The sequence below is a fragment of the Halococcus morrhuae DSM 1307 genome (assembly GCF_000336695.1).
In the GTDB taxonomy this organism is placed as follows: domain Archaea; phylum Halobacteriota; class Halobacteria; order Halobacteriales; family Halococcaceae; genus Halococcus; species Halococcus morrhuae.
The window spans coordinates 53,609-109,446 of sequence record NZ_AOMC01000096.1 but is presented as its reverse complement, the minus strand read 5'-3'; the positions used below and the strand labels follow the sequence as shown (position 1 = coordinate 109,446).

At 65.6% G+C, this 55,838-nt stretch carries 56 protein-coding genes, 1 tRNA gene and 1 pseudogene (1 of these 58 cut by a window edge); 32 read left to right on the top strand and 26 right to left on the bottom strand.

Going from position 1 to position 55,838, the window contains the following annotated elements; genetic code table 11:
• The 3 genes in view from C448_RS07540 to C448_RS07530 are tightly spaced (at most 48 nt apart) and all read left to right on the top strand, a layout consistent with a single transcriptional unit that may run on beyond the window.
• Positions 1-627, top strand: the 3' portion of a protein-coding gene (locus tag C448_RS07540; RefSeq protein WP_049916146.1) for a threonine-phosphate decarboxylase. The gene continues 381 nt to the left of window position 1, outside the view; the window shows 627 of its 1,008 coding nt (coding positions 382-1,008); its start codon lies off the left edge, out of view; its stop codon occupies positions 625-627.
• Complete coding sequence (locus C448_RS07535; RefSeq protein ID WP_004053408.1) at positions 620-1,342, top strand: adenosylcobinamide amidohydrolase; 723 nt, start codon at positions 620-622, stop codon at positions 1,340-1,342. Before C448_RS07540 ends, C448_RS07535 begins: the two co-directional genes overlap by 8 nt.
• A gap of 48 nt (positions 1,343-1,390) precedes the next feature.
• Positions 1,391-2,089, top strand: a complete 699-nt coding sequence (locus C448_RS07530) for a cob(I)yrinic acid a,c-diamide adenosyltransferase (protein ID WP_004053407.1) — start codon at positions 1,391-1,393, stop codon at positions 2,087-2,089.
• A gap of 42 nt (positions 2,090-2,131) precedes the next feature.
• Here C448_RS07530 and C448_RS07525 read toward each other — a convergent pair whose 3' ends face one another.
• On the bottom strand, positions 2,132-3,100 hold the full coding sequence (locus tag C448_RS07525) for a M48 family metallopeptidase (RefSeq protein WP_239640545.1): 969 nt from the start codon (positions 3,098-3,100) through the stop codon (positions 2,132-2,134).
• A 129-nt stretch (positions 3,101-3,229) separates the two neighbouring features.
• Here C448_RS07525 and C448_RS07520 point away from each other — a divergent pair, with 129 nt between their 5' ends.
• The 3 genes from C448_RS07520 to C448_RS07505 all read left to right on the top strand — a co-directional run bounded on the left by C448_RS07520 (position 3,230) and on the right by C448_RS07505 (position 6,668).
• Positions 3,230-3,814 (top strand): LOG family protein, encoded by a 585-nt coding sequence (locus C448_RS07520; RefSeq protein WP_004053401.1) that lies wholly within the window; start codon positions 3,230-3,232, stop codon positions 3,812-3,814.
• A gap of 275 nt (positions 3,815-4,089) precedes the next feature.
• Positions 4,090-5,202, top strand: coding sequence for a FecCD family ABC transporter permease (locus tag C448_RS07510; protein WP_004053400.1), 1,113 nt, complete (start codon positions 4,090-4,092; stop codon positions 5,200-5,202).
• Between the two features lie 152 nt (positions 5,203-5,354).
• Positions 5,355-6,668 carry an ABC transporter substrate-binding protein gene (locus C448_RS07505; RefSeq protein WP_004053398.1) on the top strand — a complete coding sequence of 438 codons (1,314 nt, stop codon included), beginning with the start codon at positions 5,355-5,357 and terminating at the stop codon, positions 6,666-6,668.
• Between the two features lie 15 nt (positions 6,669-6,683).
• Here C448_RS07505 and C448_RS07500 read toward each other — a convergent pair whose 3' ends face one another.
• Together C448_RS07500 and C448_RS07495 are read right to left on the bottom strand one after the other, a co-directional pair.
• Entirely contained in the window at positions 6,684-6,962 is a 279-nt protein-coding gene (locus C448_RS07500) for a DUF7521 family protein (RefSeq protein ID WP_004053397.1), read from the bottom strand.
• Positions 6,959-7,330 carry a winged helix-turn-helix domain-containing protein gene (locus C448_RS07495; protein ID WP_004053395.1) on the bottom strand — a complete coding sequence of 124 codons (372 nt, stop codon included), beginning with the start codon at positions 7,328-7,330 and terminating at the stop codon, positions 6,959-6,961. The genes C448_RS07500 and C448_RS07495 overlap by 4 nt, the downstream gene beginning before the upstream one ends.
• A gap of 282 nt (positions 7,331-7,612) precedes the next feature.
• On the opposite strand from C448_RS07495, the gene C448_RS07490 reads away from it, so the two are divergent.
• From C448_RS07490 to C448_RS07480, 3 genes are read left to right on the top strand one after another with little or no spacing between them, the layout of a single operon-like run.
• Positions 7,613-9,034, top strand: coding sequence for a cytochrome ubiquinol oxidase subunit I (locus tag C448_RS07490; protein WP_004053392.1), 1,422 nt, complete (start codon positions 7,613-7,615; stop codon positions 9,032-9,034).
• Entirely contained in the window at positions 9,027-10,028 is a 1,002-nt protein-coding gene (gene cydB, locus C448_RS07485; protein WP_004053390.1) for a cytochrome d ubiquinol oxidase subunit II, read from the top strand. Before C448_RS07490 ends, cydB begins: the two co-directional genes overlap by 8 nt.
• The gene (locus C448_RS07480) at positions 10,028-10,300 is read left to right on the top strand and encodes a hypothetical protein (RefSeq protein WP_004053388.1); all 273 of its coding nucleotides are present in this window, start codon (positions 10,028-10,030) and stop codon (positions 10,298-10,300) included. The genes cydB and C448_RS07480 overlap by 1 nt, the downstream gene beginning before the upstream one ends.
• Positions 10,301-10,325: 25 nt before the next feature.
• Here the strand turns inward: C448_RS07480 and C448_RS07475 are convergent, their stop codons facing one another.
• On the bottom strand, positions 10,326-11,447 hold the full coding sequence (locus C448_RS07475) for a ferritin-like domain-containing protein (RefSeq protein ID WP_004053386.1): 1,122 nt from the start codon (positions 11,445-11,447) through the stop codon (positions 10,326-10,328).
• A 242-nt stretch (positions 11,448-11,689) separates the two neighbouring features.
• Here C448_RS07475 and C448_RS07470 point away from each other — a divergent pair, with 242 nt between their 5' ends.
• From C448_RS07470 to artA, 4 genes are all read left to right on the top strand, one after another.
• Positions 11,690-12,526, top strand: coding sequence for an NOP5/NOP56 family protein (locus C448_RS07470; protein ID WP_049916158.1), 837 nt, complete (start codon positions 11,690-11,692; stop codon positions 12,524-12,526).
• Positions 12,513-13,142: a fibrillarin-like rRNA/tRNA 2'-O-methyltransferase gene (locus C448_RS07465; RefSeq protein WP_004053381.1), complete on the top strand. Its 630-nt coding sequence runs from the start codon at positions 12,513-12,515 to the stop codon at positions 13,140-13,142. Before C448_RS07470 ends, C448_RS07465 begins: the two co-directional genes overlap by 14 nt.
• Before the next feature lie 180 nt (positions 13,143-13,322).
• Positions 13,323-15,095: a DUF7282 domain-containing protein gene (locus C448_RS07460; RefSeq protein WP_004053379.1), complete on the top strand. Its 1,773-nt coding sequence runs from the start codon at positions 13,323-13,325 to the stop codon at positions 15,093-15,095.
• A 45-nt stretch (positions 15,096-15,140) separates the two neighbouring features.
• Complete coding sequence (gene artA / locus C448_RS07455) at positions 15,141-16,115, top strand: archaeosortase A (protein ID WP_004053377.1); 975 nt, start codon at positions 15,141-15,143, stop codon at positions 16,113-16,115.
• Here the strand turns inward: artA and dph5 are convergent.
• On the bottom strand, positions 16,107-16,862 hold the full coding sequence (gene dph5 / locus C448_RS07450; protein WP_004053375.1) for a diphthine synthase: 756 nt from the start codon (positions 16,860-16,862) through the stop codon (positions 16,107-16,109). The two genes, artA and dph5, sit on opposite strands and share 9 nt — an antisense overlap.
• A gap of 96 nt (positions 16,863-16,958) precedes the next feature.
• Here dph5 and C448_RS07445 point away from each other — a divergent pair, with 96 nt between their 5' ends.
• Both C448_RS07445 and C448_RS07440 read left to right on the top strand, forming a co-directional pair.
• Positions 16,959-17,936: a class I SAM-dependent methyltransferase gene (locus C448_RS07445; protein WP_004053373.1), complete on the top strand. Its 978-nt coding sequence runs from the start codon at positions 16,959-16,961 to the stop codon at positions 17,934-17,936.
• A gap of 64 nt (positions 17,937-18,000) precedes the next feature.
• Positions 18,001-18,075 (top strand) — tRNA-Thr (locus C448_RS07440).
• Positions 18,076-18,132: 57 nt separating this feature from the next.
• On the opposite strand, the gene C448_RS15940 is transcribed toward C448_RS07440, so the two are convergent.
• The 6 genes from C448_RS15940 to C448_RS07415 form a co-directional block, all read right to left on the bottom strand.
• Positions 18,133-19,362 carry a hypothetical protein gene (locus C448_RS15940; RefSeq protein ID WP_152415546.1) on the bottom strand — a complete coding sequence of 410 codons (1,230 nt, stop codon included), beginning with the start codon at positions 19,360-19,362 and terminating at the stop codon, positions 18,133-18,135.
• A gap of 173 nt (positions 19,363-19,535) precedes the next feature.
• Positions 19,536-20,954 (bottom strand): HPP family protein, encoded by a 1,419-nt coding sequence (locus tag C448_RS07435; RefSeq protein ID WP_049916153.1) that lies wholly within the window; start codon positions 20,952-20,954, stop codon positions 19,536-19,538.
• Positions 20,955-21,011: 57 nt separating this feature from the next.
• On the bottom strand, positions 21,012-23,015 hold the full coding sequence (locus tag C448_RS07430; RefSeq protein ID WP_004053369.1) for a DUF2079 domain-containing protein: 2,004 nt from the start codon (positions 23,013-23,015) through the stop codon (positions 21,012-21,014).
• A complete protein-coding gene (locus C448_RS07425; protein WP_004053367.1) occupies positions 23,012-25,045 on the bottom strand; it encodes a DUF2079 domain-containing protein in 2,034 nt (677 codons plus the stop codon). Before C448_RS07425 ends, C448_RS07430 begins: the two co-directional genes overlap by 4 nt.
• Complete coding sequence (locus C448_RS07420) at positions 25,038-25,526, bottom strand: GtrA family protein (RefSeq protein ID WP_004053358.1); 489 nt, start codon at positions 25,524-25,526, stop codon at positions 25,038-25,040. Before C448_RS07420 ends, C448_RS07425 begins: the two co-directional genes overlap by 8 nt.
• Positions 25,523-26,569 (bottom strand): glycosyltransferase family 4 protein, encoded by a 1,047-nt coding sequence (locus C448_RS07415; protein ID WP_004053356.1) that lies wholly within the window; start codon positions 26,567-26,569, stop codon positions 25,523-25,525. The genes C448_RS07420 and C448_RS07415 overlap by 4 nt, the downstream gene beginning before the upstream one ends.
• 550 nt (positions 26,570-27,119) lie before the next feature.
• Between C448_RS07415 and C448_RS07405 the strand changes: the two genes are divergently transcribed.
• Together C448_RS07405 and C448_RS07400 are read left to right on the top strand one after the other, a co-directional pair.
• The gene (locus C448_RS07405) at positions 27,120-28,619 is read left to right on the top strand and encodes an MATE family efflux transporter (protein ID WP_004053352.1); all 1,500 of its coding nucleotides are present in this window, start codon (positions 27,120-27,122) and stop codon (positions 28,617-28,619) included.
• A 110-nt stretch (positions 28,620-28,729) separates the two neighbouring features.
• Positions 28,730-29,176: a universal stress protein gene (locus C448_RS07400; protein WP_004053350.1), complete on the top strand. Its 447-nt coding sequence runs from the start codon at positions 28,730-28,732 to the stop codon at positions 29,174-29,176.
• Between the two features lie 57 nt (positions 29,177-29,233).
• On the opposite strand, the gene C448_RS07395 is transcribed toward C448_RS07400, so the two are convergent.
• On the bottom strand, positions 29,234-30,568 hold the full coding sequence (locus C448_RS07395) for an MFS transporter (protein WP_004053348.1): 1,335 nt from the start codon (positions 30,566-30,568) through the stop codon (positions 29,234-29,236).
• Positions 30,569-30,755: 187 nt separating this feature from the next.
• Positions 30,756-30,950: a hypothetical protein gene (locus C448_RS07390; RefSeq protein WP_004053346.1), complete on the bottom strand. Its 195-nt coding sequence runs from the start codon at positions 30,948-30,950 to the stop codon at positions 30,756-30,758.
• A 124-nt stretch (positions 30,951-31,074) separates the two neighbouring features.
• Between C448_RS07390 and C448_RS07385 the strand changes: the two genes are divergently transcribed.
• Positions 31,075-32,424, top strand: a complete 1,350-nt coding sequence (locus C448_RS07385; protein WP_004053344.1) for a sulfatase — start codon at positions 31,075-31,077, stop codon at positions 32,422-32,424.
• Positions 32,425-33,243: 819 nt separating this feature from the next.
• Here C448_RS07385 and C448_RS07380 read toward each other — a convergent pair.
• The 3 genes from C448_RS07380 to C448_RS07370 all read right to left on the bottom strand — a co-directional run bounded on the left by C448_RS07380 (position 33,244) and on the right by C448_RS07370 (position 35,756).
• The gene (locus C448_RS07380) at positions 33,244-34,203 is read right to left on the bottom strand and encodes a permease (protein ID WP_004053343.1); all 960 of its coding nucleotides are present in this window, start codon (positions 34,201-34,203) and stop codon (positions 33,244-33,246) included.
• 1 nt (position 34,204) lies between these two features.
• A complete protein-coding gene (locus C448_RS07375; protein ID WP_004053341.1) occupies positions 34,205-34,588 on the bottom strand; it encodes an ArsR/SmtB family transcription factor in 384 nt (127 codons plus the stop codon).
• 367 nt (positions 34,589-34,955) lie between these two features.
• The gene (locus tag C448_RS07370; RefSeq protein ID WP_004053339.1) at positions 34,956-35,756 is read right to left on the bottom strand and encodes a polyprenol monophosphomannose synthase; all 801 of its coding nucleotides are present in this window, start codon (positions 35,754-35,756) and stop codon (positions 34,956-34,958) included.
• A 128-nt stretch (positions 35,757-35,884) separates the two neighbouring features.
• Between C448_RS07370 and C448_RS07365 the strand changes: the two genes are divergently transcribed.
• Positions 35,885-36,424, top strand: coding sequence for a PH domain-containing protein (locus C448_RS07365; RefSeq protein ID WP_004053337.1), 540 nt, complete (start codon positions 35,885-35,887; stop codon positions 36,422-36,424).
• 1 nt (position 36,425) lies between these two features.
• The gene (locus tag C448_RS07360; protein ID WP_004053335.1) at positions 36,426-36,668 is read left to right on the top strand and encodes a hypothetical protein; all 243 of its coding nucleotides are present in this window, start codon (positions 36,426-36,428) and stop codon (positions 36,666-36,668) included.
• Between the two features lies 1 nt (position 36,669).
• Here the strand turns inward: C448_RS07360 and C448_RS07355 are convergent, their stop codons facing one another.
• Both C448_RS07355 and btuC read right to left on the bottom strand, forming a co-directional pair.
• Positions 36,670-37,890, bottom strand: a complete 1,221-nt coding sequence (locus tag C448_RS07355) for a heme ABC transporter ATP-binding protein (RefSeq protein ID WP_004053333.1) — start codon at positions 37,888-37,890, stop codon at positions 36,670-36,672.
• Positions 37,887-38,857, bottom strand: a pseudogene (btuC, locus tag C448_RS07350) (vitamin B12 ABC transporter permease BtuC). The gene C448_RS07355 and the pseudogene btuC overlap by 4 nt, the downstream one beginning before the upstream one ends.
• 61 nt (positions 38,858-38,918) lie before the next feature.
• On the opposite strand from btuC, the gene C448_RS07345 reads away from it, so the two are divergent.
• From C448_RS07345 to C448_RS07335, 3 genes are all read left to right on the top strand, one after another.
• Positions 38,919-40,172, top strand: coding sequence for a PGF-CTERM-anchored ABC transporter substrate-binding protein (locus C448_RS07345; protein ID WP_239640544.1), 1,254 nt, complete (start codon positions 38,919-38,921; stop codon positions 40,170-40,172).
• Positions 40,173-40,237: 65 nt separating this feature from the next.
• Entirely contained in the window at positions 40,238-40,516 is a 279-nt protein-coding gene (srp19, locus tag C448_RS07340; RefSeq protein ID WP_004053327.1) for a signal recognition particle subunit SRP19, read from the top strand.
• Positions 40,513-40,734 carry an H/ACA ribonucleoprotein complex subunit GAR1 gene (locus C448_RS07335; protein ID WP_004053325.1) on the top strand — a complete coding sequence of 74 codons (222 nt, stop codon included), beginning with the start codon at positions 40,513-40,515 and terminating at the stop codon, positions 40,732-40,734. Before srp19 ends, C448_RS07335 begins: the two co-directional genes overlap by 4 nt.
• Positions 40,735-40,736: 2 nt before the next feature.
• Here C448_RS07335 and C448_RS07330 read toward each other — a convergent pair whose 3' ends face one another.
• Complete coding sequence (locus C448_RS07330; RefSeq protein ID WP_004053323.1) at positions 40,737-41,603, bottom strand: YihY/virulence factor BrkB family protein; 867 nt, start codon at positions 41,601-41,603, stop codon at positions 40,737-40,739.
• A 95-nt stretch (positions 41,604-41,698) separates the two neighbouring features.
• Between C448_RS07330 and C448_RS07325 the strand changes: the two genes are divergently transcribed.
• Positions 41,699-42,709: a presenilin family intramembrane aspartyl protease PSH gene (locus tag C448_RS07325; RefSeq protein ID WP_004053321.1), complete on the top strand. Its 1,011-nt coding sequence runs from the start codon at positions 41,699-41,701 to the stop codon at positions 42,707-42,709.
• On the opposite strand, the gene C448_RS07320 is transcribed toward C448_RS07325, so the two are convergent.
• From C448_RS07320 to C448_RS07300, 5 genes are all read right to left on the bottom strand, one after another.
• Positions 42,706-44,160 (bottom strand): amidase, encoded by a 1,455-nt coding sequence (locus tag C448_RS07320; protein ID WP_004053320.1) that lies wholly within the window; start codon positions 44,158-44,160, stop codon positions 42,706-42,708. The two genes, C448_RS07325 and C448_RS07320, sit on opposite strands and share 4 nt — an antisense overlap.
• A 56-nt stretch (positions 44,161-44,216) precedes the next feature.
• On the bottom strand, positions 44,217-45,227 hold the full coding sequence (locus C448_RS07315) for an ornithine cyclodeaminase family protein (RefSeq protein WP_004053318.1): 1,011 nt from the start codon (positions 45,225-45,227) through the stop codon (positions 44,217-44,219).
• 64 nt (positions 45,228-45,291) lie between these two features.
• A complete protein-coding gene (locus tag C448_RS07310; RefSeq protein WP_004053316.1) occupies positions 45,292-45,531 on the bottom strand; it encodes a hypothetical protein in 240 nt (79 codons plus the stop codon).
• A 156-nt stretch (positions 45,532-45,687) separates the two neighbouring features.
• The gene (locus tag C448_RS07305) at positions 45,688-46,104 is read right to left on the bottom strand and encodes a DUF3054 domain-containing protein (protein ID WP_004053315.1); all 417 of its coding nucleotides are present in this window, start codon (positions 46,102-46,104) and stop codon (positions 45,688-45,690) included.
• 40 nt (positions 46,105-46,144) lie between these two features.
• Complete coding sequence (locus tag C448_RS07300; RefSeq protein ID WP_004053313.1) at positions 46,145-46,717, bottom strand: class I SAM-dependent methyltransferase; 573 nt, start codon at positions 46,715-46,717, stop codon at positions 46,145-46,147.
• Between the two features lie 74 nt (positions 46,718-46,791).
• Here C448_RS07300 and C448_RS07295 point away from each other — a divergent pair, with 74 nt between their 5' ends.
• The 5 genes from C448_RS07295 (at position 46,792) to C448_RS07275 (ending at position 50,689) form a co-directional block, all read left to right on the top strand.
• Positions 46,792-47,346 (top strand): GNAT family N-acetyltransferase, encoded by a 555-nt coding sequence (locus C448_RS07295; RefSeq protein WP_004053312.1) that lies wholly within the window; start codon positions 46,792-46,794, stop codon positions 47,344-47,346.
• A 319-nt stretch (positions 47,347-47,665) separates the two neighbouring features.
• Positions 47,666-47,887, top strand: coding sequence for a hypothetical protein (locus tag C448_RS07290; protein WP_004053310.1), 222 nt, complete (start codon positions 47,666-47,668; stop codon positions 47,885-47,887).
• 81 nt (positions 47,888-47,968) lie between these two features.
• Entirely contained in the window at positions 47,969-48,946 is a 978-nt protein-coding gene (gene fen / locus C448_RS07285) for a flap endonuclease-1 (RefSeq protein WP_004053308.1), read from the top strand.
• 31 nt (positions 48,947-48,977) lie between these two features.
• Positions 48,978-49,226 (top strand): BolA/IbaG family iron-sulfur metabolism protein, encoded by a 249-nt coding sequence (locus C448_RS07280; RefSeq protein WP_004053305.1) that lies wholly within the window; start codon positions 48,978-48,980, stop codon positions 49,224-49,226.
• A 53-nt stretch (positions 49,227-49,279) separates the two neighbouring features.
• Entirely contained in the window at positions 49,280-50,689 is a 1,410-nt protein-coding gene (locus C448_RS07275) for a class II fumarate hydratase (protein ID WP_004053303.1), read from the top strand.
• Positions 50,690-51,282: 593 nt separating this feature from the next.
• Here C448_RS07275 and C448_RS07265 read toward each other — a convergent pair.
• Positions 51,283-51,915, bottom strand: coding sequence for a nitroreductase family protein (locus C448_RS07265; protein ID WP_004053301.1), 633 nt, complete (start codon positions 51,913-51,915; stop codon positions 51,283-51,285).
• A gap of 128 nt (positions 51,916-52,043) precedes the next feature.
• On the opposite strand from C448_RS07265, the gene C448_RS07260 reads away from it, so the two are divergent.
• From C448_RS07260 to C448_RS07250, 3 genes are all read left to right on the top strand, one after another.
• Positions 52,044-52,514 carry a PH domain-containing protein gene (locus C448_RS07260; RefSeq protein ID WP_004053298.1) on the top strand — a complete coding sequence of 157 codons (471 nt, stop codon included), beginning with the start codon at positions 52,044-52,046 and terminating at the stop codon, positions 52,512-52,514.
• A complete protein-coding gene (locus C448_RS07255) occupies positions 52,511-54,082 on the top strand; it encodes a PH domain-containing protein (protein ID WP_004053296.1) in 1,572 nt (523 codons plus the stop codon). Before C448_RS07260 ends, C448_RS07255 begins: the two co-directional genes overlap by 4 nt.
• Before the next feature lie 96 nt (positions 54,083-54,178).
• Positions 54,179-54,784: a YqaA family protein gene (locus C448_RS07250; RefSeq protein ID WP_049916142.1), complete on the top strand. Its 606-nt coding sequence runs from the start codon at positions 54,179-54,181 to the stop codon at positions 54,782-54,784.
• A 123-nt stretch (positions 54,785-54,907) separates the two neighbouring features.
• Here the strand turns inward: C448_RS07250 and C448_RS07245 are convergent, their stop codons facing one another.
• Complete coding sequence (locus C448_RS07245; RefSeq protein WP_004053293.1) at positions 54,908-55,801, bottom strand: DMT family transporter; 894 nt, start codon at positions 55,799-55,801, stop codon at positions 54,908-54,910.
• Positions 55,802-55,838: the final 37 nt, after the last annotated feature.

The following is a 55,838-nucleotide window of genomic DNA, read 5'->3' as shown; positions in this document are numbered from 1 at the left end:
CTCGACGCCGACCCGACCGATCACGCGCTGGCCGTCGTCTGCAACCCGAACAACCCGACCGGCAACGCCTACGATCCCGACCGACTCGACGCGTTCGCCGAGCGCTGCCGGGCCGCCGGAACGACGCTGCTCGTCGACGAGGCGTTCCTCGGCTTCACCGATCGGCCGTCGCTCGCGGGCCGCGAGGGGGTCGTCGTCGCGCGCTCGCTCACCAAACTGTTCGGACTACCTGGCCTCCGCGCCGGTTTCGCGGTCGCGACGGGTGCGCTCGGCTCGGCGCTGCGGAACGCCAGACGAACCTGGAACGTGAGCGTGCCGGCGCTCGCGACCGGTTCGTTCTGCATGACCCGGGACGAGTTCGTCGCTGACACCCGCGAGCGAGTGTCCACCGAGCGCGAGCGGATGACGAAGGCACTCGGATCGAAATTCGACGTCCACCCCTCCGATGCGCCGTTCGTCCTGCTCGACGTCGGCGACAGATCGGTCGACGGGTTGTTGAATCGAGCGCGCGAGCACGGTCTCGCGATCCGCGACGCCACCACCTTCCGCGGGCTCGACTCGCACGTCCGCGTCGCCGTGCGACTCCCCGAGGAAAACGATCGTCTGCTGGAGGCGCTCGGTGTTTGAGGCGATGACGGCCGACGGCGTGTTCGGCCTTCGTCGGCCGGGCGCGCGCTGGCTCTCGACGGGCTGGAACGGCGGGTTCTCGCGAGCCGACGCCGCCTACAACGTCAGCGTGCCCGAAGGCTGGGAGCGCACGGATCTCGATTCCTACATCGACGAACGTCGGGAGCGAGCCGGGTTCGAGGTTCCTGGTCCGGCGCTACTGACCGGCGTCGAGCTGCAACACCTGCGAGGTGCGCGACTCGATCCCGTCGTGGCCTACGCGACCGTCGGGCTGTCGAACCCGGCGACGCTGCCGATGACACCGACCGAGGTAATCGACGAGCCGGTCGACGGATCGGCGGACGAACCGACGGACGAATCACCGCCCGTCGGCACGGTGAACCTCGTCGTCGCCACGACCCGGGATCTGGAACGGGCGACGCTCGCGAGCCTCCTCGGTACCGTCGTGGAGGCGAAGACGGCGACATTGCTCCCCACGACTGAGTTTTCGGGAACGACGAGCGACGCGGTGATCGTCGGTAGCGACGTCGCGGGCGAGCCGGCATCGTTCGCGGGCAGTGCGACTCCGGTCGGTGCCGCAGCGCGGGCGTGCGTTCGCGACGCGATCCGGGCGAGTTTTCGCTCGCGATACGCCGATCGGGGGGTTCCAGGATCGGTCGCCGATGCCGACCACGGCGTCGTGACCGATCGCCGTGCGGACGTCTTCGAACTCTGAATCGAGACGAGCAGAACCGTTAGGGAGGCGGCCCGCAGACGAGAGTCAATGAGCGACGGCGAGGATGACGGCGACCGTGAGGCACAGCACGGACGGACGCCGGGGCGTGGAGTGTCGCCGGCCGCCGAACCCATCGAGCCGGCAGCGCCCGACGAGTTCGGGCTGGTCCAGGTCTGGTGGGGCGACGGGAAAGGGAAGACGACGGCGGCGCTGGGGATGGGGTTCCGGGCGGCCGGCCACGGCTACCGGGTCCACATGCTCCAGTTCATGAAGGGTGGTGCCGCGAGCGTCGAGGCGACGCGCGGCGAGTACAATGCTATCGCCGCGATCGAGGGGTTCAGCTACGAGAACTCGGGCCACTACGGCTGGCACGGCTTCCTGGATGGGTCGGCCGACGACGAACACGCCGCGCGGGCACGCGGTGCGCTCGAACGCGCCCGCGACCTGCTCGCTGGGGCGGACGACGCCGATCTGACGTCACCGCTCGCGCTCGATGGGCCGGCGGCGGACGGCGTCCACATGCTCGTTCTGGACGAGATCCTGTACGCAGCCAATCAGGGGCTCGTCGAATCCGACGAAGTCGTCTCGCTCGTCGAATCGAAACCCGACGCGCTCGAACTCGTCCTCACGGGTGGTCACGAGGAACCGTCCTACATCGTCGACCGTGCCGATCTCGTCACGAACGTCCGCAAGGAGAAACACCCGTTCGACGCGGGCCATCGCGCCAGGAAGGGCACCGAATACTGACGGCGAACGTGCCTTTTCGGCTCGATTTCCATTCCGTTGGTGTCAGTCGATATCCACGCGATGCCATCCGGTCGATCCCTCGCCCCCGGCGGCGTTCGCGGCCTCGCGGACGCGTTCGACACGTTCGTCGGTCGGCGGGTGGCTCGCGAGCGCGCGTTCGGTCGGCGAGCGTTCGGTCTCCCGATCGCGCGACGGCAGCAGCCAGCCGAGCAGTCCCCGATCGGGTTCGTTCGCCCGCTGGATCTTCTGCAGCGCACGTGCGAGCGCGAGCGGGTCGTCGAGGATTGCCACCGCCCGCCGGTCGGCTGCGTACTCGCGACGGCGCGCGTACGCCTGGAGGGCGAGCGTCGGCGCGACGAGCAGACTCTTCACCAGTCGTTGCAGGCCGCTCCGCAGCCCGCTGCCAACGCTGTCGGGGCCACGCACTGGCCGGCCGACGATCAGCGAGAGTCCCCAGCCGATCAGCGAAACGACGATCACGAGCGGGACGAGCAGGATCAGGAGGAGCGACGTCACCGTCCGTAGCAGGCTCGTCGCCAACGTCCGCAGCAGGCTGTCGTAGCCTTCGAGATGGGCGAACTCGTGGGCGAGCACGCCTTCGAGTTCGGTCGGCGTCAGGAGTCGCACGAGCGACTGGTCGACGACGAGCGTGTCGCTGCCGAGCGCGAATGCGTTCGGCTGGCCGAGCCGTCCGAGATGGATCTCCGGGCGGTCGATCTCCATCCGTCGGGCCAGGCGATCGACGCTCGCGTGGACCTGCGGCGCACGTGCCTGCGTGAGCGGGGCCACGTCGAGCCGCGAGAGCAGCCGTTTCGAGTTCGTCCGATAGCCGAGATAGCCGAAGAGGAGCGCGAACCCGACGGCGACGAACAGCACCGAGGGGAGCGCGCCGTCCGCGAGCAGCGCACCGAACAGTTCCGAGCCGACGAGGACCCCGATGCCGGCGAGGGCGAGCAGCCACACCCCCGCCAGCACGGCGACCCCGCGCGGGCGACGGGACGACACTGACATGCCTCTCAGTACGTGCTGCGCACGCAAAACAGTTACCGAGTGTGGAGTGTGAAGCGTGTCTGCGTGCACAGGACGGAGACGGCGATCCCGAATCACACGCTACTTCGCCGTGCGGCGAGGAGGCGAGACATGGATCGGATCTGTGTCTACTGCGGATCGAGCAGCGGCGCGCGATCGGCTTATCAGGAGGCGGCCGTGAGCCTCGGGCGGACGCTCGCCGAGCGCGATCTCGGGCTCGTCTACGGCGGTGGCAACGTCGGACTGATGGGGACGGTCGCCGACGCGACGCTCGAAGCGGGCGGCGAAGCCCACGGTGTCATCCCCGACGGCCTCCGCGAGCGCGAGATCGCCCACGAGGGGCTCACCGAACTCGACGTCGTCGATTCGATGCACGAGCGCAAACGGCGGATGGTCGATCTGGCCGACGGGTTCGTCGCCCTCCCCGGCGGCTACGGCACGCTCGAAGAGTTCATGGAGGTACTCACCTGGACGCAGCTCGGGCTCCACGCGAACCCCTGCGGGCTCCTCGACGTCGCGGACTACTACGCGGGGCTGGCGACGTTCTTCGATCACCAGCGCGAGGAGGGGTTCGTGAGCGCCGACCACCGCTCGATCGTCCTGATCGAGGACGATACCGACGAACTGCTCGATCGGTTCGCCGACTACGAGGCACCGCCGCTGAAGAACGTCCTGGATAGCCCTGACGAGACCTGATCGCTTCCTCCCAGCCCGCCCGGTGACTACCGGATCGATCGATGGAACGAAACCGATATATGGTTTTAGGCTGGCCTAATTCACATGCAACACGAATCGGCGGCATATGGAGGTTCGGCGCAAATCGGCGAGAGAGCCACAGTGGGGAACGATTTCGACCCGAGCGCGACATTATGGCTGAACCCATCTCCCTCCGCCGAGAACGAACTCGTCGATCGCGACCGTGATCCAGGAACCGCTGTCGGGCACATCCCCGTCACGGCGGGGAGCTGATCGTGGCGAGCGAACCCGCCACCGACTCCGCTCGCTCCGCGCGCGAGCGCTGGCTCGGCTGGATCGACGGCTCGCTGCTCACGCTCGTCGTCGCGAGCGTCGCCATCACCGTGGTGGCCGGCCTGCTCCAGGTGAGCTTCGGCGCGTACTCGATGTCGATCGCACAGGCTTGGCAGGCGGTGTTCAATCCCGATGTACTACTGAACCCGCAGGCACTCGAAGCGTTCTTCCTGGGCGGCGAAATCCCCGAGATGGGTCGACGGAGCCTGATCGTCTGGAACATCCGCCTGCCGCGCGTGCTCGTGGGCGCGTTCGTCGGGATGAACCTCGCCGTCTCGGGTGCGATCTTCCAGGCCGTCACCAGGAACGAGCTGGCGAGCCCGTTCATCCTCGGTGTCTCCTCGGGTGCGGGCCTGATGATCCTGCTCACGCTCGTCGTATTTTCGGGGCTGTCGGCCGTCCTGCCGCTGATCGCGGCCATCGGTGGCGCAATCGCCTTCCTGATCGTCTATCTCATCGCCTGGAAGAACGGCACCTCGCCGATCCGGCTCGTTCTGGCGGGCGTGATCGTCAGCACGGTCTTCGGCTCGCTTCAGACGGGGATTTTCTTCTTCGCCGACGATCTCGGGGTGGTCCAGAGCGCGATCGCCTGGACGACCGGCTCGCTCACCGGTACTGACTGGGAACAGGTCCGGATGATACTGCCCTGGACCGTCGTCTCGATGGCGCTGGCGCTGGTCAGTGCTCGACAGCTGAACGTGCTCCTGCTCGGCGAGAGCACCGCGAGATCGCTCGGCATGAGCGTCGAGAAAGTCCGATTTGCCCTTTCAGGTGTCGCCGTTCTCGCGGCCGCCGCGAGCATCGCCGCCGCGGGGATCGTCGGGTTCGTGGGACTGATCGTCCCGCACATGGTCCGGAACATCGTCGGTAGCGATTACAAGAAGCTCGTCGTCGGCTGTCTGTTCGTCGGGCCGGCGCTGATGGTCGCCGCCGATGTCGGCGCACGCCTCCTGTTGAGCCCGGTCCAGATCCCGGTCGGCATCGTCACCGGACTGATCGGTGGCCCCTACTTCCTCTATCTGATGCGCAAACAGGACAGTCTGGGCGCGATCTGAGCCGTCCTCGTTCTACCCGCCGCGGTATCGACGCCGCTATCGACTGAAAGCGTTTTCCCGTCGCCTTCGCCGTTTTCCGACTTCCCCCTGCGAAATTTTTAGGCGCACCGAAAAACCGAAACGCATAACATGTTTTAGGCTGGCCTAAAGATATGGCGCACGACGATCCGACGGATGATGGACTGACGCGGCGAGACTGGATGAAACGCGGCGGCATCGCGGTCGCCAGTGGGCTGGTGGCTGGCTGTACCGCATCGAGCAGCGGGGGTGGCGGTAGCAACGGAAGTGAGGCCGGAAACGGGAGTGGAGCCGACGATCGGATCCAGTCCTCGACCGGAACGAGCGCCCAGGGAGGGACGACCCGGAGCGGATCGTACTCGGTCGCCATCGAACCGGTCGGCAGCGTCGAGTTCGAGCGACCGCCCGAACGCATCGTCGGTGGCTGGGGGTTCGTCGCCGACGTGCTGATGGCGCTCGGCCATGCCGACAGCATCGTCGGGCTCTCACGCCCGGGGTTCTGGTATCAGGGGTTCTACGAACTCCTCCCGTCGGTGAAGCCCCGCAACGTGGACGAGATCCCGAACACGGTGAGCAAGAGCTACAGCGTCAAACAGGAACTGCTCTACGAGCTCGATCCCGACCTGCTGGCGACCGACCCGAACAGGTTCATCGCGTCGTATCAGCTCGAACCGTCGAAGGTCTCGACGCTGGCGACGGACGTCGCGCCGTTCTTCGGCAACCTGAGTCGGTCGAAACGCGCGCCGAGCTGGCCGAACTGGCCCGATGGGAAATCCTATCGCTACTACTCGATCCCGGAGTTCGTCGAGCGCTACGGACGCGTCGTCGGCGAGCGCGAACGGGCGAGCGCGATGATCGATCTCTACGAGCACACGATGGACGACATCACCTCGCGAGTGCCGCCGAAGGACGACCGTCCCAGCGTCGGCCTGCTGAGCGCGTTCACGAACCCGGAGAACAAGGGCTACTTCGGCGTCATCGACCCGATTCCGAAACTCGACAAGACCTACGAGCTGAAACAGTACGGCGATCTCGGCGTCGTCGACGCGTTCGCTGACGAGTACGACAGCGAGAACGCCCATTACGATCTCAAGCTCGGCATGGAGGGGCTGCTCGACGTCGATCCCGACGTGCTCGTCTTCGACGAGGCGGTGAACGCGCTCGGCGGGAACAACGTCTACGGTAACGCCGACGCGTACGAGGGAATGCTCGAACTGCTCCGCACCGATCCCGTCGGCAAGCAGCTCGCCGCAGTCAAAAACGACCGGCTCTACCCCGGCGGAACGGGCTCGCAAGGACCGATCATCAACCTCTTCCAGACGGAGATGCTCGCCAAGCAGCTCTACCCTGACGAGTTCGGCGCGTGGCACGGCCTCGGTGAGATTCCCGCGAACGAACGACTGTTCGACCGCCAGCGCGTGGCCGACATCGTCAACGGAACTCTGTAACCGGGTTCGGTGGGCTCATTCGACGTAGAGCGAGTAGACGATCGCCGCGAAGCCGAACGCCGTGAGGACGCTGTTGATCAGTACCCCGGTACGGAGCCCGACGCCGAGCAGCTGGTGGGCGATCCCCGCGAGAAAGGCACCGACGGTGACGATGCCGAAGCCGACCGCGAGCGCGCGGAGCGACGGCGAACCGGTCCGACGGTGAGCCCTGTAGGCGATGTAGGCGATGGCGGTGCCCAGAACGAAGATCACGGTCTTGCTCACGACGATCGCGATCGATAGGGCTTGACTCACAGCTCGTCACCCATCTCGGACCACATGTCGGCGAGCCGTTCGTCGACGGTGCGTGCCGGCCGATCGACCGTCACATCGACCCCGTCGTCGGTGATGGTGACGTCCAGACCGTCCGCGTCGCGCTGGTAGCGCGTGATGCGCCCCCGCTCGGGATGGACATCGTGGAACTCGCGGACGAGCGTGGCCCGGCTCACGAGATCCAGCTTTCGGTACACCGTCGATTCGGCGATGTCACAGGCATCGCTGAGTTCCTTTGCGGTCATGGGTTGAGAGGCCTCCCGGAGAATGGCTCGGCAGTCGGGATCGTCGAGCGCGTCGAGAACGACCTGCACCGGCGTATCCCCGTCGTCCGGCGGTGCAGGTCCCATTGTCGATCCGTGGCTCGCGGTCGGAATAGGCTACCCGATTCGCCGATCCGGATGGGTGGTTCGTCCACATCGAACTGATAACCCTGGCCTAATGTCTAACAATTGTGCACACGACTCACGACAGCGGCCGTCTCGTTTCCCACGGAATGGGAATCGCCCGTCAGTTGACCCCCCTGTATCACCAACTGTCGATCATGAACGCGTCTCGAACCGCCCCCACGTGGGGATCACCGACCAGCGACCGCCGACACGCCTCGCCGCCGCAGCCGCGGGTGAGCCACGATGGTTGATCCAGTCATCGCGAGCCGGCTCCAGTTCGCGCTCACCACCATCGTCCACATCATCTTTCCGGTGGTGAGCATGGGGCTCGCGCCGTTTCTCGTCTACTTCACCTGGAAGGAGGTCAGAACAGGAAAAGCCATCTACGAGCAGCTCCGGCGGTTCTGGACGAAGATCTTCGCCGTGAGCTTCGCCGTCGGCACGGTCACCGGGCTGGTGCTCGAATTCGAGTTCGGTACCAACTTCGCGGCTTTCTCGACGATCGCCGGCGAGCTGTTCGGCGGCCCGCTCGCGCTCGAAGGGATGATGGCGTTCATGCTCGAAGCCACCTTTCTCGGGATCTTCGTCTTCGGGCGCGAGCGCGTCTCGAATCTGGTCTATTTCGTTTCGAGCGTCGCCGTCGGGCTCGGAACCTGGCTATCGGCCACCTGGATCCTGATCGCCAACTCCTGGATGCAGACGCCGCGCGGGTTCGAGATGGTGATGGAGAACGGCCAGTCGGTCGTCAACCTCGTCGATCCGATCGCCGCCTATCTCAACCCGCGATTCCCGTGGATGTTCGTCCACATGCAGAACGCCGCCGTCGAGTCCGTCGCGCTCCTGATGGCCGGCATCGCGGCCTACTACGTCTTCCGCCATCACGTCTGGGAGAACCCGATCCAGCATCCCGATTTCTGGGAGAAGACGCTCAAGGTGGCGCTCGTCGTCCTGCTCATCACGGCCCCGATCCAGGCGATCCAGGGCGACGCCTACGGCCGCCACGTCGCCGACACCCAGCCCCAGAAGTTCGCCGCGATGGAGGCGGTCTGGGAGACCGAATCCTACGTGCCGGAGTATCTCATCGCCGTGCCGACCGACCTCGACAGCCTGTTCGACCCGCGGGCGAAGGAGCTGTTCGGCATCGGTATCCCCGGGATGGCGTCGTGGCTCGCCAGCGGCGGCGACGCGGAGGCGACGATACGCGGCCTGGAGTCGTTCCAAACCGAAGCGCCACCCGTCGCGATCGTCTTCTGGGCGTTTCGCATCATGGTCGCGCTCGGCTTCTGGTTCATCCTGCTCGCGCTCTGGGGGGCCTACCGCTGGTGGCGCGGCGAGCTGCTGGAGGACGATCTCCTCCACAAGGCGCTGATGGGCTCGTCGCTGCTCGGCTTCCTCGCTGTCGAGGTCGGCTGGATCGTCACCGAGGTCGGCCGCCAGCCGTGGGTGATCCAGGGCGTGTTGAAGACCACCGACGGCGTTTCGCCCGGCCTGACGGGTGCCGAGGCGACGTTCACGCTGGCCGGCTTCGCCGGCGGTTACGCGCTCTTGCTGCTCCTCTACACCTACGTCGTCGTCCGTCTCATCAGGAGCGGCCCACCGTCGCGCGACGAACTCGCCGCAGTCGAATCGCCGACGACGGAGGAGGCGGTGAGCGTCGATGACTGAACTCGCTACGCTCGCGAGCGAGCCGCTGTTCGGCCTGCCGCTCGCCGACCTGTGGTTCGCGCTCGTCTTCTTCATCTTCGGGACATTCCTCTTCCTCGACGGGTTCGATTTCGGCGTCGGTGTGCTGTTCGCGACCAGATCTAGCGAGGACGAAAAGGGGCGACTGCTCGACGCTATCGGACCGTTCTGGGACGGCAACGAGGTCTGGCTGGTCGTCTTCGGCGGGGCGCTGTTCGCGGCGTTCCCGTCGATCTACGCGAACCTGTTCAGCCGGCACTACCTGCTGATGTTCGCCATCCTCGCCGCGCTCGGACTGCGCGGGCTCGCCCCCGAGATGTACGAACAGCGTGACGACGCGACCTGGAAGACGTGGTGGGGCCGGGCGTTCGTCGTCGGCAGTCTCGCGACGCCGTTCCTGATCGGCCTGTTCGCGGCGAACTGGCTGCTCGGCGCGACGACGATCGTCACGCTCCCGGGCATCGTCGTCGGGCTCGCGGTCGTCGCGCTGACGGTCGTCGACGGCGTCGCCTTCTTGCGGCTGAAGACGCGCGGCGAGCTGCGCGAGAGCCTCGCGACCGATGGCTATCGCGCCCTCGCCGCCTATCTCGCGCTCGTCGTGATCGCGCTTGGCGCGCTCTACGCGACGACGCCCGGGCTGCGCTCGGCACTCCTCTCGCCGCTCGTCGTCGGGCTGGTCGTCGCCACGCTCGTGTTGGCGGGCGGGTACGCGCTCGCGACCGCGCGCGACCGCTACTACCTCGCGTTCATCGCCGTGGCGGGGCTCGTCTTCAGCCTCGTGGGCGTCGTCGCCGGATCGATGTATCCGCTGATCGATCGGGCGAGCGGTCTCGCCGTCGAGGACGCCATCGTCTCGACGCTGCCGCTCAACGTCATGACGATCGGTGCCGGACTCCTGCTCCCGCTGATCTTCGTCTACTTCGGCGTGCTCTACTCGGTGTTCAGCGGCCCGATCGAGGCGGGTGAGTCATACTGATGGATCGCGACGACCGGATCTCCGACGACGGTTCCCAAACCGAGGAAGAGACGTCAGATGACCCGTCGACGCCGAACCTGCTCTCGCGGATCCTGGTGACGTGGATCGAACTCATCGTCGTCGCGATCACTGGCGGGCTGGCCGGGGCGTCGATCGGCGGTCCGGTGGGGTTCATCCTCTCGCTCGCCACGGCGCTGCTCACCGTTGCGATCGTATTCCACAACGTGAACGAACTCATCAAAGAATGGCTGCGTTTCGGGCAGGGCGGGTAACCCTGCTATCGGTGTCGGGGCGCGCTCACTCGACGGTGATCGACGCGTCGTCGACGACCGCCTCGCCGTCCTGCGTGTAGGCTCCGTCCGCCTCGCCGCCCGAGGTGAGGAAGTCGTAGGTGCCGTTGCCGTTGGTGTCGAGATGCGGCATGGCGATCAGCGTCTGGTCTCCCTGCAGGCTCGACTGGTCGTAGTCGCCGCCGGGGACCTCGGCGTAGAGCGGGATCTCGATGTCCATCGCCGTGCCGGCGTCGTAGGCATCGGAGACGCCGATGACGCTGCCCGCGACGTTGCCGTCGAGCAGGCTGCTGTCGTGGATGGCGACGAAGCCGCCGTCCGGTAGTGCTGCCGAGGCGACCGTGACGCTCGATCCGTCCGAGTGCTGGTCGTCGAACGTCGCCGACGCCATGTCGGGAGCGTCCTCCTCGCTGACGATGAACTGCTTGGCGATCGGCAGGACCTCGTCCATCGTGCGTGCGGGGTTGAACGCGTTGGGCGCGGGCCGCTGGAGGTTCAGCAGCTGGAAGTAGGTCTGGTGGTTGGCCTCCACACTGTGGATCGACAGCGCTGGCGGGATGATATCCGGATTCGAGATGAGCGGTGCCGCGCCGGCGTAGGCGGAGACGCCGACGGCTTCGAGGCGGTCGGCGACCGCGATGAACTCCGTGATCGACGAGTACGGGAACTCGTAGTTCGCGGGCTTGACGGGCGTCCCGCCGAGGTCCTTGATCGTCTTGCTGAGCGCGTCGACGTGGGCCTCCTCGTGGTCACGGACGTCCTGGATCTGCTGATAGACCGAATACTGTAGCGTCTCCCGGTCGAAGTAGTTCGCGACCTCCGAGCGCTCGACGTCGTTCTCCGAGTAGTTGTCGAGGAAGTCGTTGTAGTAGGCCGCCTCCAGATGTTCGAGCGTGAGCGCGTAGTTCAGGACGTCGATGTCGCTGACGTCGTCGCCACCACTGCTGTCACCGTTACCGTCGTTGGCGGCCGCGACGCCGCTGCCGACCGCGCCGAGTGCGGCCGTGCCGACGCCGACCTTCGCCGCATCGCCCATGAATCCGCGCCGCGAGCGTAGTTGATCGCTTACCTGTCCAACGAAATCGAGAACGCCGTCCGAATCCTCTCGGATAGTATCGTCATCTGTCATGGTACTCTCGTGCGTCGCCGCACGGACTATTGTTCGCCGACATCCCTTATGAACGTATGCCAGAAATGGACCCAAATTCGTTCGTGTTCCGTCAGCAGAACGTATCTCACCGGTACGAACGACCAATGCGTGTTGTACGATGATCGTCGATGTACCCCACCATCGCGCTCGACGGTCCGTGGGTCGTTGTTCGACGTGGCGCGTACCGGACCCCTTTTCGCCGCCGATCGGTTATGGCGGCCATGAGCGAGGGATGGTTCGCCGGTCTCGCGACCGATCAGGTGGGTGCGGAGCGCGTTCGCGAGGGGAGCGCCGATGCGCCGGATGCATGGCCCGACCGGGCGATCGAGGCGGGCATCGTCACGAGCGAGGAGGCGTACTACGACCGCCTGCACGAGGCGACGACTGCGGCGGCTCGCACGGCGATGGAGGAGTGCGAGCGCGCCGACGATCAGCAGGTGATCCACGCCGTGCGCGCGATGGACGACGCCGGACGGATGGCGAACGAACTCGCCGAACGCGTCGCCGAATGGGCCGGGAGCCGCGACGCGGAATCGGGGACCGGTATCGACTACTGCCGTGAGCTCGCTGCCACCGATCCCGCGGAGCCGGCCGACGAACGGCTGGTCTCCCTTGCCGAACGGGCGATCGAGCTTGACGACGAACGCGACGCGCTCGAACGGTACGTCGAGCGAGTAGTTAGGGACGCCGCGCCGAACCTCGCGGCGCTCGCCGGGCCGACGCTCGCGGCACGGCTGCTCGCGCTCGCCGGCGGGCTCGACTCGATGGCGAAAACGTCGAGCAGCACGGTGCAGGTCCTCGGCGCGGAGGAGGCACTGTTCGCCCACCTTCGCGGGCAGGCCCCCTCACCGAAACACGGTGTCATCTACGTCCACGAGTACGTTCGCGGCACGCGCCCCGAAAAACGCGGCTCGGCGGCGCGCGCACTCGCCGGCAAGCTCACGATCGCCGCACGGATCGATCACTACGCCGGCGATCGCAGACCGTCGCTCGAAGCCGATCTCGACGAACGGATGCGCCGGATCCGTACCGGCGGGGAGGACGATGGCGCTGCCTGACGGGGTGCAGTACCGCACGTTCGACGGCGAGGAGCGCCTCGCCACCCGGGGCGAAGCAGTCTACGGCGAGCCGGTCGTCGACGGCTGGCGGGCGTGGGACGCTCACCGCTCGAAACTCGGCGCGATGTACGAACTCGGGATGAAGCCGGGGCTCGACGACGACGATCGCGTGCTCTACCTCGGTGCGGCCAACGGTACGACCGCCAGCCACGTCGCTGACGTCGCCGGGCCGACCTACGCCGTCGAGTTCGCCGCCCGGCCGATGCGCGATCTCCTGTCGGTCGCCGAGACGCGCGGGAACCTGTTTCCGTTGCTCAAGGATGCCAGGAAACCCGAAACGTACGCGCACGTCGTCGAGGACGGTCTCGATCTACTCGTTCAGGACGTCGCGACGCGCGGGCAGGCACGGGTCGCGCGGGCGAACCGGCGATTCCTCCACGACGACGGCCGACTCTGTCTGGCGATCAAAGCCAGAAGCGAGGACGCGACGCGCGAACCGGACGACGTCTTCGACGATGCGCTCGACGATCTCCGCGAGGGGTACGAGATCCTCGACAGCCGCCGACTCGACCCGTTCCACGCCGACCACCTCGCGGTCGTCGCCACGCCACGTTGAGCGATCGATGTCGCCGGACGGCACGCCTTCCACCACAAAGCACTTATAAGGGGAGTCTATCCTTTCAGCCATACGCCGAGCAACGATGCCAGGTCAGCATGCCCGCTTCCGGTCAGCGCACCGGGATCCCTCGATAGCCCATCCCGTATCGCCGACGAGTACGGAGTACCGACAGCGTGCGTGGCGACCGTGACCGACCGCTCCGGACTCGTCCTCGTGGTGGTCGTGGTTCTCGCCGCGTTCGTCGGTGCGATGCCAGCGGCAGCACAGGATGTCGGCAATGCGACCGATCGCCCGACGGCATCGTTCAATCAGTCGACGGTGAACGAACAGCGCGGCGACATCGCCGCGATCGAACTCGATCTCTCCGGGACGACGAACGCGACCGTTTCGGTCGGCGGCGAGGCGGTCAACTACGCGGCGAACGTCACCGTCAACGACAGCAACGGTGACGGGCGTGTGACGCTGTTGATGAACACGTACATCGCCGGTCTGGACACCAATGACTCGGTGTACGGGGCCACCGCGGGCGATGCGGTCGTCGGCACGAACCGAACGACCGCCCCGCTCGATAGCCCGCTGGAGACGAGTCAGTACAACCTCTCGGTGGCGGTCGACGACCGCCGGACCGACACGGCCACGCTCGCGCTCACCGAGCGCACGGCCGGCGAGCTCATCACCTGGACCGCACCGGCGGCGAGCTTCGACAACGCGACGAACGCGAGCGAGGTCGCCGCCGCCGTCGACAACGGCCGCATCACCGCGTCCGATTCGGTCGCCGTCGGCGACGTGTCGGTCAACCAGATCAAGCTCTCGGGGATCTACGGCGCGCTCGCGGTTTCGAACGTCACGGAACTGCTCCGCAGCGGTGAGCTGGATTTCAGCATGGTGCAGACGAACCCGTCGACGAACCGCCCGCCGAAACGCCTCGATCTGAATCGGAGCCTCGCGAACGACTCGATCCGCGTGGTGCCCGACCCGCGCAACGACGTGCTCTACGTCAACGTCGACACGAGGGCGGCGATGTTCGACAACGGAACGCTCTCGGCCGGCGATCGCTTCGAGAGCACGCTCACCATCGACGGCGAGAGCACGCTCGCGGACGCCGACGAGTCGGTGAGTGCGAACGTCACGTTCGTCGGCACCGAGGTCGGTCTCGCCGACCCGTCGCTGGCCGCCGGTCCGAACCAGACCGTCTCAGGCACGACGAGCGTCGCGCCCGGTAGCGAGGTGAGGGTCCGCATCCAGCGCAACGGCAGCAGTTCGATCGTCAAGACCAACACGACGCGGGTGAAGCCGAACGGCTCGTTCGACACCTCGTTCAACCTCTCGTCGGTCGCGCCCCGGAGCACGGTCACCGTGCGGGCCGAAGGACCGCTCGGCACCGGTGACCGGATGAACACGACCGTCGGCCCGTATCGACCGAGCGGCACGCCCGACGGCACCGCAGCGCTCGCGGTCCCCGACCAGACCACCACCGGCGAGACGGTGATGGTCAGGAACGCGACGCTGCCCGATGGCGGCTTCGTCGTGGTCCACGCGGCGAACGCCTCGTCGGACCCGCTGGGAAGCGTCCTCGGCGCGTCAAGCTATCTCGAAAACGGCACCACCGAGAACGTCACCGTCTCGCTCTCCGAGCCGCTGGCCGAAGACACGCGCGTCGTCGTAATGGCCCATACCGACAGCAACGACAATCAGGTGTACGACTTCAGCAGCTCCAACGGGGGCGAGGACGGGCCGTACACGATCAACGGAAGCGCCGTCACCACGGGCGCGCAGTTGGCGATCGTCGAGACGACGACCATCGAAACGACGACCGCCGAAACCCCGTCGGGAACCACGGCAGCGACGGCGGACGCGAACGGGACGACCGACGGGAGCGGTCCCGGGTTCGGGATCGTCGCTGCGCTGCTCGCGCTCTCGCTGGCCGGGCTGGCGTGGCGGCGGCGCTGAGGCCAACGGCAAAAGCTATACTGCCGATCGTCGTAGAGTCGGCGAATGATCGACGGACTGCTCGCCGCGCTCGCGTGGTTCGGCAAGTTCTCCGATCCGCTGGCGTGGCTGTCCGTGCTCGCCTTCAGCGCCGGCGGCGTGCTCTCGTGGCGTGACAGCCGCTTCGCCCGGCCGGTGACGGTCGCCGCGTGGCTGCTGTTCGCCGTCTTCTGGCTCTCGGTGTTCCATCACTTCGCGTTCGTCCAGAAGAGCTTCATCGAGGGGATCGGGGTGCTCGTGGCGATCCCGGCGAGCGTCTACGCTGGCCTCCTGCTCGCCCGTGGGCGTGACTCGCTGTTCGTACTCTCGCGGGCGGTCGCCGCGATGGGTATCATCTTCTTCCCGTTCGAGACGATCACCGCCCTTCAGGAGTTCCTCATCGAGAGCGTGACGAGCCAGACTGCCTTTCTGATGGAACTCATCGGCGCGGAGCCGACGGTCGTCTCGGGGGCGATGGTGCCGGACGGAACCTACCCCGCCTATCAGAGCACGTTCTGGTTCGCCGACGGCGGCCACACGATCACCTACACCATTCTGATCGCCTGCACCGGCATCGGCAGCATGGCCATCTTCGGCGGGCTGATCGCCGCGACGTCGGCCCCGCTCTCGCGCAAGCTCCGCGCGCTCGCCGTCTCGATCCCGGTGATCTACGCGCTGAACCTCGTCCGCAACGTCCTCATCGGGCTCGGCTTCGGCCTCCAGAAGTTCCACGTCTTCCCCGACATCGTGATGGGTCTGTTCGGCGCGAGCGACCCGTACAAGGTCTCGTATTTCATCGTCGATCGCGTGCTCGCCCAGAGCCTCTCGGTGCTGGCGCTCGTCGCCATCACCTGGGTCGTCGTCCGCGAACTCCCCGAGATCATGGTCGTCATCGAGGACGTGCTGTTCATGGCTACCGGCACGGAGTACGACCTTCAGGATGCGCTCGGGACGACGGTTCGCGCCGACGGCGGCGTCACCGAAACCGACAGTTCAGAGTAGCTCGGGCGGTGCGTCCGCGAGCGCTTCGAGCGCCTCGCGTTCGAGATGGTGGAGCTCGCCCGGAAGCACGAGCAGGTGGAGCGGGTCGCCGAACGCACCCCCCGCGAGCGCCGACAGTCGATCGGCGACCACGAGCGGCTCGGGACTGCCGGCACGGGCGACGACGACTCCCAGCCCATCGAGTTCGGGCGCGAGCCGCGCAGCGGCGACATCGGCGCTCATGTATCGCCCCTCGGCGGCCTTGATATCGAGATAGCAGAGCGTGTGGAGCCCACGATCGCGGTTGCCCTCGATCGTTTCGACGACACTCTCGGGAATCGGTCGGTCCCGGTAGGCGAAGGGGATCGTCGTCGCCTTGCCGAAGCGGTAGTTCTGGAGGCCGGTGAGCGAGCCCGCGGCGGTCTGAGCGGTCGTTCCGTGGACGATCCGCGTCTCGATGCCACGCTCGTGGGCGCGAAGCCGGAGATCCGTATGCGTCGTCGAGACCATCGGATCGCCGGCGACGAGAAACACTGTCGAACCCGCTTCGGCCGCATCCAGGATCGGTGCCGGCTCCTGTTCGACGCCCGCTCGATCGCGGACCTCGATGGCGATCCCGTGATGGGATTCGAGTTCCTCGATCGTGGTCCCGACGAGCCTGCTGGTGTAGAACTCGGCGAAGACACGATCGGCGTCCCGGAGCGCTTCCTGACCCTGGACCGTGATCGAGCGCTCGTCGTAGAGACCGAGCCCGACGAAGGTGAGCATTGGCCCGCCTCGGGCGGCGGGCGGATTAAACGATTCGCACCGGGGACCACCGCATCGAAACGCCACGCTTAGGCCGTCCCGGCGGCGACTGCGGGCATGGAACTGCCGTGCGTCCGCGCCGCGCGCGAGAACGGCGAAACCGTGCGGGCGGCGCTCGCCGAGCACGAACTCGTCGATCGCGACCACGAGATCACCGTCGTCGACGGATCGATCTTCATCCCCGTCACCGACAGCGAGGCGGTTCCCGACGAGTACGCGGTCGTCACACACGACGCACCGGTACGCGAGACGCAGGAGATGCCCGCGGACATCCTGGGCTTCGAGCCGACCTACGAGCGCCTCGGCGACGTCGTGCTCGTCGACGAGGACGATCCCGAGCGCGCCGAGCGGATCGCGGCGGCGGTGATGGAGTCGGCGCTCCCCGTCGAGACGGTGCTGAACCGTGCCTCGAAGGTCACCGGCGAGTTCCGCACCCGCGAGTGGGACCACCTCGCCGGCGGCAGCACCGAAACCGTCCATCGCGAGTACGGCTGCGAGTTCGCCCTCGACATCGCCGAGGTGTACTTCTCGCCCCGACTGGCGACCGAGCGCCACCGCGTGACCGAGAAAATCGCGGCGGACGAGCGAGTGGTCGACATGTTCGCCGGCGTCGGCCCGTTCGCGATCCCGGCGGCCAAGCGTGGGGCGGCAGTCGTCGCCGTCGATCTGAACCCCGTGGCCGTCGACTACCTCCGCGAGAACGCACGGCGCAACGACGTCGCGGAGCGGGTCACGGCCATCGAGGGCGACGTACGCACGGTTGCCGAGGAGTACGAGGGCTGGGCCGATCGGCTCGTCATGAACCTGCCCCACAGCGCCGACGAGTTCCTCGACGCGGCGGTGCGCCTCGCGAGCGACGACTGCCTGCTCCACTACTACGACATCCAGCACGAGTCGGACCCCTACGGCCCCGGCGAGCGCGCGATCCGTGCGGCCGCCGAGGAGTACGAGGTCACGGTCGAGACCCGCCAGTCGGTGCGCTCGTACGCGCCCCACGAGCTGAACGTCTGCCTCGACGTGCGACTGCGCGGGTGACCGATCGCGGTCGGTCACGGCGATTCGCAACGATTATACCGTTCGTGGGCGCAGTTGGAAGCAGGCCGGTGTAGCTCAGACTGGCTAGAGCGAATCCTTCGTAAGGATTAGGCCGAGGGTTCAAATCCCCCCACCGGCTTACAAAAGTTTTGAGATACAGGCAGAAAGATAAATTACCCCACAACACAAATGTATTCTATCTGTAGAGGTCCATAAGCGGCACCCCAAAGCCAACAATTATCAACAAAATACCGACTGCTGGAAGGAGGAGTAACCTTCTGTTGTAACCTCCCGACCGTGAGTATCGCAAAGAAAAACTGAGACCACTAAATGCTAAAATAATCCCTCCTGTAAGAATCAACAAGAGACCCCCTGCTTCAGCGAAGGATGAAAAGCTTGTTGCGATTTCTATAGAGCTCAGAATCACTGCTACAACTGCGGCAAAGAAACCTATGAACTGCAGTGCTTGATCTCTATAGCGCTCAGATGCGTTGTCAATACTTTGCTTAGTTTCCTCCACTCTTTGTTCAAGGTCTGAAACAGATGTGTTAATATTATCGACATCAGATTCAATCTCTGACTGTATATCTTTCTGACTAATTTCCCATAATTTAGATCTTATATCTATATTCCCATGTGGAGGCACATTATATCCTTCATCTACGTGGGAACCCCCAGACATTTCACGAATCTGTTTGAGGGACTTTTTTGCTTGGTCATAATTTTGTACCACTTCGTGAAGATTCGACAACGCTAATCTATATCCTATATTTCCATCATCAATCTTCAAAGCAAGTTGGACATATTGCATTGCCTCTTCCCAAAGATCATCGATGCCAATTGTATCTCCCCCGATTTCAATATATTCGCCGTCTATATGTGGATATCCCTGAGATACAGCGTAGGCGAACTGTGCATATACGTTTGGATTCTCGGGAATTTGCTTTGCCGCCTTATATCCCGCTGTTAATGCCTTTCTTTTGTGTTCACTACTGTAACCGTTAGAATAGACGCGTGATTTTAGATATTGAAACATTGATCTCTCCGAAAACTCTTCCTCATATTTGATTATCATTTGCTCTTGGCTTTGAAAATCCCATTCCATAAGATTCTCAGTCAAACCACAGGAAAACAGACATAATCTATAGTTTGTACTGTTTGGATGCTTGACTGTCTCTCCGAGATCCTTTGATGCGTTGAGCGTCGAGTTAACGAACCATCCTCTTGTTACGTACTCTATACAATATTCATATGATCGATCGCCTTCGGCAATGTCTCCTCTTGAAGTCAGCTCTGAAACAGCGCGCAAAATCCCTTTTCGATCCGCATAGTCGCTTCCGCCGAAATAGGAGGAAACCCGTTCTCTCAATAATTCGTGTTCTTTCCATGTTGTGAAGTCACGAGTGACCCGGGCGTTAGCACTCATACTTGTAGATGGCTTTGAGGGTACGCAAACATAGGTAATTACTTTCGAGATTCCTTAGATAACTGTTGCTTCCATCACTAGATACACCGTATATAATTCATCGACCATTTACAAATATTCGGACGGGTACAAAAATCAATATGATGTGTATTCCGCTTAGAAGTAGGTTGTTCTCACTCCCGTTCGAGCGGCCGATAGCGCCGGTCGACGATGGCGACGTCACATTCGATATCGTGGAGGCGCTGGAAGGTCGCCGGCGAGAGCAGCCGCGAGACGGCGCTGCGGTCGGCGCTCGCGCCGAGCATGAGGAGGTTCTGGCGCGACGAGGCGTCGGCGAGGAACTCCTCGATCGGGCCGTGGGCGACGCGGGTCTCGATCCGCTCGGCGAACGTCTCGACGAGCTCGGCGAGCATGCTCTCGGCGTCGCGGCGTTCGTACTCGCTGTCGATGCAGTGACAGAGGCTCACCTTTCCCGACCGTCCGGTGAGCCGGCAGGCGAAATCGAGCATGCTGTGGGCGACGTCGCTCGCGCGCCGGACCGAGACGAGCACCCGCGACCAGCTGGTGCGACCGTCGGCCGAGCGGTGGGCGATCACGTCCATGTCGGTCCGGAAGAGCGAGGTGACGAACGAGGCGGTGCGGCCGTCGGCGCGTTCGTACGGCGTCACGATGAGATCGCAGTTGGCCTCGCGGGCGGCTCCGAGCGCCGTCGTTGCGGGTGCTTCCGCCCCGCGCTCGATGACGACCACCTCGCAGGGTACGTCCATCGTCTCCTCGATCCGCTCGGCACACGCTTCGAGATGGCTGGCGTGGGTCTTCGTTGCCGTCGATACTTCCCTCTCCGTCCCGCCGTCGGTGGCGACATCTTTGGGCGACTCGACGATATCGAGCAAGACGACCTTCCCGGCGTCGTGGGCGGCGGCGATGCGTGCGCCGAAGGACGCGGTCGCGTCGGCGTGATCGCCACGCATCGGGACGAGGACGTGATCGTCACCCTTGGTCGACTGGTAGAGATAGCGCGCCCGGTGGCGATAGACACGCCGGTGCCAGAGCACGAACACGCCAGCAACAAGCAGGCTCGATACGGCGATGCTGAGCACGTAACTGAACCCCGGCGCGTCGTCGACGACCGCGAGCAGCGCCGTCGAGAACGCCGCGGGCTCCTCGATGCTGAACGCCCACGTCGCCGCGCCCGTGAGCAACATCGCGAGTGCAGCGCTGGGAGCGTGGATCGATCCGGGACCGCCGGCGTAGAACAGCCAGCCCGTCAGCTCGATGGCGAGCCAGCCACACAGCGCGCCGACGGTCAGCCCTGCGACGAACCGTAGCGGCGACGAGTAGCGCTCCTCGGGGTGGGCGAACAGTAGGTATGCCCCGGAGGCGAGCGGCGGAAAGAGCAGAAAGGAGAGGTTCGTCGCGTTCGCAACGAGCGTCACCAGCCCGACCAGCAGGGGGACGAACAGCACGACCGACAGATGGACGAGGTTTCGCGTGCTCTCCAGCCAGCGGCGGAACTCGTGGAACTCCCGCCGCTCGAACCGCCGCGAGCGCGACACGGCGGCTCGGCAATACGCTCGCACTTCCTCGCGCATACTCATTCCTCGGCGCTTGGACGAAAAACAGCTTCCGCATTCGACACGGCGGATCCGTCAGTTCGTGCCCGTACTACTGTTCGACCCCGGGGCCGACTGGACGGTGACGTTTTCGAGCGCGAACCGCCCCGCGCCGCCGGCTTGCGAAGCGCGGAACTCGACGTTCGAGTGCATCCGATCGAGCGTGAACGGGACAGTGACAGTTTCGAGGCCGTCGGTGTTCGTGACGTTCTCGGTCGCGACCGGCCGTGGTGTGGTGCCCGCGGCGACTTCGAGGTTGGCGACCGGCTGCTCGCCGGCGCTGGTCGCGTTGACCCTGAACGTCGCCGTGTACTCGCCGGGCGGCAGCATCGTTCCCGGGCCGTACCAGTAGTAGGTACCCTCACCGCCGCCCGAGCCGACGAGCTGGCCGTCGATCCGCAGCGCGTCGTTCGGGATGAAGTCGTTCAGCTCGTACGTGCGCGGCTCGACGGTGTAGTTCCCGCGAATTCCGTCGGGAGAGCCGTTGTAGCCGCGTTTGAACACCCACACCTCGTCGTCGTAGCGCACGAGGCCATACTCCGTGCCGAACTGGTTGGCGTAGGTCGATCGGATCGGCTGTGCCCACTCGACACCCTGGGTTTCGAGCTTCGTATCGAGGAGGATATACTCGGGTGTCGGCTTCTGGTTGTTGCGTTGATAGCGATAGAACAGCGTCCGGTTGGCGCTGAAGGTCGCGTTCGGCCGCTCGGCGACGTGGGGGAAGACGTCATTCTGAGTGAGTAGCGAGGCGTTCTCGGGAACCGTGTCGATGCCCTCCTCCAGCATCTCGGTGTGGTCGTTCGTTCCCGGCACGGCGTTTTTCTCCGCACCGATGGCGACGCCGACCGCGAGGTTCACCACCAACACGAGCGCGAGCAGTCCCGACAACACCGTTCGTGCCGAGGCACGCGCGCTCTCGGTGTCGACGATCTCGCTGGTGTCGATGTGTGCGAGCACGCGCACCGCACCGATGTAGACGAACGGGAGCAGGTAGAGCGGGTAGTGTGCGCCGAACGTGTAGTAGACGTCGCGACCGGCGAACACCCACGCGAAGCCGATGAAGGGGATCAGCGAGCCGAGCGTGAGCTCGTCGCCGACCGCGAGGAAGAGCACGGGCAGGAGGAGGAGCACGAGATAGACCACCTTGTCGAAGATCGCGATCGAGACCGAGTCGATGATGAGCTCGGGATTGCCGAGCACGATCGTGATCAGCTGGCCGATCCCCACCCGCGACCCCTCGACGAACGGCTGAAGCGGGGCCGCGATGACGTCCGTCGGCAGTCCCGAGGCGTCGGTGTACTGGCCAATGGCCCACCCTGAAACCCAGCGCGCGACGACGAGGATGCCGGCCGCAACACCGATATACGGAGCCTCACGCCGGAGTCGGCCCCCACGGAACGAGACCACGACGAGCCCGACGAGGAAGCCGCCGACGAGGATCGTCGTGAACTCGTTGGTGAACAGTACGAGCGTGAGGAAGGCGAGGAAGGCGATGTAGCGCCGCTCGGAGTAGGTGTAGTAGGCCGCGAAGATCAACAGCGGCAGGAGGATCTGCTCCTGGAAATCGAACAGCCACGCCGACCAGAGGAAGGGATTGAGCGCGTACGAGGCCGTCAGCAGGCCGGCGAGCCGGTCGCTCTCGATGTGGCTGCGCGCGAGCACCCAGAGCATCGGCACGCTCGCGGCGAGCAGCCCGGACTTGATCACGAGCAGCGTGTACGGCGACGGGACGAGCGCGTAGATGGGCAGGAAGGCCAGCAGCGTCGCCGTGAAGTGGCCGCCCCAGTAGGAGCTCTCGGGCCCGCGGACGGTGTATTTGCCCTGTTCGAGGAAGCCCTGGCCGTGCAGGGTGCTCTCGAACATGTGGATGTAGCTGCCGAAGTCGGCGCCCGTGAGCCAGAAGCTCCGGTAGAGTAGGGAGAGATAGATCGAGAAGCCCACGAACAGCGCCAGTGCGAGCGCGAGGACGTACCACGTCGGGCTGGAGCGCTCGGGGAGGTAGTCGCCGACGGTTGCAGCGACTCGGTCGGTCGTGCTCATGCACTCCCCGCCGAGGCATTCGCAGTAGCGTTTTTCGATTCGTAGTTCACGCGCACCCCGTCGAGCGCGATCCGGCCCGACCCCTCACGGATCCCACGGAACTCGACGTCGGTGATCGTCTCGTCGATGGTGAAGTCGACGGTGACGTTCCGCCAGCCGTCCGTCGGTGCGATGGATTCGCTGGCGATGCGGCCGTGATCGTCGCCACCGGCGACGTCGACCGTCACGACGGGATCGGAGCCGCTCCCCGAGGCATTGACCCGGAAGGTCGCGGTGTAGCTACCCGGCGTCAGCGTGTCGTAGGGCCCGAACCACAGGTAGTCGCCCGCGGAGCCGTTGTCACTCACGATCGTTCCGTCGGCGCGCTCGCCGGTACCCGTCGCCATGCTCGCGGCGTCGTACCGTCGCGCGCCGGGTTCGGACTGGGTGACGCCCTGGACGGGGCCGTCGTAACCGCGCTTGAAGATCTGAATCCCCTCCTGATACCGATAGAGGCCGTACTCGTCGCCGAGGCGGTCGGCGTAGGTCTGCTGGACGGCCCGCGCCCATGGCGCGTTCGGGTTGAGCTGCGTGTCGAGCAGCAGATACTCCGGCGTGACGTTCTGCCAGCGCCGTTCGTAGGCGCTGAAGGTTCCAGGACTCACGATGAACGAGGCGTTCGGCCGCGTCGCCACGTGAGGGTAGATGTCGTTCTGCGCGATGAGCGAGGCGTCCTCGGGGATCGAGTCGATGGCCGTGTCGAGCGTCTGGCGGTGGTCGTCGTCGTCGGCCGGCGGCGGCACGGCGAGATGGCCGCCGCCCGAGGCGGCACCGCTGACGAGACAGAGCACGAGCACCGCCGAAACCAATCCGGCGAGCGTCGACCGCGAGGGCCACCGCAGCGCATCGAACCGACCCGAGAGCCGGCGGAGGGCGTGGATCGCACCGATGTAGACGAACGGGAGCAGGTAGAGCGGGTAGTGTGCGCCGAACTCGAAATAGACCGCCTTGGCCTCACCGGTGAACACCCATGCGAAGCCGAGATACGGCGCGAGCGCCGCCAGCGAGAGCTCGTCGAACAGCGCGAGAAAGGCCACCGGCAGCATGAACGCGGCGAAGAAGAGCAGTTTGTCCGCGACCGCGAACGTCGCCGAATCGATCAGTAGCATGGGGTTCGCGAGGACAGTCATCGCGAGATCGACGATCGAGACGCGCCCCATGCCCTGGATGAACGGCTGGAGCGGTTCGGCGACCACGTAGGTCGGCAGACCGCCGAAGACGCTGTAGTAGTCGATGGCGGCGCTCGACGCGACGCGCGCGACGACGACGAGCACGCCCGCACCGAGGATCATCGGGCCGCGTTTCCTGAGCCGGCCGGCGATCGCCGCGGCGACGAACAGTCCGCCGATGAAGCCGATCGTGGGGAAGACGACGAACTCGTTGGTAAACAGTACGAGCGCGAGAAAGCCCAGAAACAGGAACCGACGATCCTTCTGATAGCAGTAGTAGGCGGCGAAGAGGAAGGGTGGTATCAGCACCTGTTCCTGGAAGTCGAACGACCACGCCGACCAGAGAAACGGGTTGAACGCGTACGAGACGGTCACGACGCCCGCGAGGCGATCGCTGTCGAGACGGTCGCGCGCGAGCAGCCAGAGCACCACGACCGACGCCGCGAGCACGAACGATTTGGCGACCAGCAGCGTATCCGACGGAACGAGCGCGAACAGCGGCATGAACAGCAGGAGGGTGAGCGAGAAGTGTGCCCCCCAGTACGAGCCGGAGGGGTGGCTCGCGCGATACTTCCCGTGCTGGAGCCAGCCCTCGCCGTCGAGCGTGCTCGAAAACATGTGGGTGTAGGCCCCGAGATCGGCCCCCGTCGTCTCGAACCGGGCGTGCATCAGCGCCGTGTAGATCGAGAAACCGACGAACAGCGCCAGCGCGAGCGCGAGGACGTACCACGTCGGACTGCCGCGCTCGGGGAGGCTGTCGAGCATGCGATCGGAAAGCGAATCGGTCGAACCGATCGAAAGCGATTCCGTGAGCCTACTCACGCTTGTCCTCGCCGACGTAGCGCTTGATCGAGTCGAGCGATAGCGAGGAGTCCTCGGTCGACCAGACCCACTTCTCGCTCGCGCCGAACCCCCAGAGCAGACCGAGCCCCATCGAGACGAGGTTCGCCCAGAACAGCGGCACGCCGAGGAAGTCGTAGATGACGACCAGCCCGACGGTCCCGATGGCGATGCCGACGAGGCGGGTGGCGACGTACTTCACCGCGCGCCAGCACCACTGGCCGAACCCCGCCGCACCGCGCCCGCGCCACGTCCAGCTATCGTTCAACACGTAGTTCGCGAGCGTGCTGATGATCCGCCCGGCGAGCCCGGCGATGACGTACGGTACGCCGAAGCGGGGCAGACCGACGGTCAACCCCTGGTTGATGACCAGCCCGACTAGCCCCACCGCGACATACATCACGAGGCGCTTGTTCTGCGGGTCGAACAGCGATCGCTCGCTGAGTTCGTCGAGAACGCTCATGCGCGTACCTCCGTCCGGGTCGCGCCGTTCCCGCTCTTGGTCGGCGGCGAGAGGAGTAGCTCCTTGAGTCGTGGATAGACCTCCTCGAAGCCGTGGGATTCGCCCTCTTCTCGCGCGCGACGACAGCGCTCCTCGTAGCCGTCGTCGTGTCGCCACTCGCCGTAGATGCGGGCGATCGCGTGGGCCAGCCCGCGCGGGGTTTCGGCCTGGAGGACGGCCGCGTTCTCACGGACATGTGTCGAGAGCGGCGTCGTCACGATGGGTGTGCCCGACGCGCAGGCCTCGTTGATCACCATGCTGTCGGTGTCGACGCGTGCCGGATGGAGGACGACGTGAGCACGCGCGTAGGCGTCGGCGAGTTCGTCCTCGGTGAGGAAGCCGAGCCCGTCCACGTCGCCCGCACCGTCACCGGTCGTCACGACGCGGACGTCGTCGGGGAGGCGCTCGGCCACGGCCTGAATCGTGTCCCAGCCCTTCTCGCGGATGTGGGCGGCAGTCGTGAGCACGGTGAACTCGTCGGCACGTTCGTCGCGATCGGGGTTGAACTGCTCGATGTCGACGAAGTTCGGGATATGTACCGTGTTCGCGTGGGGCGAGTCGTAGGCCGGCGTGACCGAGTGGACGACGTCGAAGCGCGAGAGGTCGCGGTCGCCGAGCAGGCGGTAGAGCAGTTTCGTGGCCGTCGGCACGATGCCGTAGTGGGCCTCGTAGAGTTTCTCGGAGACGTAGACCCACGAGTGAATGCCCGCGATGCGCGTGTCGCCACCCGAGAAGAACAGTTCGGAGAAGGGGTTGTAGAAGACGTAGGCCGTGTCGAACCCGGAGAGGTCGTGATGCCAGGCCTCGCGGTAGGGTACCTGGGAGTCGAGCACCTCGCGGACGTCGACGCGGCGCTCGCCGCCGGGGGCGTAGGGGAGCGCGCGCACCGACACATCGACGCCGTCGGCCGCGAGCCGGTTGGCGAGCGCGCAGACCCACTTCTCGCCCCCGCGGTAGTGTTCGACCGAGAGGTGCGGACAGAGAGCGATTCGCGTCCCCGTCATCTCAGGATCGCAGCGGGGTCGCCGGGTCGGTTCGAGGCGAGCGACCGCGCGGGGACCGTTCGCGCGAGGGACGATTCATTAGGGAAACGAACCGACCCCGACCAATTAAGTATTACCTATCGGACTCGATGCATGTGTCGCGTCCACAGTCCGGACGCCACGGGATCGTCCTTGCGATCGTGATTCGATACTGTCGGACAGAGTCGATCAAGCCCCGACAACGCGACGGTCTGCCCGTGGTTGGAGCGAGACAGAACCTTTTTAACCGAATGGTTAGTTGTATCGATAACGGCTGACTGTACGGTCAGCACTGGACGACTATGACTGACGAGACGATCACCGATATCACGGATGCCACCTCTCGCACGCTGTATGAGTGCGGTACTGGTGCGTTGCGGACGCAAATCGCGACTTCCACGAACAGTACGACCGACACGATCATCACGACGGTTCGACCGGAGACAGTCCACCGCGTCGGTCACGAAGCCGCGACACGCGGAGCTCCCAGCTCTGCCGGTCGCGTGTCCGTCGATCGAGGAGTTGTCGCCGAGTGAGCCTCCGAAGCCGTCTCGGCGGACTGTTCAAGTCCCGCGACGAGTTCGATCTCACGTCGGGCAGCATCGGCAAACCGCTGTTCTATCTCTCCCTGCCGATCATCGTGCAGAACCTCTTCCAGACCGCCTACAATCTGGGTGATACGTTCTGGCTCGGGCAGTACGATACGACCGCGCTGGCCGCGATCAGTTTCGCGTTCCCGATGGTGTTCCTGCTGATCTCGCTCGCGCTCGGGCTCTCGGTCGCGGGCAGCGTGCTCGTCGCCCAGTACACGGGGGCCGGTGAGGAACGAAGAGCCGAGTACGCCGCCTCCCAGACGGTCATCTACGCGGTGGTGGCCTCGCTCGTTCTCGGCGCGGTCGGCTACTTCTTCGTCGACGAGTTGCTCGCGTTGCTCGGTGCCGGGCCCAACATCGCGCCGCTGGTGAAACAGTATCTGCAGGTGTACACGATCGGGCTCGTGGCCGTCTTCGGCTTCGCCGTCTTCATGTCGCTGATGCGTGGCTACGGCGATACGCTCACGCCGATGTACGTGATGGCGGGCTCGGTCGTCATCAACATCGTTCTCGACCCGATCCTCATCTTCGGTTTTCAGGACAACCCGCTGTTCGGGCTGCTCGGCGCTCGTGGCCTCGAAACGTGGCTGTTCGGCCTCACGGGCTACACCGGCTCCGGGATCGCCGGGGCCGCGATCGCGACGGTGTTTGCCCGGGCGCTGGCGTTCGGGGTCGGTCTCGTCGTCATGTTCCGTGGCAATCGTGGTGTCAAGATACGGTTGCGACAGATGGTGCCCAGTCTCTCGTTCGCACGCAAGGTCGTCGACATCGGTGTTCCCGCCTCGGTCGAGGGGACGGCGCGCTCGCTGTCGATCAACCTGCTGTTGGTCGTCATCGCCGCGTTTCCCGAATCGGTCGTCGCCGCCTACGGGATCGGGACGCGGATCTTCTCGGTGATCTTCCTGCCGGCGCTCGCGGTCTCGCAGGGCATCGAAACGATGACCGGTCAGAACATCGGCGCTGGCAAACTCGATCGCGCCGCGGAGACGAACAACTTCGGTGCTCGGGCCATGCTCGTCGGCCTGACCCTCCTCGGAGCGCTCGTTCTGATCGCTCCGGAACCGATCGCCGGCATCTTCACCGACGACCCAGCGGTCGTCGCCCAGAGCGCGACCTTCCTCCGCTATTCCGCCCTCTCGTTCGGATTTATCGGCGTCATGCGGGCGTACACCGGCGGGTTCCGGGGTGCGGGGAAGACGATGGTCGCGGCGGCGATCTCGCTCATCTCGCTCGGGCTCGTCCGACTGCCGATCGCGTGGCTCGGGGCGGCAGCACTGGGCACCGTCGGCCTCTGGATCGCGTTCCCGATCTCGAACCTCGCGGGTGGGATCGTGGCGTATCTCTGGTTCAAGCGGGGAACCTGGCGCGAACAGGACCTCACCGAGTCGAACGTCGGCGCGGACGTCGCGGGAACGGAGACGTCGTCGATGGATGACTGATACCACGGTCCAGGACCGCTGCAACCACTCGAACCGACGTCAGTTGGACGACGTTGCTGTGACCAACGTTATACCGTGCCGCCAGATATTTTCCCCAGGTACGAATCACGATGTTCGATCGAATACTCCTCCCGACCGACGGTAGTGATCCGACCGAGTCAGCGGTGACGATGGCGCTCGGACTCGCTGAAACACACGATGCGACGCTCCACGTGCTCTTCGTCGTCGATCCACCCACGTCGGTCACCGGCGTCGGGGACGGGTTCTCGGGGCTGGACAACCTCCTCGATGCGCTCGAAGAGGAGGGTCACAGTACGACCGACGAGATCGCCACACAGGCGAGCGAGCGCGACATCGAGACGACGGCGGCCGTCCGTCGGGGGAACCCCCACGACGACATCCTCTCGTACGCGGACGAAGCCGCTGTCGACGTGATCGTCATGGGAACGCACGGTCGAACGGGTGTCAAACGGGCGCTGTTGGGAAGCGTGACCGAGGACGTCGTCCGTCATTCCTCGATCCCTGTTCTCACCGTGCATCGCGATCCCGACGAATAGCTCGCTCTCGATCGATTCAGCGATATTGAACGATATTCCTCGATCGGTCTCAGGAGCTCAGTGGACCGCTGCTTCGTCCGTCGATTCGTCGGGCTCGGAGATGATGTATTTTAGTGCGATCGCGACTCCGACACAGAGCAGGCTAAGGACGACGAAGACGCCGAACCCGCGTGCGTAGCCGATCTCGCCGTACGCGTCCGCGAAGTAGCCCATCAGTGGCAGGATGACGAGCGTGCCCCCGCCGCCGATGCCGCTGATCCAGCCCGATGCTCCGCCGACGGCCTCCGGAACGAACTTCGGCACCAGTTCGAACACCGCGGCGTTGGCGATCCCCATGCCGGTTCCCAGCACCATCATGCCGACGATTGCCGGCCAGAACCCGGTGACGACGGTCATGATCGCGCTGCCGAGCGCCATGATCGCGAAACTGATGATGGCGACGATCTCGCCACCGAACCTGTCGCTGATGCTTCCAGCCGGAACCCGAATGAGCGATCCGTAGGCGATGAAGAGTCCGGCCAGAAGCCCCGCCGTCGCGAGCGACAGCTCGTGGAACTGCTCCCAGTAGGTGGGGAACCAGGCCGACAGGGAGGTGAACCCGCCGCCGAAGGAAACCGTGTAGAGGAAGACGAGAACCCACGTGCGACGATTTCTCGCGGACGTCTTCAGCGATTCCCACGCGCCACCCGACGGGAAGATGTCTTGTCCGAGATCGTCGGCGATCCGTTTCGATTCCTCCGGATCGGTGCCCTGTTTGCGGAGCTGGAAGTAGTAGGGGTCGACGGCGTACAGCGCGTAGATGACGGTGGCGACGAGCATGAAGACCAGCCAGATCGCGTAGCTTCCGGTCAGTCCGACGAGCCCGATGAGCACCGGGAGTGCGAAGGTGATCATCCCCGGGCCGATGTTCCCGATCCCGGCGAACGCACCGAGCGCGAACCCCTGTTTGTCGCTCGGATACCAGTAGGAGGTCTGTGAGGTTCCGACAGAGAAGGTCGCGCCGCCGGCACCCGCGAGCAGTCCGAAGAAGACCAGCAGTGGATAGAGACTCATGTCGAAGTTCTCGGGATAGGTGAAAAACAGCGTCACGACCAGTCCACCGGTCCCGACGAGCGTCGACGCCATGAGGATGAGAAACGGCTTTTTGCCACCCACGTCGTCCACCCATGCGCCGAAGGGAATTCTGAGGACCGCTTTGCTGAGGTGCGGGGAGGACAGCAGTAGTCCGTGGAGGATGCCGGTGAGGGCCAACTGGTCCTCCAGGATGGGTCCTGCAGCGCCATAGAAGACGATCGTCGTGAGGCCGGCGAAGAAGACGAACGTCGACAGTACCAGCCCTCGTCTCGGTGTTCCCGTCACCCCGTACTCGTCGGCTGCGTGGGCATCGCTCATTACGTGGGTGCCTTGTCCCCTCGGCGTATGTACTATACGAATTCTCCTCGCCCGTACCCCGTGAAAACAATTTGATGAGTGGCCCTCGCGGCGGATCACGGATTGTGGTTCTCGACCAGAACTGCGAACGAATCCCTCGATCGACGGCCCACTGTTGGCGATCCCTGACCGAACCCGTCGGACGATGTCAGTTGCGATAGTTTCGCAGCGCGACCCAGCCGGCGGCGAGTGCGAAGATCGCTCCGACGACGAACGCGACGGGTTGGCCGGATGCGCCCCACTCCCAGCCCAGGGCCGTCGAGCCGAACAGCGCGATTCCCACCGCGAGCAGTCCGACGACGGTGCCGATCGTCGACGTATCGCGTTCGAAGAGTGACGCCATATCGGAACTACCGATAGCAACGACATAAACGTTGGCCGAGTGGTACGGGATCGAACGTTCGGCGAACGGGTACTGTCGAGACGAATGGCAAAACAAATGGCCGGGCGCGTAGTGGTGACGACCAATGAAGACGCTGCTGTTGACCATCGATGCGTGGCGCGCCTCGCATGCCTCGTTCGCGCCCGATGCGGTGGGCGATCACACGCCGAACCTCGCAGCGCTCGCCGAGGAGGGGACCGTTTTCTCACAGGCCGTGAGTCACGGCCCGGCGACGCCCTACGCCTTCCCGTCCGTGTTCACCTCGACGCTGCCGCTCGATTACGGTGGCTACGAGCAGTTGAGCGACGAGCGGACGCTGGTGAGCGAGGCGCTGCAGGAGGCGGGTTGGAGCGCCGCGGGCGTCCACGCGAACCCGTGGCTCGGCGAGAAATACGGCTACGGCCGTGGCTACGACATCTACCGCGACGTCGGCGAGTTCGGCCTCCCCGGACTGGAGCGTGGGCGGCAGTTCCTGCTTGACAACTTCTCGCTCGATAGCCCCGTCTATCGGGCGGCGCAGTCGCTCTATCGAACGGTCCAGGGCCCGCTGCGGATGCTCGGTGGTGGCGACGCGGCCGAGATCGAGGTGGCGCGCGAGGCGCTCGAAAAGTCGAGCGACGAGACGTTCGTCTGGACGCATCTGCTCGAACCCCACGCGCCATACACGCCGCCGAAGCGCCACCGCGAGGCCGTCGGCGTGCCCGAAACCGACGCGACGCCCTCCCAGCTCGTCACGCGCGCCCAGCACAGTCCCGAGGAGTTCTCCGAACGCGAGCGCGAGGTCATCCGTGGGCTCTACGCCGCGTCGGTTCGCCACGCCGACGAGAAGGTCGGCAAGCTCCTCGATGCGGTGGACGACGATACCCTCGTGATCGTCTCCGCCGATCACGGCGAGGCGCTGTTCGAGCACGGACAGGTCGGCCACGAGCCGGCGCTGTACGACGAGCTCACACACGTACCGCTTCTCGTTCGTCCGCCGGGCGGTGCGACGACCGAACAGGTCGAGACGCAGGTGCGCCACATCGACATCGCGCCGACGATCCTGGATTACGCCGACGCCGAACGGCCCGATTCCTACCGCGGGCGCTCGCTTCGGCCGGCCGTCGAGGGCGAGGGGATCGACGAAAAAACGGCTATCTCGGAGGTCGCTTCTTCGGCGACCGAACCCGGCCGGCTCGCGCCCGACGAACTCCAGGTCGCGGTGCGCACGCCCGAGCGAAAGCTCATCCACGCCGACGGCGAGGTACTGGCCTTCGATCTCAAAGACGATCCCGAGGAGCGCGAGCCGATCACCGACCCGGTCGGCGACGACTGGGACGACCTCCGAGCGGTGCTCGACGACCGGCTGGCGACCATCGATATCGGCGAGAGCGCGGGTGTCGACCGCGACGAGGAGGTCCAGGAGCGCCTGCGGAACCTCGGCTATATCGACTGAGTGTGTGGCGGCTGCGCGGCAGCGGTGCCTTGGCGTCTCGGCGAGCGGAGCGAGCCGAGGCTCAGGAGAGTGGTTCGAAAGACGCTTCGCGTCTTTCGTCATTGTCGAGCAAAGCTCGACTTGCAGTCAGAACGTATCACGTTCTGACGACATCACGAGAGAGCTTCGCTCTCTCGAACGACTATGCTCTCCTGGAGGATGAAGGGCGAACGAGCGAACGCTAGTGAGCGAGTGAGGGCTTCTGCGGTGCTGTGCGGAGTGGACAACAGTCGTGTCCGCGCGAGTGCAACGAGCGCGGTTTGCCGCGAGTGAGCGGAGCGAACGAGCGGGTGTTTTTAGTCCAGGTTTTTGGAGAGGGTTTGACCGAGCGCCGCAGGCGCGAGGGAGGACCCTCTCTAAAAAAGTGGGGTTTTATAAGCTCCACTGCGGGTCGAGCGGTTCCCAGGTGATGGGATCGGCCTCGACCGGGCTGAGCCCCGTGTGGTCGTGACACGGCGCTCCAGGAACCGATACCTCGTGGAGACACGGCCCGTCCCCGGTGGGGCGAGCACAGACCGGCGTCCCCTCGTTGGTGGGGCAGACGGTGCTTGCCATATTTGGATAAAGGGTGACTGCAAGATGGCGTCAGGGCCTGCGCATGCTCGCCGTATATATCGGGATGTGGTCGCCTCCGGCTCGTTCTGTTTCGAGTGATCGTTTCATGCTTCGATCATCGTGTGACCACAATTCCTTCGAAGCCGCCGGACGAACTACCGTTTGCGTAGCCATCGTTGATAGACGATTTCCGTTCTTGACGGCGAATCTACCGCTGGATACGGGTCAGACGAGAAGTAGGTTGAACGTCGCACCGACGATGGTACCGATCGTGACGACGGTTCCGGCATACACGAGTAGCAGTCGGCGTTTGAACAACTTGTTCAGGAGGATCAGGTTCGGGATGCTCACGCCCGCGCCGCCGACGACGAACGCCAGCACCGTCCCGATGGCAATGCCTTGTCCGCTGAGCGAGGCAGCGATGGGCAACATCCCGCTGAGACTGACGTATACCGGTGCACCGGCCAGCGCGGCCAACGGTACGGCCAGTGGGTTCTCGGGACCGAGAACAGTTCGAAGAACATCGACGGGCACGACACCGTGGATTAGTGCCCCGATCACGATCCCGAGAATCAGATATGGAAGGGTGTCGACGAAGAACGACCACGCATCACGTGCAGCGCTCTCGACGTGTTGTCTGTGAGTTCGTTCCGTCCGCGTCGTCCCTCCTGCGCAGCAGTCGGCCGTCCCGCCGTCCGTTGCGATGGCCTGATCGGGATCGTCCGTGATACGGACCGTCTTGATCTGTTCGGTCAACCCCAGTCGCCCGATGACGAGTCCACCGATGACGGCCGCCACGAGCGTGATGACGACGTAATAGACCGTCACTTCGATGCCGAACAGCCCGACGAGCAACAACACGGCGATCTCGTTGACCAGCGGCGAAGCGAGCAGAAAGGAGAAGGCCAGTCCCAGCGGCGCACCCGCCTGGAGCAGTCCTGCCAGAACGGGGACGGTCGAGCACGAACAGAACGGCGTCACGGCACCCACTCCGGCGGCAGCGACGTTCCCCGAACCCTCGTCGTGCCCGCGAAGGGCTCGTTCGACTCTCTCCGGCGGGAGATACTCCTGGGCGAGGCCCACGAGGAACGACGCCCCGATGAACAGCGGGACGAGGAGCACCACGAGATGAATGAAGTAGTTCCACGAGTCGACGAGGCCGCTTTCGAGTCCTGCCGGAAGCATCTCAGGTGTCCTCCCATATCGCGCGCGCGAGATCGAGTAGTTCGAAGACTGCGGTATCGGCGATACGGTAGTAGCTCCACTTGCCCTTCTTCCGCGATTTGACTAACCCTGCTTTCTTCAGCTTTCGTAGATGGGTGGCGACCGTTGACTGCGGTGCGTCGAGCACGACCTGTAGCTCACAGCCACAGCACTCGGACTTGCGGAGTGTTTCGAGAACGCGAAGGCGATCCTCGTTGGCGAGCGCCTTGAAGACGGCTTCTTGATCGGCGACATTGCGTTCGGGTGGACGCGTGTCCCGCAAATCGGCGATCCGTGCTTCCGGATCGTCGTATAGTCGTGCGAGCGCGTCATACACCTCGTCGGGCGGTGATTCGGGTCGTGACATATTGTATTTTTGCACTATGTTTTACTCGCAGCAGCTCTCTGATCTCTCGTTCGTGGGGTCCGACGACATTTCTTCAACAGTTGAATCACAACAGTTGGCCCCCTGATCCTGTTTGTACCGTTCTGTAAGCCGATCCCAAATGCGATCGAGGGTGCTCTGCGGCATCACAATACATCGTACTTCTCCGATTTGTATGAAGGTTGTGGTGGTGATCACGGTCGCTGCGTTCGTCGGCGATGGACCGCCAGTTCCGAGCTCCGGCGCTCTGGACGGGCATCACGTCGGTCCGGCTGCCCAACAAAAACGGTGGCTTCGGCTTGTGGCCCCTCAGCAACGATCAGTTGTCAGTCGAAGCGGCCGTCGAGCATCAGTTCGTGTCGGGACTGCGCCGGAGCTGATAGATGTGTTCGAGGAATTCCCAGTATTCGTCGGCGCTGAGCTTCGACTCGCCACGTTCACGTTCGGTGAACACGTAGGGAATCTCGACGACGCTCTCGTAGTCGCATTTCATCAGCACTTCGAGCAGGATCTTGTAGCCGGTGGGCGCGAGCGCGACGTCGTCGATGAGCTCGCGCCGGATGGCGAAGAAACCGCTCATCGGGTCGGCGATGTTCCGTGTCGGCGGGAGGACGAGTTTGGTGATCGCCATCGCGCCGCGGCTGACGATCCGTCGGAAGCGCGACCAGTTCTCGACGCCGCCGCCGTCGACGTGGCGGCTGCCGATGGCGATGTCGGCCCCGTCGTCGAACGCCGCGATGAGCTCGGGTAGTTTCTCGGGTGGATGCTGGAGGTCGGCATCGATGACCGCACAGCACTCGTAGCTGGCTTCGTCGAAGCCCCTGGAGACGGCGGTTGCGAGTCCCGATTCCTCGGTACGGCGCACGATGCGGACCGTCTCGGCGTCCGCGTAGGAGTCGGCGACGAGCTGCCAGGTCTTGTCCGGCGAGTCGTCGTCGACGACGACGATCTCGAAGCGGTAGTCGGCGAGGGCGTCCCGGCAGCGCTCGACGACGCGCTCGATGTTCTCGCGCTCGTTGTACGTCGGGATGATGATTGAGACCGAGCGCCCGCGGCTCGCCGTCGCCTGCTCCTCGCGGCTGCTGTGTTGCGTTCCCGATCCGCTGTCGGGGGCGATTCCGCGGCCGCGTTGGCTGGGGCGGTCGGTCACGATGACTGCTCTCCACGCCCGGGGCTAAAAACCGTTAGCACTTCGGACGCGCCCTCGCTACGCGTTGACAGCCCGTAGACGGCCCGCGGACACAACCTGTAAGTCACTGCTCGTCCAGGAATCAGGGGATGAGTTCGGCAGCCGCAGCGAGCGACTGGGTACACCTGACGGGCGAGGAGCGGGTGCTCTGGGCCGGCATGCCGAGCCTCTATCCGGCGATCCCCACGTTCGCGATCGCGTTCGTACTGAGCATTTTCGGCGTCTGGCTCTTCCGCGACGGATCGCTCCCCGTGCTTCCATCGTGGCTCGCGCTCGTGCTCGTCCCGTTCGGCGCGCTCGTCGCTGCATGGGCGTATCTCTCGCGCTGGAGCACACGCTACGTGTTCACGACGAAGGCGATCTACGAGAAACGCGGCGTGCTCTCTCGAACGGTCACGCAGATCCGCTTCGATCGCATTCAGAACACCGCCTTCGAGCAGTCGATCGTCGAGCGTACCCTCTCGTACGGCGACATCGAGGTCTACACCGCGGGCACCGGCGGGGTAAACCTCTCGCTACGCGACGTTCCCGATCCCAAACGTGTGAACGCGCTCGTGACGACTCGCCTCGGCGAGACTGCTCGCGCGAAACGACCGGATCGCTCGACCGACGAGCGTCCCTCGGTGTAGCATGGCCGACGAACGATGGCTCGGCCTGCGGCCGCGAACGGCGACGCGACTGCTCGTCATCGGGATCGTCTTTCTCGGGCTGTTCGTCCAGTTTCGCAAGCCGCTCGCGACGCTCGCGGGACTGCTCTTCGATGGTGTTTCCGGGCGTGAACTGACGCTCGTGTTGCTCGCATTGCTCTCGGCGCTCGTTCCGCTGCTGATCGCCACCGCGATCGCCGACGCGCTCTACGATCGGTTCGGCTGAGTCAGTCGTCGGCCGGCGTCTCCAGCCGTCGCGGCTCGCCATCGAGTCGCGCCTCGACGCCCGCGACCAACTCCCCGATATCGGTGACGCGTGCGGTCTCGATATCCGTCGTGCGCTCGCCAGCGATTGCCTCGCCAGCAACTTCTCGGACGACGACCAGCCGTCGAGCGTGCTCGGCGAGCGCATGATTGGTTTCGTCCGTGCCGGCGAGTACGACGCAGTCGGCGGTCCGCACCGATTCAGTGACCTCTTGGCGAGCGGCACGACTGACCGGCGCGAACGGCGCTGCCGTGACGGTCTCGATGTCGTGTGCACGGGCGGCGTCGAGCGCTCGATCTCCATCCGGTAGGACGCCCGCCGAGATGGAGAAGCCGGCCGTCGCGAGCGCGGCGATCGCGCGGGCGGCGGTGTGACCACCGCCCAGAACGTGGACGTGTGCGTCACGGTCGGACTGTCTTTCCGTGACGGTGACGTCGGGCGTTCCGGTGACGGGATGGCTCGTCACCGTCGCCTCGGTCCCGAATGCGTGCTCGACGTGCTCCTCGGCGAGCACCGACTCGGGCGTGCCGGCCGCTAGGAGTTGGCCGTCGGCGACGAGCACGAGCCGGTCGCAGAAGCGCGCGGCCAGCGAGAGGTCGTGGATCGCACAGAGAGCGGCACGGCCCTCGGCGACGAACTCGCGGGCCAGCGAGAGGATTCGCACCTGATGATCGATGTCGAGGCTGGCAGTCGGTTCATCGAGCAGGAGGGCATCCGGGTCCTGACAGAGCGCGCGGGCGACGACGACGCGCTGGCGCTCGCCGCCGCTCACCGCGTCGATCGACCGGTCGGCGAAGCGCGCGACGTCGGTGCGTTTCATCGCCCGGTCGGCGTGTTCGCGGTCCGTTCGTGAGACACGCTCGAACCGCGAGCGGTAGGGGGTTCGCCCCATCGCCACCACGTCGCGGACGGGGAAGGCGAACGAGAGGCTCGTCTCTTGAGGGACGGTCGCCACTTGGCGAGCGAGCGCACGCGCCGAGAGTTCGGTCACGTCGTCGCCGTCGACTGTGACGCGGCCCGCTGTCGGTTCGAGCAGCCCGTTGATCGTCCCCAGAAGCGTGCTCTTGCCCGCGCCGTTCGGCCCGACCAGCCCGACGAGCTCGCCGCGTTCGACGGTGAGGTTCACGTCGGACAGGGCCTGGACGTCGCCGAAGGCAATCGAGAGCTCTTCGACATCGATCACAGCGCGTGCACCTCCCGGCGGCGGAGCAGATAGAGGAAGAACGGCGCGCCGACCGCTGCCGTCACGATCCCCACGGGGAGTTCGGCGGGGCCGGATCGCGCGAGCGTGTCCGCGGCGACGAGGAAGACGCTCCCTGCAAGCGCGCTCGTCGGGAGCAGGATCCGGTGATCGGGGCCGACGAGCAGGCGCATCACGTGGGGAACGACGAGCCCGACGAAGCCGATGACGCCCGAAACGGCGACCGCGCCGGCGGTCAGCACACTCGACAGGGCCAGCAGGATGCGCTTGCTGCGCTCGACCTCGATGCCGAGCGAGTGGGCTTCGTTCTCGCCGAGCAGGAGCACGTTGAGATCGCGCGTGTACGCCACGAGAACGGCGAAGACGACGAGTGCGACCGGCAGCGTAGTCATGACGTCGTCCCAGCCGGCGTTGTGGAGGTGGCCCATCAGCCAGTAGGTCACCCGTTCGAGGCTCTCGCCGGCGTTGATGAGCAGATAGGAGATGATCGCCCCAAGGAAGGTCTGTACCGCGACGCCGGCGAGCAGGAGGGTGGCAACGGGCGTCCGTCCACCCTCGGTAGCGATGAGATACACCCCGAAGGCGGCGATCAGCGCGCCGGCGAACGCCGCTCCCTGGAGTCCGAGGGCGAACGGCGTGGCGATAGGGAGGACGATCCAGGCGACCGCGCCCGTCGCCGCCCCCGTCGAGACGCCGATGATCGAGGGATCGGCCATCGGATTTCTGAAAAACCCCTGCATCACCGTCCCGGACGCGCCGAGAGCGAAACCGACGACCGCCGCGAGTGTGATCCGGGGCAGACGCAGGTCCATGACGATCGTCCGAGCGGTCTCGGGAACTGCGAACGAGAGCGAGGGGNCCCTCTGGTGAATCCAGCCGCTGGCGCTGGTGAACTCAGTCGCTGTACAGCCGTGCACCGTGCCGCGGCCGTCGCCCCCTCGCCGTCCATGAACCCAACTGCGCTTGGGTTAGATAAGTATTTATTGCATAGCACCGCAGGCTGGGAGTGTATGCTTCCGAAGACAGCGAGTGCGGTGTTGGTCGTATTGGTGATGGTTGCCGGCATCGGGCCGGCAGCGGCGTCGCCGGCCGCGATGGGATCGCAGCCGGCACAGACGGCGAGCTGTTCGTTCCCGGTGACGGCGACCGACGCGACGGGGACCGACGTTACCGTCGACGAGGAGCCCGAACGGATCGTTACGCTCCAGCCGAGCGCGGCACAGACGCTCTGGGAGATCGGTGCGCGCGACAAGGTGGTCGGCGTCTCCAAGTACGCCAGCTATCTCGACGGGGCCGAGAGCCGGACGAACATCTCCGGTGCGGGCCAGCAGTTCGTCAACGTCGAGAAGGTCACGGGTCTCGAACCCGACCTCGTGCTCGCGCCGAACACCATCCCGAACGAGACGGTTGAGACGTTGCGCGGTGCCGGGCTGACCGTCTTCAAGTTCGAGTTCGCGAGCTCGTTCGCCGATATCTCCTCGAAGACGAACCGGACGGGCCAGCTCGTCGGGGCGTGTGACGAGGCCGAGCGCACCGTCTCGGAGATGGAAACCCGCGTCGACGCGATCCGACAGGCGGTCGGTAACGAGTCCGCATCGGGCGCGCTCTACCTCCAGACCGGCAGTTTCGTGCCCGGCAACGGCACGTTCATCGGTGACGTCCTCACGACCGGCGGAGCGGAGAACCTCGCCGCGAGCGAGGGAATCGAGGGCTATCAGAAGATCAGCGCCGAGGTCGTCGCCAGTCAGAACGTCGAGTGGATCGTCACGTCGGATCGATCGATCGTTCCCGACGAGGCTCCCTGGTCCGGGACGACCGCGGTCCAGCGAAACCAGACGCTCGTCGTGAACGGCAGCTACATCAGCGAGCCGGCACCGCGGGTGATCCTTCCGCTGACCGAGATCGCCCGTAACCTCCACCCCGAGGCGATTCAGTCGGCGAACCTCTCCGAGACGTCCATCGGACAGGCGAACCGTAGCGCGAACGCGACGACCGCACAGCCGATCGCGGCCGACGGCGGCACCGTGACGACGAGTGCTGACGACGCTGCGACGAGCGCCGGTGACGGCGCGACGGCAGCCGCGACCGACGGCAGTGGTGCAGCCGACGACGCAACCGACGCGGACGTCGATGCGACCGACGCCGCCGCGACCGGCACCGCCGCGGACGCCACCACGACGAGTTCGGGAAGCGGTCCCGGCTTCGGCGTGACGGTGGCGATCGTCGCGCTGCTCGGCGCGGCACTGCTCGCCCGGCGGACGTAACGAGCGACTCGATCGGTGCGGTCCGGTTGCAAGCGGTTTAATTCCCCGGGTGGCGAACGGCGGGCATGGTCGAGAACGTCATCTGGCCGGCCTATCTCGATGCGTCACTGAGTCGCAAAGAGGGCCGGCGCGTCCCCCGCACCGTCGCCGTCCCGGAGCCGACCGTCGACGAGATCGCCAGCGCGGCCGGTCAGGTCGGCTACGACGTGGCGATCGAACGCGAGAAGACCTATCCGCGCGAGTACGAATCCAGGGGGCGCGTGCTCATTCAGGACGCCGACGACGACGGCAAATCCGATCTGCTCCAGGCGATCGCGGCCTACGTCAGCGCGCTCCGCGAATGAAACGCGCCGGCGAGGTCGTCGGCGTCGCACAGGGGATGGCGATCGTGCGCGTACCGGACGAGAACCATCCCGCCATCGGGACGCGACTGCTCGAACAGGACCTCTCGACCGCGGGCCAGGTCGTCGACGTGTTCGGCCCCGTCGAGCGGCCCTATCTCTCCGTCGATACGACGAACGGGCCGGCGGCGCTGCTCGGTGCACGGCTGTACAGCGACTGAGTTCACCAGCGCCAGCGGCTGGATTCACCAGAGGGTTCGAACGCGAGCGGCGCGTCGAACGGTTCGTCCTCGTCGCCGAGGTGGTCGGAACGCCCGGCGAGGACGACGTTGACGACCGCGCCGAGCAGGAGGACGACACAGCTGTAGTAGAGCCAGATGAGCACCAGCAGGACGCCGCCGACGATGCCGTAGGCGGCGTACTGGCCCGCGTAGGCGACGTAGAACTGGAAGACGAACTCCGTGAGCGCCCAGCCGAGCGCGGCGACGACGGTCCCGGGAATGACCTCGCGCACCGAGACGTCGACGTCGGGGACGAAGTAGTAGAGCGGCAGGAAGGTCACGGAGAGGCCGACGATCAACAGGAGCGTGCCGAACCGCTCGACGGTCGGCAGGATCGGGACGACCGCGAGCACGCCGCCGACGAGCACGACGGTGCCGACCGCCAGCCCGACCGCGACGAGCACGACGATCGCGTCCCGGAGCTGTTTGAGAAGTGATTTCGCCTCGGCGATCCCGTAGACCGCGTCGAAGGCGATGTCGAGTCCGCGAAAGAGTTTGAGCGCGCTCCACAACAGCGTGACGAGGCCGAGCGCCGAGGCCCCGGTCTGGCCGGACGGATCGGTGAGCACGTCCGAAAGCACCTCGCGCGCGCTGTCGGTGAGCGTCGATTCGAGCAGCCCCGTGACCTCCCTGGCGAACGCCTCGCCGCCGACGACCGAGGCGGCGATGAAGGCCAGAATGAAGAGTGGAATCAGCGAGAGGAAGGCGTAGAAGGCGAGGCTCCCCGCCATGAACGTGAGGTGGTTCTCGGTCGTTTCGGCGATCATCGCCCGCAGGACGACGACCGGGCGCGACGAACGGAGATTCATGCGACCCTCGTACAATGGGAGGGCTGCCGACGCCTAACTCTTCGCCTTCGCCGACACAACGAAACCCCGAAGGTCGCGCCCGGGGTTCGTGAGGTATGCACCAGCGCACGCGGGCGATCGCGGCCGGCGGGGCCACGGTCGTCATCTTTCTCCTCGTCCAGGCGGGCGCGGTCGCGCTCGCCGGTCCCTTCGAGAGCGCGGGCTATCGCGCCGTCGAGAACCCGTCGAACCCGACCAACAGCATCGCCTACATCGGCGCGATCCTCGTCGCGACGGCGGCGATGCTCGCGGTCATCAAGTTCGATCTCGACTGGCTGCTGCGCGGGTTCGTCATCCTCTCCAGTGGACTCATCTCCCTGTACGTCTTCTCGGTTCTCGCCCCGCCGCTCTCGATCGTCGTGGGTGGTGTCGCGATCAACCCGCTCGCGATCGGCCCTGCGATCGTGCTGGCGCTCGCCCTGCTCCTCTATCCCGAGTGGTACGTCATCGACGCCGCGGGCGTCGTCATGGGCGCTGGCGCGGCGGGCATCTTCGGCATCAGTTTCGGTCTCCTGCCGGCGATCGTCCTGCTTGCCGTTCTCGCGGTCTACGATGCGATCTCTGTCTACGGCACCGAGCACATGCTCGCGCTCGCCGACGGCGTGCTCGACCTCAAACTCCCCGTCGTGCTGGTGATCCCGCTCACGCTCTCCTACTCGTTTCTCGACGACGCGCCGGCGACCGACGGCGGGGACGAACGGGAGTCCGTCGAGGCTGACGGCGGCGATACCGACGAGACGAGCGCCGACCGCCCGGATGCCGACGATCGTGATGTCTTCTTCGTCGGCCTCGGTGACGCGGTGATGCCGGCCGTGCTGGTCGCGAGCGCCGCCGTCTTCTCGCCTGCCAAGCCTCTGTTCGCTGGCTTCGCACTCTCGCTACCGGCGCTCACGGCGATGGTCGGCACGGTCTGCGGGCTGGTCGTCCTGCTCTGGCTCGTGATGAAGGGTCGCGCACACGCCGGTCTGCCGCTCCTGAACGGCGGCGCGATCGGTGGCTATCTGGTCGGTGCACTGCTCTCCGGAATCCCGATCGTCCGCGCGCTCGGGCTCGGGCCGTATCTCTAACTTCCCTCGTCCGGCGGGTAGGCGTCCCGCCAGGGACGCACCCGTTCGAGCGCGGCGCTCGCGGCGAGCACCGTCTCCTCGGCGTGGCGGCGACCAACGATCTGAAGGCCGACCGGCAGCCCGTCGACGAACCCCGCCGGGATCGACGCGACCGGGTGGCCCGTGAGATTGAACGGCCACGTCAGACACCAGTCCACGACCGGGTTGGCGACCGACTCGCCGTCGATCTCACTGGGCCCGTCGCGGCCGTGCTCGAACGGCGGGACCGCGGCGGTCGCGCTGACGAGTAGATCGTGCTCGGCGAAAACCGACTCGACGGCGTCGTAGAAGGCGGTACGCGGGCGATCGGCCTGTTTGTAACCGAGCGCGTCCGAATCCTCGCCGATGGAGACCAACGTTGCCGTCGAGGACATGAGTTGCTCGCGGTCGTCCTCCCCGATCCGCCCATCAGATTCGAGACCGTCGACGAGCGCGGCGAACAGCACCGTGGTCTGCTGCGTGAACGCGTATCTAAGCTCCGACAGCGTACCTTCGTAGGGCGGATCAGCGTGCTCAACCTGTCCAACGACGCCCACGAGATCGTCCATCGCGTCGTCTAGTTCCTCCCGAACGCGCTCGGCGACGTCGAACAGTCCGAGATCGGGGCTGTACGCCACGGAGAGCTCGTCAGTCGCCCGATCGGTGGCCGCGCGGTAGTCGGTCGTGGGCGCGGGCAAGCTGTACGGATCGCTCGGATGCGGCCCAGAGAGCACGTCGAGTGCGATCGCTGCGTCCTCGACCGTGCGCGCGAGCGGGCCGCTGCTCGAAAACGGCGTCGCCATGCTGAAGGCGTCCGGTCTGAGCGCGTTCGGCACTCGACCGAACGAGGGTTTGATGCCGTAGATTCCGCAGTTGGCGGCCGGAATTCGGATCGACCCGCCAGTGTCGGAACCCTGTGCGAACGCCGCCAGCCCGTCGGCCACCGCCGCCGCGCTCCCGCCCGACGATCCTCCGGAGGTGCGCTCGGGGTCGAACGGCGTCCCGGTCCGGCCGTGCAGCGGGTTCTCGGTGACGAGTTTGTGACCGAACTCGGGCGCGTTCGTCGTCCCGAGCACGATCGCCCCGGCGCGTTCGAGCCGTTCGGTGACGACCGCGCTCTCGTCGGGGACGAACTCGCCGACCGCCGCCGAGCCCATCGTCGCCGGCACGCCCGCCTTGAACCCGAACAGATCCTTGAGCGCGATCGGCACGCCCGCGAGCGGCCCGGGGTCCTCGCCGCGGTCGATCGCCGCCTCGATCTCCGCGGCGCGCTCGCGGGCATCCTCTTCGATGACCGTGACGTAGGCGTTGGTCACGTCGTTGCGCTCGGCGATACGATCGAGATAGGTGTCGACGACGGCGACCGGCGAGCGCTCGCCGGCCCTGATCTCCTCCGCGAGTCCTGCTGCCGACACGAACGGAACCTCTGGCATATCGACCACTCTCCCGCCGGTGATTAGTCTCTTTCCCCGGACACACCGGGCGCTTCCTATTCGCCGGTGAGTGCCTCGCTCGCCAGGGCGAATTCGAGTTCGGTACCCAGATCCTGCTCGCGGGCCTTCTCGTAGAGCATGTACGCGGCAGCGACGGTCTCGATGCCGGTTCCGCCCGAATCGAAGACGGTGATCTCGTCGTCCGATTCGCGGCCCGGTACCTCGCCGGCGACGACCTCGCCGAGCTCGCCGTGGACGTCGTCCTCGCTCACGACGCCCTCCTCGACGGCGTTGATGAACGAGCCGGCGTCGTTCATGACGCGCTCGCGCAGGTCGGGGACGTACTTCGCGCGTTCGATCGTCGTCGCGTCGAGCTCGTGTTTCACGTCGTCGTACTGTCCCATCGCGGTGACGTGCGCACCGTCTTCGAGCACGTCGCCGTCGAAGACCGGCTCGGAACTGTTCGTCGCGGTGATGACCACGTCCGCGTCCTCGACGGCGGCGGCGCTGGAGGCGACGGCCGCGACGCTCGCCGAGAGTTCCTTGTTCATCGACGCGGCGAAGGACTCGCGGTGGTCGGTGGTCGGCGAGTAGATGCTGACCGTCTCGAACTCGCGGACCGTGGCGGTCGCCCGGAGCTGACCACGCGCCTGCGCGCCGCTGCCGATGATCGCGAGCGTCGTGGCGTCCTCGCGCGCGAGCGCATCGACGCCGGTCGCGCCGGTCGCGCCCGTTTTGAACGGGTTGAAGCTCGCACCGTCGAGCAGCGCGAGCAGTGCGCCCGATGCCGCGTCGAACAGCGAGAGTACGAACTGGGCGTCCTGCCGGCCGAACCCCGCCGCGTACATGTAGCCACCCATCGCGCCCGTTTCCGGGAGGATGGCGCTGTAACCAGTGAACATCCCCGGTGGCTCCTCGTTCATGAGCTTCGTGCGCAGCGCCGCTGGTGCGCCCTCGCCGCGCTGGCGGTAGCCCTCGCGCACCGCGGCGACGTACTCCGCTGGCGTCGCGAGCCCGGCACACTCCTCGCTCGTCAGAAACAGGGTTCCGTCGGTGTCGTCGGCCATATCTCGGCAACGCGCGGCGAGTGCTTATGGCTGGTGGCTCGTGAGAACGGGAGAGAAGACGGGTTCAGTCGGCGGAGTTGATCTGGCTGTCGGGGGTGGCGTTGACGGCCGGTGAACCGGACTGCGGTGCGGCCGACGCGCCGGGTGCCCGAACGAACATGCCGTGGCCGATGAGCGCGACGGCGACGCTTGCGGCGATCGGCACCGCGAGCGTGAATGAGACGCCGACGGCGGCGAGAACGGCGGTGATCCCACCCAGTGCAAGCGGGATGAGCCCGAGCAAGAGATCGTAGTACTGAGTCATTATACATCATTGTAGGACAGGGACCCACATAAGTGTTTCCCATAGGTGGGGTGTGAGCGAGAGATACGAACGCAGCTATTTACCAATACTACATCTGTAAGTTATGAGGTCACGAGACCGCCCACGATGGCGAATCGCCGACGGAAGAAACGCTTCTCAGCGGCTGAGATAGCCGACAGCGGCCCGCCACGGGACCAGCAACATGAGCCCGACGCCGAGCGAGACGAACATGAACGTCACCGCGAAGTCGCCGTGGAACGTCGCCGTGGAACGCAGTGCCTGTCCGACGACCACCGCGCCGATCCACGCGAGCGCGGTCCGGACGACACCGCTACGCAGCGATCGGTAGATCCGTGGCGCGTACACACCGGCGAGAACTGACGCGATCGCCCAGCCGATGAGGAAGGGGAGCGCGGTTCCGACGACCCGTCCCGGTTGGGCGAGGAGGTCGTAGCCGTGCTGGAGCTCGCCGATACTGACGAACAGGAACACGAGCGCGATATCGCCGAAAGCGATCGCGAGCGTTCGCGGCGAGGCGTCGACACGCGTCCGCAGCGATGCGGCGGTGCTCATACGCCTGCCTCGGGGTGCGAGAGGTATGTAGGGCTCGCTTTCACCGCTTGACGCCCGCGACGGTGAAGCCGAACCCGCGATCCGGAATCGCTGCGTCGAGTCCCGTGCGCTCGACCGCCCTGGCGAGCTCCTCGGGCGTGAAGAACTCCGAGTCGAACCCGACGATGTGCTCGCCGGCGGCCAGCGCCTGGCCGCGGACGGTCGCACGGTTGAACTCCCGGCAGACGACCACGCCGCCGGGTCGGAGCACCCGTTCGGCCTCGGCGAGCGCACCGGCCCGGTCGCTGATATGGTGGAGCGCGTCGACGATGACGACCGCATCCACGCTGTCGTCGGCGACCGGCAGCGTCGCCCCGTCACCGCGGACGCAATCGAGCCCGACCCGTCGCGCCTCGGCAAGCATCTCCCCCGCAGCGTCGACGACGACCCGTTCGGGGCTGTCGAGAACACGTGCCGCACGTCCTGTCCCGCCGCCGACGTCGAGGGCCCGGTCGATATCACGGTCGGCGAGGGCGAGTCCCGCCCGGAGCGCGCGCTCGTTGGTCGCGGGCGAGAATCGCTCGTAGTAGCGCGCGACCCGCTCGAAGAGCGCGACGTCCCCCGGCGCGTGCATGGCTCCCTCTCGCACCGGCCGGCGCTTAAATCGTCCGGCGCAGGGCCTATGTCGATTCGCCGTCGAATCCGGGCATGGAATACGCGGTTGACGGCTGGCCGGCCGACGAGCCGACGCTCCGGCTCGACTACCGCGAGTTCGCCTACGCCGGCAAGTTCGTCATGTCCTCGACCGGCAAGGCCGTCGTCCGCGACGCGCGCGAAGAAACCGACGGCAAGTGGGACGATGGGATCATCGCGGCGATCGCGTTCAACGAGGACCGCACCGACCCCGACACGCTCTGGTTTCGCTATATCACCGTGCGTGCTGACCGCCGCCGCGATGGGCTCGGTCCGCGCCTCGCGACGTTCACCGCCGAGCGCGCCCGCGACCGCGGCTACGACCGCCTCCGGATCGCGGTCAACAACCCCTTCGCCTACGAAGCGCTCCACAAGGCCGGCTTCGGCTACACCGGTCGGGAGACCGGCCTCGCCGAACTCGTCCTCGAACGCCCCGGCGATCGCTCGACGGCGACCTACCAGTCGGGTCTCGACGTCTATCGCGGGCGTGACCTCACCGAGGGCGAAGAGAGGTTCCTAGAAGCACGGAGCGATGCCGACCCGCCATCGGTAATCGCTGCGCCGGAATAATCGTTCGTCCCTGATCGAGGGCGACCACCGTGCTACAAACATAACGAGTTGTGACGACTTCGTCCGAACGAATCCCGGCTCAAACGAGAATTGCAATCCACCCCCTCCCCAACCGACTCGCTCTGCTCACTTCGTTCGCATCACTCATCCCTCGCACGCCGATCCACGCTCGGTGCTCGCTGGCGAGGCGCTCACTCCGTTCGCACCTCGCTTGGCTCGCACACGAGCGCGAGCGCGCGCCAACTGCAACCGAACCCGGGCGTGGGTTCTCCGATCGGCGGGGAAAGACACATGTTGCGACCGCACACAACGAGACGAAATGTCGCCGAATTCGTCGGGAACCGAGGGGTTGCTCGGCTCGCTCCGTCGCGCGCTGCTCGGTGGGTTGCTCGGGATCATCGCGCTCGTCTCGATCGGTATCGCGATACGAGCGCTGCCGTCCGGCAACTATCTCGTGGGTGTGGGTTCGGCCGCTCTCGCCGTCGGTGCCGTCGCGTGGATCGTCTCTCTGTTCGTCACGGGGTATCGGAGCGCAGCATAGCGGTTTTCGTGATCGCTGGCACGTCCTGGGAGAACGTCGGTAGTCGGGGGATTCAAGCGCTGCTCTCGCCTACGGCTGGCAATGGGAAACGCAGACCTCCGCCAGCTCGCGGCCATCGAGCCGATCGAGTTCTCCGAACTCGCCGGCGCGACGGTGGCGATCGACGCGCACAACTGGCTCTATCGATATCTCACCACCACTGTCAAGTGGACCAGCGACGCGGTCTACACGACCGCCGCGGGCGAGGAGGTCGCGAACCTGGTCGGCATCGTCCAGGGACTGCCCAAGTTCTTCGAGCACGACATCACCCCGGTGATGGTCTTCGACGGCGGCGTCACCGAGCTGAAGGCCGACGAGATCGAGCAGCGACGCGAGCAAAAGGAGAAAGCCGCAAAGCGGGCCAAGGAAGCGCGCGAGGCGGGCGACGCCGTCGAGGCCGCCCGGCTCGAATCGCGCACCCAGCGACTGACGACGACGATCCACGAGACGACGCGCGAACTCCTCGACCTCCTCGACGTCCCGATCGTGGAAGCACCGGCCGAGGGCGAGGCGCAGGCCGCCCACATGGCCCGCACTGGGACTGTCGATTACGCCGGCAGCGAGGACTACGACACCCTGCTGTTCGGCGCGCCGCACACACTCCGCGACCTCACCAGCAAGGGCGATCCCGAATGTATGGCGCTCGACGCGACCCTCGACGAGCACGACCTCACCTGGGAGCAGCTCGTCGACGTCGGTATTCTCTGCGGGACGGACTTCAACGACGGCGTGTCGGGCATCGGGCCGAAGACGGCGGTGAAACTCGTCGGCGAGCACGGTGATCTTTGGGCGGCGCTCGAAGCGGAGGACGCCTACATCGAGAACGCCGACCTCGTCCGCGAGCTCTTTCTGAACCCGGACGTCACCGACACCGACTTCGATCCCGCAATCGAGCCGGATCTCGACGCCGCCCGTACGTACGTCACCGACGAGTGGGAGATCCCCGCAAGCGAGGTCGAGCGCGGGTTCGAGCGCATTCAGGAGAGCGTCGTCCAGTCGGGACTCGATCGCTGGACGTGAGGGTTTTACCGCGGCCGCACTCCTCTCGGGTATGGACACGGCTGACGTCGAGCGACTCATCGAGGACGACATCGAGAACGCCGAGGCGACCGTCACCCGACCGCGCGGGGTCGAGGACGACCATCTCGCCGCGGTGGTCGTCGCGCCAGCCTTCGAGGACGAGAGCGTCTTGGACCAGCACGAGCGCGTCTACGACGCCCTCGGCGACCACATGACGACCGACATCCACGCGCTCGAACTGACGACCTACACGCCGGGGGAGTACGCCGCCGAGGAGTGAGAGTGCCGCCGGTTCCCGTGAGTTTTATCCACCCCGGCGCGAAGCGGACGTACATGAGCGATGATTACAGAACGGAGTCCGATAGTTTGGGCGAGATGGAGGTCCCGGCGGAGGCCTACTGGGGCGCACAGACCCAGCGCGCCGTCGAGAACTTCCCCATCTCGGGCATCACCTTCGACCGACGGTTCATCCGCGCGCTCGGCACGGTGAAAAAGGCCGCCGCCCAGGCCAACCGCGAACTCGGCCTCGTCGACGAGGAGATCGCCGACGCCATCATCGACGCTGCCGACGAGGTCATCAACGGCGAGCACGACAGCCAGTTCCCCGTCGACGTCTTCCAGACCGGGTCGGGTACCTCGACGAACATGAACGCCAACGAGGTCATCGCCAACCGCGCGAGCGAGATTCAGGGGGCCGAGGTCGGTTCCAATACTGTGCACCCGAACGACGACGTGAACTTCGGCCAGTCCTCGAACGACGTGATCCCGACCGCGATGCACGTCGCCACGCTCGAAGCGATCCAGCGCGATCTCGTGCCCGCGCTCGAAACCCTCCGGGCGTCCCTCGGCGAGAAGGAAGCCGAATTCGATACGGTCGTGAAGACCGGACGCACACATCTTCAGGACGCGACACCCGTCAGACTGGGACAGGAGTTCGGCGGCTACCGCACCCAGATCGACAAGGGCATCTCGCGGGTGAGTCGCACGACCAGAAACCTCTCGGAACTCGCCCTCGGTGGGACGGCGGTAGGCACAGGATTGAACACCCACCCCGAGTTCCCCAAGCTCGCCGCCGACTACATCTCCAGCGAGACGGGACTCCCTTTCGAGGAGGCGACCGACCACTTCGAGGCCCAGGCCGCCCATGACGCGATGGCCGAGACCCACAGCGCGCTGCGTACCGTCTCCGGCTCGATGCACAAGATCGCCAACGATCTCAGACTGCTGGCCTCTGGTCCCCGGAACGGCATCGGCGAGATCGACCAGCCCGAAAACCAGCCGGGCTCGTCGATCATGCCGGGGAAGATCAACCCCGTCGTCGCCGAGGCCGTGAATCAGACCCACGTCCAGGTCGTCGGCAACGACGCCGCCGTCGCCACCGGCGCGGAGAACGGCCAGATCGATCTCAATCTCTACAAACCCGTCATCGCCTACAACACGCTCCAGTCGATCGAACTGCTCGCGAACGCGAGCGAGGCGTTCGCCGAGAAGTTCGTCGACAACCTCGAAGCCAACCGCGAGCGCTGCGAGGAGCAGGTCGAGCGCAGCATGGCGCTCGCCACCGCGCTCAACGCCCACATCGGCTACGACGACGCGAGCACCGTCGCCAAGGACGCTCTGAAGCAGGAGAAGACCGTCCGCGAGGTCGTCGTCGATGAGGGTTATCTCGACGAGGGCGAAGCTGCGGAGGTCCTCGACGCGGGTGCGATGACCGAGCGCGGGATTCCGGGTCGCGAGGAGTAGCTCAGTTCGCACGGAGTTATATAATATCCATACACTATTAATTCTAGATCGTACTATAATTGTAAACGAAAAAACCATAGAAACCATCTCTGGGGATTGATTTCTACCACTTCCAGTAAATCAACCAAACAGTAGGACTCGGAATGTAGAATACCATCGAAAGAACAATACCCAAGAAAGGCTGTAAGCTGAACAACAATATTATGACTATACTTTCTATCTCGATTCGTCGGGCCACTTTTCAAGGATATCTCGTGTTTTTACTCGGGATGTTGCTCATCGTTGAGAACGTTCTGTCGGCACTCACGACCGGTGATTTCTACACTGATATTATCGGTATCGCTCTCGGTCTTTTCGCAATCGGGGGCGGTGTACTCAGCTATCTCAGACCGGAACAACTCTCTCGTGGAACTGAACCTGCCCCGACCTATCTGTACGTTATCGCGGGCATAGCTACTGTGGCGTTCGTATTCTGGATATTCTTTATGCTACAGGGGTAAGACTGCGCTATCACCTTTGCTGGCTTCTTGTCTGTACTGATCAGATCAAGGTTCTCATATCGCAGGCGTGCTAACCGTTCATCGTATGGATTTTCAGTTCGGCGTGAACTCGCCGGCGAAGACGATCTCGTCGAGCGGCTTGCGCTGGTTCGGCTGCTCGTCGTCGGGTGCACTGCTCTCGTCGTGGACGCCGATGGCAGCCATCGCCTCGACGGCGTATTCGTCGGTGAGGGAGAACAGTTCGCGTGCGCCGTCGTAATCGAACCCCTGCATCCCGTGGACGACGAGCCCGCGGCGCGCACCCTCCAGGGCGAGGTTCTCCCACGCCGCGCCGGCGTCGAACGAGTGGGTCGGCGCGTGCTCGCCGTTGTGGTCGAAGGTCGTCTTCGAGAGCACGACCACGAGCGCCGCGGCGTCGCTCGCCCACTGACGGTTGCCTTCGGCGAGCAGCTCCGTGAACGCCTCCCAGCGATCGTCGTCGGGTGTCGCGTAGACGAACCGCCAGTGCTGGTTGTTGTACGAGGATGGTGCCCAGCGCGCGGCCTCGAACAGCGCGAGCAGTTCCTCCTCGTCCAGTTGCTCGCCGGTCATCGTCCGCGGCGACCAGCGGTTGACCAACAGCGGATCGACGTCGTAGTTCGGATCACGGTTGTCGTCGACGGCCGCCCGCAGTCCGTCACTCGTCGAGCCGGCACCGGCGATCTCGGGGTCGCTCGTTCGTTGCATCGTATCGCCCGACGTAGCCGCTACGCACGGACAAATCCACCGATAACGTTCCGTCGATTCGACGGGCGGGATCGACACCGCCCGCGCGGAGGCGGCGGTTTATGTGGGGAGGGGCCGGTGTTCGTCGCATGGAGCGGCTCGATTCGCGCGTCAGGATCGTCTGGCTCGCGAGTGCGCTCGTCGGTGGCTTAGTGGGCAGCGCGCTCGTGGGCGCAGCCGGACGCTTTTTCTTCGATAGCGGCCTCTGGATCGTGCCCGTCGCGTTCGTCGTTCTCGCGGTTCTCGGAGCGGGCTACGAACTCGCCCGCTATCGGATCTGGCGGTTCGCGATCGAGGACGACGCCGTCACGCTCGAACGGGGCGTCCTCACCCGCGTGACATCGGTGGTACCGTTCGTCCGCGTCCAGCATGTCGACACCCAGCGCGGGCCGATCGAGCGCCTCGCCGGCCTGTCGAGCGTTGTCGTCTACACCGCCGGCTCGCGCGGTGCCGACATCACCATTCCAGGACTCGCGCCCGAGCGTGCCGACGCGATCAGGGAGCGACTGCGCCGGCTCGCCATCGAGAGCGAGCCGGGCGGGCCGGAGGACGCGGTGTGAAACTCCACCAGCTCTCGCTGGTCTTCCGGGCGCTGCCGCGCGGCGTCCAGCTCGGCTCGTTCGGCTTCTTCGCCGTCACGGTCGTGACGACGACGGTGGCGGCGGTGCCCGGCTGGTTCGCCCTCACCGTCGCAGCGACGATCGGTGGCTTCCTCGCCGGCGTGGGCTACGAGTTCCTCTACTACCGCCGGTTCGAGTACGAGCTCACGACCGACACGCTCGATATCGGCTCGGGCGTGCTCTCACGGCGCGAGCGCGAGATCCCGATCAGGCGGATACAGAACGTCGATATCTCGCGGGGGATCGTCCAGCGTGCGCTCTCGATCGCGGCCGTCGGCATCGAGACCGCCGGCGGCGGCGGCGAGACGGAAGCCGACCTCCGCTACGTGAGCTACGAGGAGGCCAAACGCCTCCAGCGCGACATCCGACGGCGCAAGCGCGGCGCGAGCGACGAACCGACGATCGCCGACGAGGACGAAAGCGAGGTCCAGGGCGAACTGCTGTTCGAGCTCACGCCCCGAAATCTCGTCCTGCTGGGACTGGTCGCACCGGATCTCCGGGCATTCCTGCCGGTGCTCTTCTTCGCCGTCCCCACCCTCGGCATTTCGATCCCCGATCTGCTCGCCGAGAGCGGTGCGTTCGGCGTCGGGCCACGCGGGGCGGCGCTCGCGGTCGTTTCCTGGGTCGGCACGGCTGCCGTGACCGCTGCACGCTACTACGAGTTCCGCCTCACTCGCTTCGGCGACGAACTCCGCTACGAGCGCGGCCTGCTCTCGCGCTACGACGGCTCGATCCCGATCGACAAGATCCAGCAGATCGACGTCCGGGAGAACGTCCTGATGCGCCGGCTCGGCTACGGCTCGCTTGCCGTCGAGACCGCCGGCTACACGCCCGGCGAGGGGCCGTCGGGCGGCTCGGAGGCTGCAATCCCGCTGGCCGAACGCGGGCGCGTGCTCGACTTCGCGCGCTCGATCGACGGGTTCGCCTTCGACGAGCCGGCGTTCTCCCGTCCACCTCGCCGGGCACGTCGGCGCTACGCCGTCCGCTATGCGCTCGTGATCGCCCTCGTCACGGGCGTGCTGTACGCGCTTGATGCCGGCCTCGCGACGGTCGTCGGCCGTCCGCTCGGCGGCAACTGGGGCGCAGTCCTCGAATTCTGGTACGTCCCACTGGTCGCGCTCGCCGTCGTCCCGTTCGCCGCCCACTACAAGTGGTGCAATCGTGGCTACGACGTCGGAGCGGAACACGTCCTGACGCGCAACGGGTTCTGGCGGCGCACGATCGCCGTCGTGCCCGCCTACCGTGTCCAGACGGTGATCCAGACCGCGACGCCGTTCCAGCGCTGGCGATCGCTCGCGAGCGTCGCCATCGACACCGCCGGCTCGCTGTCGGTGACCGATCGCGGCGCACGTGCGGTCGATTTCGACGCCAGCGAGGCGACCACCCTCCGCGAGACGGTCCGCCGACGGCTCGGCGAGAGCCTCACCCTGCGCCGCGACGTTTCGACCACGAACGATCCAGCCGACAACGTCCCGAGTCGGACGAGTGGCGACGAAGACCACGCGTGAACGTGATTCGTGGCCCGTGATCACCGCTCGACGTAAATTTCCTGTTCGGCCCATTATCGGGGAGCTTTTCATCGGCGCTGCGCGAACCGAACGGTAGTGTCACTGCCTGCGTTGTTGGATGGGATTCGTCTCTCGCGCGAGTTCTTCGTCTCGCTGGGGCCGCTCGGCGTGTTCGCGGTGGCGTTTCTGGAGTTCTTCCTGTTGCCGGTGCCGCCGGATCTGGTGCTCATTCCTCTTACCGTCATCAGCCCGGCGCTCGGTCCGATCTACGCGGCTCTCGCGACCGCCGGTTCGGTGAGTGCGGGGCTCGTCGGCTACACTGTCGGGCGCACGGGCGGTCGGCGGGTGCTCGAATCGCGCTTTTCCAGCGAACGTGTCGCTGGGGCCGAAGCGTACGTTCGGGAGCACGGGTTCGCCGTCCTGTTCGTCGGCGCGTTCGCACCGATTCCCGAGGGCTACGAACTGCTCTCGATCGCTGCGGGCGTCTTCGGCCTGCGTCCACGGACGTATCTCCTCGCGTCGATCGTGGGACGTGGCGGCCGATACGTCCTGGAAGCCGGGCTGGCGATCGTCGCCGGTGGGGCCGCTCGCTCGCTGACCGAGATCGAACTCTACGCGATCATCGGCGTCGTGTCCGTGATCATCGTCGGTGCATACCTGCTTCGGGATCGATGGCTGCCCGAGGAATTGGACGCCCTCTGATCCAACTGATGGGGATCAACCGCCGCGACCGATCGGAGAGTTCCTGAAATCGTCGGCACGCACGCTTCTCGTGGATGCTTCGGTCCCTCGATTCCCGGGAGCCGATAGCCACGCGGCCGACGATCAGGCCCGTGCGGTGACGGTGATGCCGAGCAGAATGACCGCCCCGCCGACGACGGTGACGATACTGGGAACCTCGCCGAGCAGGAGGAGGGCGAGCAGCGCGCTGCCGATCGGCTCGCCGAGCAGCGAGACGCTGACGACGCTCGATTCGAGGTGGGCGAGCGCCCAGTTCAACACCGTATGGCCGAAGATCCCCGGGCCGATCGCCATGCCGACGAAGAGCAACCACTCGCTCGCGGGGTAGTTCGTGAGCGCCGCGCCGTCGGCGAGCACGAGCGCGAAGAGGACGACCGCACAGACCGAGTAGACGACGATGACGTACGGAATCAGCGGAATTCGCTGGCGGAGCGAGCGCCCGGCGAGCACGTAGCCCGCCGCACAGACCGCGCCGACGAGCGCCAGGGCGTTGCCGTAGAGCGGGGCCGGGCCGGCGACCGCCCCGGTGATCGACTCGCCGATCGACAACGTCGCGATGCCGACCAGCGCGAGCGCCATGCCCGCGATCGTCCGCCGGGTGACGTGCTCGGCGAGCAGCCAGGACGCGCCGATCGCGACGAACAGCACCTGCGACTGGACGATGGTGACGGAGGCGGCGACGCTGGTGAATTCGAGACTCTCGAACCAGGACGCGAAGTGGATGGCGAGTGCGACCCCACCTGCCCCGGCGACGAGCCAGTCGCGGATCGTCAGTCGCGAGAACGCGTCGCGATGGCGCGCAACGGCGAACGGCGCGAGCAGGAGGGTAGTGAAGAGAACGCGATAGAACGCCTTCACGATGCTCGGCGCGGCGCTGAACCGGACGAGGATCGCGCTCGTACTCACGGCGACGACGGCGATCGCGAGCGCGGCGAACGGCGGCGTCGCGCGTTCGATACGACCGAAGACGTTGCTCACGGCGATCCGACGGTGAGGGAGTGTTTACCGCTTGTGA

Coding starts and splice junctions, on each gene's coding strand:
- C448_RS07305 (WP_004053315.1), bottom strand. CDS start 46,104: ATGAGCACCGCCGCATCGCTGCGGACGCGTGTCGACGCCTCGCCGCGA.
- C448_RS07365 (WP_004053337.1), top strand. CDS start 35,885: ATGAGTTCGGCAGCCGCAGCGAGCGACTGGGTACACCTGACGGGCGAG.
- srp19 (WP_004053327.1), top strand. CDS start 40,238: ATGGTCGAGAACGTCATCTGGCCGGCCTATCTCGATGCGTCACTGAGT.
- C448_RS07310 (WP_004053316.1), bottom strand. CDS start 45,531: ATGACTCAGTACTACGATCTCTTGCTCGGGCTCATCCCGCTTGCACTG.
- C448_RS07480 (WP_004053388.1), top strand. CDS start 10,028: ATGGATCGCGACGACCGGATCTCCGACGACGGTTCCCAAACCGAGGAA.
- C448_RS07300 (WP_004053313.1), bottom strand. CDS start 46,717: ATGCACGCGCCGGGGGACGTCGCGCTCTTCGAGCGGGTCGCGCGCTAC.
- C448_RS07330 (WP_004053323.1), bottom strand. CDS start 41,603: ATGAATCTCCGTTCGTCGCGCCCGGTCGTCGTCCTGCGGGCGATGATC.
- C448_RS07265 (WP_004053301.1), bottom strand. CDS start 51,915: ATGCAACGAACGAGCGACCCCGAGATCGCCGGTGCCGGCTCGACGAGT.
- C448_RS07275 (WP_004053303.1), top strand. CDS start 49,280: ATGAGCGATGATTACAGAACGGAGTCCGATAGTTTGGGCGAGATGGAG.
- C448_RS07280 (WP_004053305.1), top strand. CDS start 48,978: ATGGACACGGCTGACGTCGAGCGACTCATCGAGGACGACATCGAGAAC.
- C448_RS07390 (WP_004053346.1), bottom strand. CDS start 30,950: ATGGCGTCACTCTTCGAACGCGATACGTCGACGATCGGCACCGTCGTC.
- C448_RS07490 (WP_004053392.1), top strand. CDS start 7,613: ATGGTTGATCCAGTCATCGCGAGCCGGCTCCAGTTCGCGCTCACCACC.
- fen (WP_004053308.1), top strand. CDS start 47,969: ATGGGAAACGCAGACCTCCGCCAGCTCGCGGCCATCGAGCCGATCGAG.
- C448_RS07260 (WP_004053298.1), top strand. CDS start 52,044: ATGGAGCGGCTCGATTCGCGCGTCAGGATCGTCTGGCTCGCGAGTGCG.
- C448_RS07360 (WP_004053335.1), top strand. CDS start 36,426: ATGGCCGACGAACGATGGCTCGGCCTGCGGCCGCGAACGGCGACGCGA.
- C448_RS07315 (WP_004053318.1), bottom strand. CDS start 45,227: ATGGCCGACGACACCGACGGAACCCTGTTTCTGACGAGCGAGGAGTGT.
- C448_RS07325 (WP_004053321.1), top strand. CDS start 41,699: ATGCACCAGCGCACGCGGGCGATCGCGGCCGGCGGGGCCACGGTCGTC.
- C448_RS07430 (WP_004053369.1), bottom strand. CDS start 23,015: ATGAGCACGACCGACCGAGTCGCTGCAACCGTCGGCGACTACCTCCCC.
- C448_RS07435 (WP_049916153.1), bottom strand. CDS start 20,954: ATGCGCGAGGAAGTGCGAGCGTATTGCCGAGCCGCCGTGTCGCGCTCG.
- C448_RS07345 (WP_239640544.1), top strand. CDS start 38,919: ATGCTTCCGAAGACAGCGAGTGCGGTGTTGGTCGTATTGGTGATGGTT.
- C448_RS07420 (WP_004053358.1), bottom strand. CDS start 25,526: ATGAGCGTTCTCGACGAACTCAGCGAGCGATCGCTGTTCGACCCGCAG.
- C448_RS07290 (WP_004053310.1), top strand. CDS start 47,666: ATGTCGCCGAATTCGTCGGGAACCGAGGGGTTGCTCGGCTCGCTCCGT.
- C448_RS07470 (WP_049916158.1), top strand. CDS start 11,690: ATGAGCGAGGGATGGTTCGCCGGTCTCGCGACCGATCAGGTGGGTGCG.
- C448_RS07385 (WP_004053344.1), top strand. CDS start 31,075: ATGAAGACGCTGCTGTTGACCATCGATGCGTGGCGCGCCTCGCATGCC.
- C448_RS07335 (WP_004053325.1), top strand. CDS start 40,513: ATGAAACGCGCCGGCGAGGTCGTCGGCGTCGCACAGGGGATGGCGATC.
- C448_RS07495 (WP_004053395.1), bottom strand. CDS start 7,330: ATGGGACCTGCACCGCCGGACGACGGGGATACGCCGGTGCAGGTCGTT.
- C448_RS07395 (WP_004053348.1), bottom strand. CDS start 30,568: ATGAGCGATGCCCACGCAGCCGACGAGTACGGGGTGACGGGAACACCG.
- C448_RS07320 (WP_004053320.1), bottom strand. CDS start 44,160: ATGCCAGAGGTTCCGTTCGTGTCGGCAGCAGGACTCGCGGAGGAGATC.
- C448_RS07520 (WP_004053401.1), top strand. CDS start 3,230: ATGGATCGGATCTGTGTCTACTGCGGATCGAGCAGCGGCGCGCGATCG.
- cydB (WP_004053390.1), top strand. CDS start 9,027: ATGACTGAACTCGCTACGCTCGCGAGCGAGCCGCTGTTCGGCCTGCCG.
- C448_RS07525 (WP_239640545.1), bottom strand. CDS start 3,100: ATGTCAGTGTCGTCCCGTCGCCCGCGCGGGGTCGCCGTGCTGGCGGGG.
- dph5 (WP_004053375.1), bottom strand. CDS start 16,862: ATGCTCACCTTCGTCGGGCTCGGTCTCTACGACGAGCGCTCGATCACG.
- C448_RS07475 (WP_004053386.1), bottom strand. CDS start 11,447: ATGACAGATGACGATACTATCCGAGAGGATTCGGACGGCGTTCTCGAT.
- C448_RS07400 (WP_004053350.1), top strand. CDS start 28,730: ATGTTCGATCGAATACTCCTCCCGACCGACGGTAGTGATCCGACCGAG.
- C448_RS07505 (WP_004053398.1), top strand. CDS start 5,355: ATGGCGCACGACGATCCGACGGATGATGGACTGACGCGGCGAGACTGG.
- C448_RS07295 (WP_004053312.1), top strand. CDS start 46,792: ATGGAATACGCGGTTGACGGCTGGCCGGCCGACGAGCCGACGCTCCGG.
- C448_RS07415 (WP_004053356.1), bottom strand. CDS start 26,569: ATGACGGGGACGCGAATCGCTCTCTGTCCGCACCTCTCGGTCGAACAC.
- C448_RS07380 (WP_004053343.1), bottom strand. CDS start 34,203: ATGCTTCCGGCAGGACTCGAAAGCGGCCTCGTCGACTCGTGGAACTAC.
- artA (WP_004053377.1), top strand. CDS start 15,141: ATGATCGACGGACTGCTCGCCGCGCTCGCGTGGTTCGGCAAGTTCTCC.
- C448_RS15940 (WP_152415546.1), bottom strand. CDS start 19,362: ATGAGTGCTAACGCCCGGGTCACTCGTGACTTCACAACATGGAAAGAA.
- C448_RS07445 (WP_004053373.1), top strand. CDS start 16,959: ATGGAACTGCCGTGCGTCCGCGCCGCGCGCGAGAACGGCGAAACCGTG.
- C448_RS07465 (WP_004053381.1), top strand. CDS start 12,513: ATGGCGCTGCCTGACGGGGTGCAGTACCGCACGTTCGACGGCGAGGAG.
- C448_RS07375 (WP_004053341.1), bottom strand. CDS start 34,588: ATGTCACGACCCGAATCACCGCCCGACGAGGTGTATGACGCGCTCGCA.
- C448_RS07530 (WP_004053407.1), top strand. CDS start 1,391: ATGAGCGACGGCGAGGATGACGGCGACCGTGAGGCACAGCACGGACGG.